Genomic DNA, 56,217 nt, shown 5'->3' with positions numbered 1-56,217 from the left:
GCCTTGGTCCCGATCGCCGACTCGAAGAACGTAGACCTTCTGAGCGATGACGGCTCGACGCAATCTTCCTCGGCAAGCGGGTCAGCAGCCAAGACGCAGCAGACGTTCCGCACGCTTTGAGTAAGCCTTCCTAGAGGAGAGCACATGGCAACTCGCGACTTCCAAATCGTTGGACAGAATCCCAACGCCCCGTTCACCCTGAAGGTTCATCGGGGCGACGGCATGGCTCTGCTTGCCATGAACTGGAAGGACCCCAAACCTCCTCGCGACTTCGTCGGCTTCGCGCTTGAGTACAAGGAGCCCGACGGCGACCGCTTCTGGGCAATCAAGAATCGCATCAACTTCCCGAACCCGGATGGAAGCGTCAGCAAGGAGCGCACCTCCAGCCGGGTCTCGCCGATCCAGAAGTTCCGCTGGGTCCACTTCCCCGTTAACGCCGATCTGGAGGGTGAGTTCACCTACAGGGTGACGCCGGTGTTCATGGCCGCCTCGGGCGACCTCAGCTATGGCGAAACCCAGGAGGTGAGCATCGTCCTCGCCCGGGAGACCTACCCCGAGAAACTCAATGTCACCTTCACGCGTGGCTTCGTCTCTTCCCAGGCCTTCGTCGATCGCTACGTCACAGCCGCCCACGGTCTCGACACGCTCATCCCCGCAACCGCCGACGAAGGAGTCAACTTCGCCCCGACGCACCCAAAGGCCGAGGAGGCGCTCAAGTGGATGGGATTCGAGGCCCGCAGCGCGATTCTCGAAGCGCTCGACGCAGCCATCGCCGACGAAACCGCACTTGTGCGCGTCGTGGCCTACGACCTGAACGATCCCGCGATCATCAACCGCCTCAGGAAGCTGAAGAAGCGCCTCTGGATCATCATCGACAACAGCGCCGACCACAAACCCGAGACCTCCGCCGAGTCCCAGGCCGCTCAACGCCTCGCCAAGACAGCCAGCGCCGGCCAAGTCAAGCGCCACCACATGAGCAACTTGCAGCACAACAAGAGCATCGTCGTCGATGGCAGCGCTGTGAAGGTCGCCATCTGCGGCTCCACGAACTTCACCTGGCGCGGCCAGTTTGTTCAATCGAACAACGCCTTGGTGGTGCGGGGAAAGAAGGCCATTCAGCCGTTCATCGATGCGTTCGAGGACTACTGGGACAACGCCTTCGTCAAGGACTTCGGACCGACCGACTCCACCAAGTGGCACAGCCTCGAACTCGCTGGCATTGACGCCAAGGTCACGTTCTCGCCGCACTCCGAGGACAAAGGTGTTCTCAATTCCATTGGCGACGACATTCGGGCAGCGACGTCCTCGGTCTTCTATTCGCTGGCCTTCCTGAACCAGACCGGAGGTGACGTGACCGCAGCCATCGAGGCAGTCACCAAGAGGGCCGGCATCTTCGTGTACGGCGCCTCCGACAAGAGAAAGGGAGGCCTGGACCTCCATCTGCCCGATGGCAAGGTCGCGCCCGTCTTCGCCGCCAACCTGGAGGAGCACCTCCCCGAGCCGTTCAAGAGCGAACCCACGGCGCTAAACCCGAAGGGCGGCGGGACGCGCATGCATCACAAGTTCATCGTGATCGACTTCGACAAGCCCACGGCTCGCGTCTACATGGGCTCGTACAACTTTTCGGAGCCCGCGGATGTCAAGAACGGCGAGAACCTCCTCCTGATCAAGGACCGCCGCATCGCGGTGTCCTACATGATTCAGGCGCTGACCATCTTCGATCACTACCGCTTCCGCAATCTCCAGGCCAAGGCGGATGCTTCCGCCAAGCCCATCCAGTTGAAGAAGCCACCCCCGACCGGGCAAAAGGCGTGGTGGGACGAGGACTACACCGACCCGCGCAAGGTCCTCGATCGCAATCTGTTCGCCTGATGCGCGTTCATGTTGGTGACATCAAAAGCAGCGCTTGCAGAAGCTCTGGATCGCTTCACAGGCTTTCAAAAGAGCCGAATCGTCCAGTGCGTACGAAATGCGGATGAACGGCGCAAGACCAAAGGCACTTCCCGGAACCACTGCCACATGTGCCTCTTCCAGCAACGCGGTAGCCACATCGTCGTCCGTCGCGAGCCTTGTTCCGGCTGGGGACATTTTCCCAATCAGCCCCTCGCATGATGCGAACGCATAGAACGCGCCTTTCGGCGTCTCGCAGGACAATCCTGGGGCCGCGTTCAATCCGGCTACCACCAAGTCACGGCGTCGCTCGAAGGCTTGACGTGACACCCGAATAAAGTCCTGGGGACCTTCCAAGGCGGCAAGGGCGGCGTGTTGCGCGATGGTGCACGCGCCTGAGGTCTGCTGCCCCTGCAGTTTCTCCATCGCCTGGATGAGCCAAGCCGGGCCGGCTGCAAAGCCGATTCGCCAGCCCGTCATGGCGTAACCCTTGGAGACACCGTTCATGGTCAGCACGCGATCGCCGAGATCCGGCCGCACCTGAGCCAGCGTGGAGAACTGTTCGCCATCAAAGATCAGGTGCTCGTAGATGTCGTCGGACAGCACGAGAACGTCCGGAAACTCCTTCAGCGCCGTGCCAAGCGCATCCAGTTCTGCACGGCTGTAGACGGCACCCGTGGGGTTCGACGGGGAGTTCAGGATCAGCCAGCGCGTTCTCGCTGTGAGCGCATCTCGCAGTGCCCGAGGTGTCAGTCTGAAGCCATCTGCAGCGCCGCAAAGCACCGGCACGGACGTGCCGCCGCAGATCTGCACGATCTCGGGATAGCTCACCCAAAAGGGCGCCGGCACAACCACCTCATCGCCCTCGTTGAGCGTCGCAGCCAGCGCATTGAAGATCGCCTGCTTACCGCCGCTGGTCACGAGTGTGTCCTGCCAGCGCACGTCCAGGCCGTTTTCCCGCTTGAACTTGGCCGCTACAGCTTCGCGAAGCGGGCGAATGCCGGCGACCTGGTCTGCACGGCACCTTCCACCCATGCCGGCGTCCAGGAGACGTCGTCTCCTGCGATGAAGATTCCACGCTCCGCGGCCGGCATGTCGTCCTGCATGAAATGCGCAAACATGCGCTGGTTGTAGCGGTAGTGGCCGGGCAGCGCGCCTTTGAACGCGCCCAGGAAATGCGGATCGGCCTCCCATGAGATCGTGATCGGATCACCGATGATGTGGCTGGCAATGTCCACCTTGGGATAGATTTTTTTCAAGGCGCCAAGCGCGAGCTTGACGCGCTTTTCCGGAGACTGCGGCAGCATCTTGAGTGCATCGCCCATCCACGCATAGGACAGGCAGATGACGCCTGGCTTGTCCGGGCCATTGTCGAAGAGATAGGTCCCGCGCGTGAGGCGATCCGTGAGAGTCATGCTCATCACGTCCCGGCCGGTTTCAGGGTCCTTGTCCTTCCAGAAAGGGCGGTCCACCATGACGAAGGTCTTGCTCGATTGCATATAGCGCGTCCGGTCAAGCGCCATCCACATCTTGTGGGAGAAGAGGGATTCGTCGCAATCGATCTGGGTGGTCAGTAGCCAACTCTGGCATGTAGCCAACACGGCAGCGTAGGACTGCTGCCCGCCCCAGCGATCGATCACCGCCAGACGGCCGTCCTGCTGGCGGCGAATGGCCGCCACGCCTGCGCGAGGGGCGCCTCCGTGAAGGCTGGCCAAGGTGGTGCCCGCAGGCCAGTGGACGATGTCGCTCGGCGCGTGTTGCCACAGGCCAAGCGGCACCTGCTCCACACCGCCGACGATCAGTCGCTGCTCTTCATCGCAGTTGGTCATCACGACGCGAAGGATCTCCAGCATCGAGTTCGGGAAATCGGAGTCCCATCCACCGGTGCCGAATCCGACCTGGCCGAACACTTCGCGGTGCTGGAACGACAGCTGGGCAAAGGCCTTGGAGGTGGCAACGAAGTCGTAGAACGTGCGGTCGTCCCACAGTGGAACCAGCCGGTTCCAGAGCGACTTCAGGGTCGGCACATCCCGCTTGCGGATCGCGTCCTGGATCGCGGTGAACTGCGCGCCATCCTCCAGCGCGTCGCGCCAAGCGTCGGCAACCTGCCTGAACATCGGCGGAAGATCCGACAGCCTCTGCGCGTAGCGCGTCAACCCCTCGAGATCCACCACGGTGCTGCCGGATGCCGGCGTGAGTGGATTCGGGAACGGCCGCGTCTCCAGGCCCAACGCGTCGACGTACTCATAGAAGGTGGTGCCGGAAACCGGGAAGCGCATCCCGCCGAGTTCGGCGATCACTCCCTGGCCGCCTTCGAATGCCTGCGAGCGAAGGCGGCCACCCAATTTCGATGCCTCGTAGATGACCGGCTTGAGCCCGAGCTTCATCAGCTCGTAGGCAGCCACGATTCCAGCCATGCCCGCACCCACGATGGCGACCTCGGCGCCATGGTGCTCTGGCGGTAACACTCCCAATCCGGCGGAGTGCTGGATCCATTCGTCGAACGCGAAGGGAAAGTCGGGGCCGAAGACCGTGACAGGATTATGGTTGGCGTTCGTTGAGGAGGCCGTGGAGCGGAGTGGCATGGTCAAGGAGAATCTTGCAGAAGGATGGCGAGTCGGAAGTTCTGAACAAATCAACTGCTGCAGTTCAGTTCGATTCAGGAGTCCAAACCAATGGCATTGGTCGCGACCGAGCCAGATTCGTTTCGTACGAAGATGACCAAGCGCTGCCCATCCCAGCCGGTCGAAGCTGGCAGACGGCCAGAGCTGCATGCATTGCATCGGCTGATGGACGCCGTTCCATCGCTCGAACTCGACTGAATCCAGTCTATGTTGGGGGCCGTTCCGACACGGGCTCCAACGGGCCCAGAATGTTGATCGGGCGGGCCAAGACTGAATACTGCAATCAGTGCGATTTCAACAATTCAGTGGAGTAGCAGGCCTCCTGGCGCACGTGATGGTGGCGAAGTACCGCCAGGAGCCACTCCGCGTCGACGATCTTTCTGTGGCGGATTGGCTGTGGCGGACTGGCTGTGGGGATGAGCGTGCACCGACGCCTGGATCAGCGTGTGGCAAATTCCAAAAGGCCCACTTGCCTCGAACATGCCGCTCCGCGGCGAACACGCCGTGAACGTGATCGAGCTTCTCGGCCACGTCCTCACCGCTGCGCTCGAACGCGCGGCCGCGCTCGCAAGCGGTCGACTCGGGTTCGTGGTGGACGGCACCCTTGCGATGCGAAATGTCGGCGCGGTCGACCCCTATGGAGGCGTTGGCGCACCATCAGCTCGTGGGGTCGGACTTCCGGGGAGGCGACCTCGCGGGTCACGAGAACTTCGGGTCCGCCGAAATCGTCGAAGATGTTTCTCTTTCACTCCAGGTTAATCTTCAAGTCCCTGACCGACTCGGCCAACGCCTCGTTCAAGCCGCCTGCCGCGCAGGCCACAGCCGCATCGCGAGCGCGCCCACCCCCGACGCCGTCGCCAGCGCGGTCACGCCCATCCAGCCCCATGGCGGCAGCAGCAGCGCGGCCAGCGCAGAGCCGGCTGCCATGCCGATGAACATGCCGGTGAACAGGACCGCGTTGAGCCGGCTGCGCGCCGCGGGCTCGATGCCGTAGACGATGGTCTGGTGCGCGATCAGCGTGGCCTGCACGCCGAGGTCGAAGCCGATGGCGCTGGCCGCGAGCAGCCACAACTGCGCGTGGGGCGACAGCAGCGGCATCAGCGCCATGGCGGCGAACGACACCACGACCAGTCCGGCGCCGAGGCGCGTCACGAGTTCGGGGCCGCGGCTGTCGGCCAGGCGGCCGGCGAGCGGCGCGGCGAGCGCGCCGGCGGCACCGGCCAGCCCGAATGCGCCGGCCGCGGCGCTGCCGAGATGAAAGGGTTCGCCGTGCAGCATCACGGCCAGCGTCGACCAGAACGCGCTGAAGCCGATCGCCAGAAGCCCCTGCGCCAGCGTCGCCAGGCGCAGGCTGGGATGGCGCCGCCACAGCGCGGTCAGCGAGCCCAGAAGCGCACCGTAGGCCAGCTGCGTCGTGGGCCGAAAACGCGGCAGTCCGCGCCAGGCTGCAGCACTGATCAGCGCGATGCTGGCCGCCGCCGCAACGAACATCGCGCGCCAGCCGAAATGCTCGGCCACGAAGCCGCTCACCACGCGCGACAGCAGGATCCCGAGCAGCAGGCCGGTCATGACCATGCCGACCACCTTGCCGCGATGCGACTCGGGCGCCAGCGTGGCGGCGGCCGGCACGATGTCCTGCGCCATGGAGGCGGCCAGGCCGATCGCCAGGCTGGCCACCAGCAGCAGCCCGATGCCGGGTGCGGCACCGGCCAGCAGCAAGGCCGCGCACAGCACCGCGGCTTTCGCGAGGATGATGCGGCGCCGGTCGAAGCGGTCGCCGAGCGGCGCCAGCAGCAGGATGCCGAGCGCGTAGCCCAGTTGCGTCAGCGTGGGCACGAAACCGACCTCACGGGTCGAGGCGCCGATGTCGGCGCCCAGGACGCCCAGCATCGGTTGGCTGTAATAGATCGACGCCACCGCCAGACCGGCGCCGCTGGCCAGCAGCAAGACCAGCGAAGCCGGCATGTGCGCGGGCAGCGCCTCGGCGTCGCGGACAGCGCTCGCATGCACTGTATGAATGGATGACATGGTGTAAACCCTTGATTTCTTTGAATGGGTTGGAGTTTGAGTCCACTGCCGTTCCATTGGTAGCCGAGAGAAGCGCACAACAGTTATACGATTGACGCATACAAGAACGCTGCAACCATGCCGCCGTCTACCCTCCCCTCCTCCATCGCCGCCTCGTCCGACCGCATCGAGTTGATGAAAACCTTCGTGCAGATCGTCGAGGCGGGCAGCCTGTCAGCCGCGGCCGCGCAGATGCGGACCACGCAGCCGACGGTCAGTCGCCGGCTGCAGGCGCTCGAGCGCTTGCTCGGGGTGCGGCTGCTGCGCCGCTCCACGCACGCGATGAAGCTGACCGAAGACGGCGAGCGCTGCGTCGAGCGCGCCAGGGAACTGATCGAGAGCTGGCACGCCTTCGAGGCCGACCTGCGGGGCGACGACGACGATCCCGAAGGCATGCTGCGCGTGGTGGCGCCGCATGCCTTCGGCCAGCAGTTGCTGATCGGGCCGCTGGCCGACTACCTCCGCCGCCATCCGCGGGTCAGCGTCGAATGGCTGCTGCACGACCGGCGACCCGACTTCATCGCCGAGGGGGTCGACTGCGCGATCCAGGTCGGCGAGGTGAACGACCTCGGCGTCGTCGCCATCAAGCTCAGCGAGGTACCCCGCATCGTGGTCGCTGCGCCTTCGGTGCTCGAGGGCCAGCCGGCACCGACGCACGCGCGCGAACTCGCGGCACTGCCGTGGCTCGCGCTGCGCACCTTCTACCGCACCGAGATCCTGCTCTCGCACGCGAAAAGCGGCGAGAGCTGCCGCGTCGCCCTGCGCCCGCGCCTGAGCACCGACAGTCTCTACGCCCTGCGCAGCGCCGCCGCGATGGGCATGGGCGTGTGCGTGGGGTCGACCTGGCTGCTGGCCGAGGATCTCGCCCAAGGCCGCCTGGTCCAGCTGGTGCCCGAGTGGCAGGCCGCCGCCCTGCCGGTCTATCTGACCTACCCGCAGGCGCGACTGCAGCCGCCGAAGCTGAAGCGATTCATCGAGGCGATGCGCTTCCAGTGGCCGACGTAGGGGGCCGGGGTTCAGCCAATACGGACCGGTGGCCGGCGGATCTCCACCACGCCGCGGTCGGTCTGCACGCCCATCGCGTAAAGGCCCGAAGAGCCGCCGTTGTAGCGAATCTCGAACGGAAAGTCCGACGGTGAAGCGACGTCGCCGAGCCAGCCCTTGAGATCCGAATGCGTTTCGCCGATCTCGATCCACGCCAGACCCTGCCCTTGCACCTCGCCGGAGCCCGGCACCACCGGCAGGCTCGCGACGTGCGTGCCGCTGCCCGGCTTGAAGTAGAGGTTGGGCTTGCCGATCGGCCAGGCCACGGTCGCGCTCGGCGCCTGTAGCGCGAAGCCGCGCGCGCCGTTCATCATCTGACGGCCGGCCTCATGGCCCGTGGTGTTGGGATCGATCGTCGTGCCGTGGTGCGCCGCGAAAGCCTCGAGCTCTTCGAGCGTGTCCGAACGCAGGCACCAGCCGAGGAAACAGTCGCCCTCGCGCGTCTGGCGCTCCATGAAGACGGTCAACGGCTCGCCGTGCGCGAGAGGCCGACGGTCGATCACGCTCTCGACCTCGATGTAGATGTCGGGCGCGAGCGGCACCACGCGGTGGCCGATGCCGTAGAGCGGAAAGAAGCCGCCGTCGTAGTTGCCGAGACCCGTCTCCTTGCTGAGCCGGAAAGTCGACTCGTAGACGTTCGGAGCTGCCATGCAGACATGGTCAAAATGAATCACTGGGGTTCCTTCGGTGGGTATGTGGATGAAGATGCGAGCTCAGCGCGTCGCCGGTTCGTAGCGGCGCACCGGCGCGGCCGGCGGCCTGATGAGGGCCCGGCGCCGCATGAGCCGGCCGGCCAGGTAGACGAAGACGGCGCCGAGCAGCGCGGCGATCGCGAGGAACAGCAGTCCCGCGTCATAGGAGCCCGTGCGGTCCTTCAGCAGCCCGATGAAATACGGGCTGAACATCGAGCCGAGGATGCCGAAGCAGTTGACATACGCAAACACCACGGCGGCGGTCTTGCCCCTCACGCCGACACCGGTCAGTTGCCAGATGCAGATCGGCCCGCTGACCAGGCCCGCCGTCAGCAGCGACAACCCGGCGATCGAAGCATAGAGGTTAGGCACGCTGACCAGGATGCCGATGCCCACGGCGGCGGTCACGAAGGCGGCGATGGCATGCCACACGCGCTCGTTCGTGCGGTCAGAGTGCGCGACCCAGAACCAGTAGATCACCATGCCGAACACGCTCGGTATCGCCGCCAGCAGGCCGACCTGGACAGTCGACAGCGCGACGCCGAAGAGGCGGCCGAACTCCTGCACGATCTGCGGCGTGAAGATCAGGCTCGCGTAGAAGCCCATCTGCGCCGTCGCATAGGCGAGCGACAGCAGGATCAGGTGCGGCTGGAGCAAGGTGGTGCGCAGCGGCGGCTCGCCGGCGGATGCGTGGGCGTCGCCGCTGTCGCGAGCGGCGATGACCTGTCGCTTCTCTTCATCGGTCAGCCAATCGGCCTCCTCGGGCTTCGAGGTCAGGAAGCGGATCGAGTAGAAGCCCAGCAGCACTGGCAGCAGCCCCTCGACGAAGAGCATGATCCGCCAGCCTGAGAAGCCGAAGAGTCCGTCGGCGTACTGGACGATCGCGGCCGACATCGGCGTGCCCACGATGACCGCCCAGGGCAGCACGGCGATCACCAGCATGCGTCCGCGCAGGCCCGGCGGAAACCACAGCGCCAAGCAGTAGATCAGGCCCGGAAACAATCCGGCTTCGGCGACGCCCAGCAGCATGCGGATCGCGATCAACTGCCAGCCGTTCTGCACGAAGGCCGTGCAGGCCGAGATCAGGCCCCAGGTCACCATGATCCGCGTGAGCCAGATGCGCGCGCCGATCCGGTGCAGGATGATGTTGCTGGGGATCTCCATCACCAGGTAGCCCACGAAGAACAGGCCTGCCGCCAGGCCGAACACCTGCTGGCTGATGCCCAGCTCGGCATTCATGCGCAGAGCCGCGGTCCCGATGTTGATGCGGTCGAGGTACGCCATGGTGTACATCAGCATCAGGATCGGAATGATCCGCCTGATCACTTTGCGCTGTACGGACGCGGGAAGGGTTTGAGTCATATCGGACGCCCAGGGGACTTCGGAGGTTGACGGGCGGGGCCCGCGGTCGGTGTCCGCCGGGCGGCAAGCGCCATCAGCGTTGATCGAATGATCGTTAACGAGAAGATGACTGAAAAGGACAATCTTTCTCACGATCTCGGACATCCAAGGTCCGAATTATTTAGACTCCGGTCTTCGCACCCGAGCACGACCCCATGAACCTCATCGACCTCCGGACGCTGAAGCACTTCGTCTGCGTGGCGGAGAACGAGAGCATCTCGAGGGCGGCACAGCTGCTGCACATCTCGGCCTCGCCGCTGAGCCGCACCATCCTTAACCTCGAGGAAAAAATCGGCTTCGCGCTGTTCGATCGCGTCGGCCGCAGCCTGCGGCTCAACAACGCCGGACGCGAACTGCTCCTCAACGCGCGCCAACTCCTGCTCGGCAACGAGCGCCTGATGCTCGACTTGCAGCGCCGGGCCGGCGGTACCGGCGGCACGGTGGTCATCGGCCACATGCCGGGCGCGCTCTACAACGGCATCATCCCGGACACCGCCCAGCGGGTGCAGGCCGCGCACCCCGCGATCCGGTTCCAGTTCGAGGGCGCGCCGGAGAGCGAGCAACTGGAACAACTGCGCCGGGGGCGAATCGATTTCGCGGTGCAGACGCAGGAGCTCACCGATCCCGCGCTGGCTTCGGCGGTCTACAGTTCGGAGCGCTACGTGCTGCTGATGCCGCGTGCGCATCCGCTGGTCGCGGCGCCGGAGATCTCGGCAGGCCAACTGGTCGATGCCGAGTGGGTGGTGACGCCCGAGCGCAGCGGCCCGTCGCTGCGCGCGAAGTTCATGCTGGCCTGCCACCGCCTGAGTTTCGAGCCGCGCGTGGCCTGCGTCGCAGGCGACATCATCTCGGCGCTGGCGCTGGTCGCGAGCGGCTTCGGCTTGTGCGCGGCGCAAGAAAGCCTGGTGCAGTTCTCGGGCGAGAACATCGTGGTGCGCGACCTTCCGCTGCTGGAGATGCGCACCGACTACCGCATCGTCTGGCGCCCCGACGCGCTCGGTCAGGCAGCGCTGCGCTTTCTGGATGCGCTGCTGGCGCGGGCCGGCTGAAGCTCAGGTCGACTTTCGGTCGGCCAACAGCACCTTCGGTGCCCCGTGCAGGAAGGATTCGACCCTCATATCGATCAATCGATCAATATTCCGAGGCGCGGCAAGATCGTAAACCCACTTGCGAACGCCGATGTAGAACACGCTGGAGTGCATGGCCCAGATGAGTTCGACCTCTTCGTCCTCGGCCTCGGCGTTCTCGGGATCTGGAATGTCGTAGGCAAAGCGCAGTTCGCGCGCGATCAGCAGGAAATGGCGCTCGCGCAGGCGCGCCAGGTAGCGCTGGTTCACGCCGGCGCGGCTCAAGCCCGCGTACATGAAGATGCGCACCCATTCGCCGCGGAGCACGAAGTGCGCGTAGTCCTTGAGGTAGCGCTTGAGGCGGTCCTCGAGCGAGTGCGAGCGGTCAGCGAGCCACTCTTCCCACTCCGGGTTCCAACGCCGCACGAAGACTTCGTCGTAGACGCGGTCGACCAGTGCTTCCTTGGTGGGGAAATAGCGGTACAGCAGCGGCTGCGAGACGCCCAGCTGCTGGGCTAGGTCGCGTGTGCTGCCCTCGAAGCCCTGCCTGGCAAAGAAGCTGATGGCCGACTGGACGATCTCGTGCTCGCGGTCTTCGGGCGCGAGGCGGCGGCGCCGCAGCTTTCCGCCGGCGGCGCCTTCTTCCGGCGTCGGGTCTGCCTTCGCAGTGCGTGGGGTCATCGAGGGTGTCCGTGGAATGAATCAGGCCGATCGTTTGATTATTAGCGCGCCGGGCCTTCGACACCAGTCAGCCCGGGTAAACCCCAATGTCCCTATGCCGAACGCCGCTTGATCTCGGATTCTGCTCGAACTATTATTGATCGTCCGATCACTTAAACTCACACCCTCACGAAGAACGGAGACAGCCATGACGATCGATCGCAGGAGTTTCATGACAGCGGCCGCCACCGCTGGCGCCGCCTTGGCGGCCCCTTCGCTGGTGCGCGGCCAGGGCACGGCCGAGCCGCTGCGCCTGGGTTTGCTCACCGCCAAGACAGGGCCTTTCGCTTCCGGCGGACTCGACATGGAGCGTGGGCTCCAGAGCTACCTGGCGGCCAACGACCAGCGGCTCGGCGGCCGCAAGGTCGAACTGATCGTGGCCGACACCGGCGGCGTGCCGTCGAGCGCCCGCACCAAGACACAGGAACTGGTCGAGCGCGAACGCGCCCAGGTGCTGATGGGGCCCCTGGCCGCCTTCGAGGCACTGGCCACCGACGACTACATGCGGGCCCGCAAGATTCCGGTGTTCCCGGTGGCGGCGGCCGAAGACATGACCCAACGCAAGGCCAACCCCTGGCTGTTCCGCGCCAGCTCGACCTCGGCCCAGTGCGCGCATCCACTGGCCGACTACTGCGCCAAGAAGCTGAAGTACAAGCGCATGGTGCTGGTGGCCGACGACATCGCCTACGGCCACGAGATGACGGCGGGCTTCCAGCGCGTGTTCGAGGAAGCCGGCGGCAAGGTGGTGCAAAAGCTTTTTCCGCCGCTCACGGCGCCCGACTACGGCAGTTTCCTGGCCCAGCTCAACCGCGACGCGGACGCAGTGTTCCTCGGCTTCGCGGGGTCCAACGGCTTTCGCTTCATCCGGCAGTTCAACGAGTACGGCCTGCGCGGCAAGCTGGCCCTGGTCGGCGGCATGACGGCGCTCGACGAAGCGGTGCTGCGCAACATGGGCGACGAAGCCCTGGGCATCGTCACGGTGAACTGGTATTCGGCCGAGCTCGCGAATCCGGTCAACGCGAAGTTCGCCGGCGCCTTCCGCAAGGCGCACGGCTACGACCCCGGCTTCTACGCCGCCTGCACCCACGTCAGCGCGTCGGTGCTCGACGCCGCGCTGGAGCCCTTGAAGGGCCAGGCCTTCGACCGCGAGTCGCTGCGCGCATCGCTGCAGAAGACCAACGCCTCGACGGCCCGCGGCCCGGTCAAGTTCGACGCCTGGGGCAACGTGGTCGGCAACGTGTACGTGCGCACCGTGGAGCGCAAGGACGGGCGGCTGGTCAACAGCATCATCGAGACCTACCCAGACGTGAGCCAGTTCTGGACCTACGACCCCAAGAAGTTCCTGGCCGAGCCGGTCTACTCGCGCGACTGGCCGCCCGCCAGGAACCTGGTCGCCTGATCGCCCCCTACCGGAGCTTCACGGCCGGCGGCCGCCTCGGCGCGGCGGGCCCTGACGTCAAGAACATGCAATTCTGGTTGACTCAGACACTCAACAGCCTGGCCCTCGGCGGCCTGTTGCTGCTGCTCTCATCGGGCTTCGCGCTCATCTTCGGGCTGATGCGCATCGCCAACCTCACGCACGGCGCGCTGTTCATGATCGGGGCCTACGTGGCCGCGAGCGTGGCGCGCGCCGGCTGGGGCTTCGCGGTCGCGGTCGTCCTCGCCGGGCTCGCCACCGCCGTCATCGGCGGGCTATTCGAGCGCCTCGTGCTGCGCCGGCTTTCGGGCAATGCGCAGGCGCAGGTGCTGGCCACGCTCGGCCTCTCCTTCATCGCCGCCGACCTCTGCCTGGTGCTGTGGGGCGGCGATCCGATCCCGGTCTCGCCGCCGGCGATTCTGAGTGGCCCGGCGTCGCTGTTCGGCTTCAGCTTTCCCAGCTACCGTCTGGCCGTGATCGTTGTGGCCCTGGTGGCCGCCGTCATCCTGTACCTGTTGCTGGAGCGCACCCGGCTGGGCGCCCGCATTCGGGCCGGCGTCGACGACATGCCGATGGCACGTGCAGTCGGCATCCGGGCGTCGGCCCTCTTCACCAGCGTGTTCTGCCTGGGCGCGATGCTGGCCGGACTCGGCGGTGCCTTCGGCGGCCCGATGCTGTCGGCCTACCCGGGGCTCGATGCCGACATGCTGCCGCTGGCGCTGATCGTGGTGATCCTCGGCGGCGTCGGCAGCCTGATGGGCACCTTCATTGCGAGCTTCATCATCGGCTTCATCTACACCTTCGGCACCGCGCTGGTCCCCGACCTCGCCTACGTGATCCTGTTCCTGCCGATGATCCTGGTGCTGGCCTTCCGGCCCACCGGCCTGCTCGGAGGTGCCCGCGCATGAAACCGACGATCCGTGCCCTGCTGCTGCTCGCGGCCCTGGCCCTACTGCCGGCGCTGTCCGGCGAGTACTACGTCAACCTGGGCAGCCAGATCCTGATCGCGGTGATCTTCGCCTCCAGCCTGAATCTGCTGGTCGGCTACGCCGGCCTGACCTCGCTGGGCCACGCGGCCTACCTGGGCCTGTCGGCCTATATCGCCGCCTGGCTGGCGCTGCGGCTGGGCCTCGGCCACGCGATGGCCGCACCGCTGACGCTGCTGGCCACCACGGCCATCGGCGGTGTCTTCGGCTGGATCGCGCTGCGGGCCTCGGGGCTGAGCTTCCTGATGCTGACCCTGGCGCTGTCGCAGGTGGTGTGGGGCCTGGCCTACCGCTGGACCTCGGTCACCAACGGCGACAACGGCCTCTCGGGCCTCACGCGTCCGGCCCCTTTCGGCATCGACATGGAAAACAGCAACGCCTACTACTGGTTCGTGCTGTCGATCACGGCGGTGGTGCTGCTGGTCGTCGGCCGGCTCGTGAACTCGCCCTTCGGTGCCTCGCTGCGCGGCACCCGCGACCAGGCGCGCCGCATGAGTTCGCTCGGCTACAACGTCTGGGCGATCCGCTGGTGCGCCTTCGTGGGCGCGAGCTTCGTCGGGGCGGTGGCGGGCCTGCTGTACGTCTACTTCCACAAGTACGTGCATCCGAGCGTGCTGTCGGTCACCGCGTCGGCCGAGGTGCTGCTGAGCGTGATCGCGGGCGGCGCCGGCACGCTGGCCGGGCCGGCGGTCGGCGCGGTGCTGGTGGTGCTGCTGAAGAACTATGCATCGGGCTACATCGAACGCTGGAACATGCTGCTGGGCGCCGTGTTCGTCTTCATCGTGCTGGTGATGCCGCACGGCATCGTGCCGGGCGTGCGCACGCTGCTGGCCCGGCTGAAGGAGAAGCGCGCATGACCGCTGCACTCGAAATCAAGGGACTGCGTAAGTCTTTCGGCGGCATCGCCGTCACGCAGGACATCTCGCTCACGATGCAGCCCGGCGAGCGGCGGCTGGTCATCGGGCCCAACGGCGCCGGCAAGACCACCCTGTTCGGCCTGATCGGTGGCGAGATCCGCCCGGACGCCGGGTCGATCCGCATCTTCGGCCAAGACGTGACGAAGCTGCCGGTGCGCGCCCGCGCGCGTTGCGGACTCGCGCGCACCTACCAGATCATCACGCTGTTCCCGAAGGACACGCTGGCGCACAACGTGGTGCTGGGGCTGCTGGCACTGCTGCCGCTGCGGCTGGACGCGCGCACCGACCTGTCGCGGCACGCGGCGCTGCACGACCGCGCGGTGCAGCTGCTCGACGGCGTCGGGCTCGCGGGCAAGGCGCTGCACCGCGTGTGCGACGTTTCCTATGGCGAGCAGCGCCGGGTCGAGCTGGCGCTCGGCCTGGCGCAACAGCCGCGCCTGCTGCTGCTCGACGAACCGCTCGCGGGCCTGTCGCAGGACGAGCGCGTGGTGGTGCAGCGGCTGATCGCCCAGGTGCCGCGCGAGACCGCGATCCTGATGATCGAACACGACATGGACGTGGCGCTCGAATTCGCCGAACAGATCACGGTGCTGCACTATGGGCAGGTGATCGTCGAGGGCGACCGGCGCACCGTGGTCAACCACCCGCGAACGAGGGAGATCTACCTTGGCCACTGATGCATTGAGCGTGAGCGAACTCGACATCTTCTATGGGCAGAGCCAGGTCGTGCACCGGCTGTCGATGAACCTGCAGGAAGGCCGCGTGCTGGCGCTGCTGGGACGCAACGGCGCCGGCAAGAGCACCTCGCTCAACACCTTCGCGGGCCTGCACCAGGCGCGCGCCGGCAGCATCCGCCTCGCGGGCCGCCCGGTGGAACGGATGTCGCCCGAAGGCATCGCCCGGGCCGGCATGCGGCTGGTGCCGCAGGGCCGGCGCATCTTCCCGAGCCTGACCGTGCTGGAGAACCTGCAGGTGGCCGAGCAGGCGGCGCGAGCGAAGGATGACGGCAAGCAGGCCTGGAACCTCGAGCGCGTCTACGCCACCTTCGGACGTCTCAAGGAACGCATGCGGCAGCGCGCCGGCACGCTCTCGGGCGGCGAGCAGCAGATGCTCGCCATCGGCCGCGCGCTGATGGGCAACCCCCGCGTGCTGCTGCTCGACGAGCCTTCGGAAGGGCTGGCGCCGTTGATCGTCGCGGAGGTGGCGCAGGCCATCAAGACGCTCAAGGCCGATCGCCTGTCGATCGTGCTGGTCGAGCAGAACTTCAACCTGGCGCTCGAGGTGGCGGACGACGTGGTCGTGCTCAACACCGGCCACGTCGTGCATGCAGGCAGCGCCGACGCAGTACGCGCCGAACCCGAACTCGCGACCCGCCATCTCGGCGTGTTCTAGCCCGGACTTTTTCAAAACACACTTCCAACGGACTTCACGTGCTCTACACCTGCGCCCCCCACTGCTCCGACCCGAGCCACCGCCACGCCGCAGCGCCCACCGGCCGCGCACGCTCGGCAGCCCTTTCGATGCCGCGCGCGGCCAGCGCGTCGACGCCGACGCGCGGCGACCGTCCGCCGGTCGTCGACGTGCACTGCCACTACCTGAACCCGGAGGTCGCCAAGGCAGCGAGCGACCTCGATGTCGGCCTGCACGACCCGAGCGTGATCCATGCCAACGCCTTGACGCGCGAGACCAACGTGGCGCAGATGCGCGAACGCGCGCCCAAGCTGACCGGCATCGACCAGCGCCTCGACGACATGGACCGCATGGGCATCGACATCCAGGCAATCAGCCCGGCGCCCTTCCAGTTCTTCTACTTCACGCCGCCGGAACGCGGGGCGGCACTGGCGCGCCAGGTGAACGAAGGCATCGCGGCGCTGGTGGCGGCCACGCCGCAGCGCTTCGTCGGGCTCGGCTCGGTGCCGCTGCAAAACGCTGAACTCGCGATCCAGGAGCTCGACCACGCGATCGGCACGCTCGGCCTGCGCGGCATCGAGATCAATACCAACGTCAACGGGCTCGACCTGACCGATGCCAGGCTCGGGCTGGAGCCTTTCTTCGCCCGCGCAGACGCGCTCGGCGCGGTGATCTTCCTGCATCCGGTCGGCTTCTCCGAAGGGTCGCGGCTGACCGATCACTACTTCAACAACGTGATCGGCAACCCGCTGGACACGACCGTGGCGGTCAGCCACCTCATCTTCGACGGCGTGGTGGCGCGCCATCCGAACATCAAGTTCATCGCGGCGCATGGCGGCGGCTACGTGTCGCACTACTGGGCGCGCATGGACCACGCCTGGCGCGCGCGCAAGGACTGCCGCACGGTGATCGACCGCGCGCCGTCGAGCTACCTCAAGACCTTCTACGTCGATACGATGGTGTTCGACCCCGAGATGCTGCGCCACCTGGTCGATCTCTTCGGTGCCGACCGGGTGCTGCTGGGCACCGACTATCCCTACGACATGGGCGAGGAACGGCCCCGGGAACTGATCGCCTCTGTGCGCGGACTGTCGAGCGACGAGGTGGCGCAGATCGAGGGGCTCAACGCCCTGAAGCTGCTCGACATCGCGCCGATGCGCTGATTCCCCCAGGAGCCATGCCCATGACTTCCACTTCTGCGCTCTTCAGCGCCCTTTCAATCGGCGGGATGCACTTCCCCAACCGCATCGTCGTCTCGCCCATGTGCCAGTACTCGGCGCGCGACGGCATCGCCAACGACTGGCACCTGCAGCACCTGATGCAACTCGCGATGTCCGGCGCCGGCCTGGTCATGGTCGAGGCCACCGCCGTCGAGGCCCGCGGGCGCATCACGCACGGCTGCCTGGGTCTCTACAGCGACGCCGCCGAAGCCGCGCTGGCGCGCGTGCTGCAGGCCGCCCGCGCGGTGGCTGCGCCCGGCACGCGCTTCGGCATCCAGCTCGGCCACGCGGGCCGCAAGGGCTCGGCGCACGTGCCCTGGGAAGGCGGTGGGCCGCTGAAGGCAGGTGGCGACGGCGGCGAACCGTGGCGCTGCGCGGCACCCAGCGCCCTGCCCTTCGCGCCCGACTGGGACACGCCCGAGGCGCTGGACGATGCGGGCATCGAAAGGCTGGTCGACAGCTACGTCGACGCGGCGCGGCGCGCCGTGCGCCTGGGCTTCGACGTCATCGAGCTGCACTGCGCACATGGCTACCTGCTGCACCAGTTCCAATCGCCGTTGTCGAACCGACGCGACGACGTCTGGGGCGGCGACGCGGCCGGACGCGACCGGCTCGCGCTGCACATCGCCCGGCGCCTGCGCGAGCAGGTGCCCAGCAGCCGGGTGCTCGGTGCGCGCATCACCGGCACCGACTGGGCCGAAGGCGGTCTCGGAATCGACGACGCAGTTCGCCTGGCGCAGGGTCTCAAGGACATCGGCTTCGGCTACGTCTGCGTGAGCAGCGGCTTCGTGGTGCGTGGCGAGCGCATTCCCTTCGGCCCCGGCTTCCAGGTCGGGCTGGCCGCGCAGGTGCGACGCCGCAGCGGGATCGCCACGCGCGCCGTCGGCGGCATCAGCGAGCCGGCGCAGGCGGCCGAGATCGTGGCCTCGGGCCAAGCCGACCAGGTGGCCCTGGCGCGCCCCTTCCTGGCCGATCCGCGCTGGGTCTGGCGGGCGGCCGAGACGCTCGGCATCAAGCCCTACTACCCGCCGCCGTACCTTCGCGCGGCAGGGCTGCGCAAGCCGGCCACGGCGGCAGGCGCCTGAGCGCGCGGTCTCACTTCGACTCCCCATGACTTCCACTTTCGAACTCAAGGTCAACGGCCGCGCACACCAGGTGCAGGCCGACGAGAACGACCTGCTGCTCTACGTCTTGCGCAACGACCTCGACTGCAAGGGCGTGCGCTTCGGCTGCGGCGCCGGGCACTGCGGCGCCTGCACCGTCTGGATGGACGGCCGTGCGGTCCAGTCCTGCGACATGCCCCTGTGGGGCACGGTCGGGCGCGAACTCACCACGGTCGAGCAGCTGGCGAGCGACCCGGTCGGCGCGGTGGTGCTCGACGCCTTCGTCACGCTGCAGGCTGCGCAATGCGGCTACTGCATCAACGGCATCCTGATGTCGGTGACCGCCCTCCTGGGTCGCATCACCTCTCCGACCGAGGCAGAGCTGCACGAGACGATGCACCGGCACCTGTGCCGCTGCGGCGCCCATGCGCGCATCCTGGAGGCGATCGAGGCGGCCGCGGCCCGGCTGCGCGCGGAAGGCCCGACATGAGTTCCACGCTCTTCACGCCGCCAGCCATCCAGGCCCATCCACGGCTCTGCCAGTGGCTGCGTATCGGGCCGGAGCGCCAGGTCACGGTTTTCACCGGCAAGGTCGAACTCGGCCAGGGCATCGAGACCGCGCTGGTGCAGATCGCCTGCGACGCGCTCGGCCTGACGCCAGCGCAGGTGCTGTTGGTGGCCGGGCACACCGACCGCTCGCCCGACGAGGGCTACACGGCGGGCAGCCTCTCGGTGCAGTACGGCGGCGCCGCGCTGCGCTGGGCCTGCGCGCATGCCTACACGCTGTTCGTCGCGCTTGCGGCGCGCCGGCTGGATGCCTCGCCGTCGGACCTGCAAGTCGACGCCGGCTGCTTCTGCGATGCAGGTGGCCTGCAACGGACCGACTACTGGGCGCTCGCCGCCGAGGTTGACCTCGACGTCCCGATCGTCGGGCCTCCCGCCTTCGCTCACCACGCAGCGGAGCCCTACGTCGGGCGTTCGCTGCCGCGCGTGGATCTCCAAGCCAAGCTGACCGGCGCAGGTTACCTGCAGGACTTGGTGATTTCGGGCATGCAGCACGTGCGCATGCTGCGCGGGCGGCATCCCTCGCAGCGCCTGGCGACGGTGCCGCTGGCCGAATTGCAGGCCCTGCCGGGCGTGTCGCAGGTGGTGCACTGCGGCCACTTCCTGGCCCTCGTGGGCCCGAACGAAGGCGCGTTGGTGCGTGCACTGCCCAAGGCCCGCAAACTGCTCGACTTCGATGCCATGCCCGATCCGCATGCAGGGCAGGACACAGTCACGCTGCTGCAGGGCTTGCCCGCCAGCCCCCGGCGCGTGCACGAGGCCGGTACGCCGGGCACGGGGCTGCGAAACTACAGCGCCACCTACTCCCGCCCCTACCTGGCGCACGCGTCGATCGGCCCGGCCTGCGCGCTGGCCGATCCGCGCGGCGAGCGGTTGCGCGTCTGGTCGCACACGCAGGGCGTCTATCCGCTGCGCGACCAGATCGCCGCGGCGCTCGGACGCGAGGCCGCAACGGTGCAGGTCATCCATGCGCCGGGCGCCGGCTGCTACGGCCACAACGGCGCCGACGATGCCGCCTTCGATGCCGCCTTCGTCGCCACCCGCATCGGCCTGCCGGTGCGCGTGCAGTGGATGCGCGAGGACGAGATGACGATGTCGCCGTTCGGCTCGGCCAGCGTGGTGCAGGTGACGGCCGGACTCGACGATGCCGGACGCATCGGCGGCTGGGCCATGTCCCTGTGGAGCCACACCCACATGAACCGACCCGGCTGGGGCGACGGCATCAACCTGCTGGGCGCCTGGGAGGTCGATCCGCCACTGCCACGGCCCGCGCCGCGCGACCTGCCGCTGCCGATGGGTGGCGGCGACCGCAACGCGATCGCGCTGTATGACCTGCCCCATCAGCAAGTCGACTACCACTTCATTCCCGGGTCGCCGGTGCGCGTGTCGGCACTGCGCTCGCTCGGCTCCTATGCCAACCTGTACGCGATCGAGAGCTTCATGGACGAGTTGGCGGAGTGGGCGGGCTGCGATCCGGTCGAATTCCGCCTGCGGCACCTGAGCGACGCGCGTGCGCGTGCCGTCCTGGAGGCCGTCGCCGAGATGGCCGGCTGGCGCCGGCGCGGCGAAAGCGGCAGTGGCCGCGGCCTGGGCATCGCGGTCGGCCGCTACAAGAACCAGGCCGCGTACTGCGCCATCGCCCTCCAGGTCAGTGTCGAGGAGAAAGTCCGGGTCGAGAAGGCCTGGGCAGTGGTGGATGCCGGCGAGGTGGTCAATCCCGATGGCCTGGTGAACCAGATCGAGGGCGGCCTGCTGCAGTCGCTCAGCTGGACGCTGAAGGAAAGCGTGACCTGGGACCGCAGCGGCATCACTTCCTGCGACTGGGAGCACTACCCGATCCTGGGCTTCGACGAAATCCCGAAGATCGCCGTGCGCGTGATCGAGCGGCCAGGCGAACCCAGCCTGGGCGCCGGCGAGGCCGCCGCGGGTCCGGCGGCGGCGGCCGTCGCCAATGCCGTCGCCCACGCGCTCGACCTGCGGGCCCGGCAGCTGCCGCTGTCCGCCGAGCGATTGGCGCACCTCATCGCCAGCGGCTGAAGCGCTCGCCGTCCGATTCTCCGATTCGAATCCACCGTTCAAGGACCCACTCATGGCCATCCAGACCCTTGCCCACTATTCGGTGCGCACCACCCGGCTCGAAGCTTCGCGCCACTTCTATGTCGACGTGCTCGGCTTCCGCGAAGGATTCAGGCCGCCCTTCGACTTCCCCGGCCTCTGGCTCTACAAGGGCGACGACGAGGCCCAGTTCGGCGTCGTGCACATCATCGGCATCGACCCCGACGCGCCGCAGGGCCTGGTCGAGTACCTCGGCGACAAGAGCGAGGCATCGCTGCACGGCAGCGCCGCGATCGACCATCTCGCCTTCCTGGCGACCGACCTGCCCGACATGCGGCGGCGCTTGCAGCAGGCCGGCCTGGCTTTTCGCGAACGCACGGTGCCGAGCATCGGCCTGCACCAGCTGTTCGTCGAGGATCCGTCCGGCGTGACGATCGAGCTCAACTACCCGGCCGAAGAAGCCCGGGAACACGGAGCCCACGCATGAACGCGCCGCAAAGCGCGGGGCCCGCGCGCAAGGCGCTGGTCATTGGCGGCTCGCTGGGCGGCCTGTTCGCTGCCAACCTGCTGCTGCGCGCCGGCTGGGACGTTCATGTCCACGAGCGCGTGGCCGACGAGCTGGAGGGCCGCGGTGCCGGCGTCGTCACGCATCCCGAGCTGATGGAGGTGCTGACGGCGGCAGGCGTCGACGTCAGCGACGGCATCGGCGTCGAGGTCCGCGAGCGCATCACCTTGGCACGCGACGGCCAGGTCGAGGACTCGCGCCCACTGCCACAACTGCTCACCGCCTGGGGCCGCCTGTACCAGGTGCTGCGCCGCGCCTTCCCCTCCGAGCGCTATCACAACGGCCGGCAGCTGGTCTCCTTCGAACAGGATGCAGCCGGCGTGCGCGCGACCTTCGCCGACGGCGAGGTGGTGGCCGCCGATCTGCTGGTGGCGGCCGATGGCCTGCGCTCCACCGTGCGCCAGCTGCTGCAACCCGAGACCCGGCCCCGCTATGCCGGCTACCTCGCATGGCGTGGGCTGGTCGAGGAAGCCAGCCTCTCGCCACGTGCGCTGGCCGAACTCTTTCCGTACTTCGCCTTCGGCCTGCCGCCGCGGGAGCAGATGATCGCCTACCCGGTGGCGGGACAGGGCAACAGCGTGGAGCCGGGCAAGCGCCGCTACAACTTCGTCTGGTATCGACCGGCCGACCAGGAGACGACGCTGCGCGAGATGCTGACCGATGCGAGCGGCAAGACGTGGCCCGACGGCATCCCGCCGCCGCTGATCCGGCCCGAGGTGCTGGCCGCCGCACGCCAGGCGGCGCACGAGGTGCTGGCGCCGCAGTTCGCGGAGGTGGTGCAGAAGACGCCGAACCTGTTCTTCCAGCCGATCTTCGATCTCGAAAGCTCGGCACTGGCCTTCGGGCGGGTCGCGCTGCTGGGCGACGCGGCTTTCGTCGCCCGGCCGCATTGCGGCATGGGCGTCACCAAGGCCGGCAGCGATGCCGCGGCGCTGGTTCGCGCGCTGGAAGGCGAGCTGGACGTTCAGTCCGCGCTCAAAATCTATGAAGCTTCGCGCTTGGATGCGGGCAGCTTCATCGTCAACCACGCTCGAGCGCTGGGCGCCTACATGCAGGCGCAGATCAGCACGCCGGCCGAACGCGCGATGGCCGAGCGCTATCGAAGCACCGAAGCGGTGATGCGCGAGACCGCCGTTCCCCCCGTCCCGCACTGAGCCATGGTGTCCCCACTTCTCCCGATTCGACCCGCCATGTCTTCATCACCCTGCGCCCGCTTTCGCAACAGCCAGCGATTCGCCGCCCTGCTCGCTCTCGCCACCGCCTGCATGCTGGCGGCGCCCGCTCGGGCGCAGCCCGCCTGGCCCAGCCGCCCGATCACCGTCGTGATCGGCTATCCCCCGGGCGGCAGCGTCGATGCCGTCGGCCGCGCCGTCGTCGAGACGCTCGGCAAGAAGCTCGACGCCACCGTCGTCGTCGACAACGCCGGAGGCGCCGCGGGCGCCATCGGCGTGCAGAAGGTGGTCAACGCGGCGCCCGATGGCTACACGCTGATCTTCGGATCGAGCAGCGAGTTCGTCGCCACGCGCTTCCTCAATCCGGCGCAGAAGTACGACGCCGCCAGGGACCTGGTGCCGGTCGGCTACGTAGGCGCCATCCCGCTGGTGCTGGTCGCGTCGACGCAGAGCGGCGTGACGTCTCTGGCGCAGTTCGTCTCCGTCGCCCGCCAGAAGCCAGGGCAGTTGAGCTACGGCACCTCGGGCATCGGTTCGATGCTGCACTTCTCGGGCGAACTCGTGAAGAAGCAGGCCGGCCTGTCGATCACCCACATCCCCTACCGCGGCGCCGGCAACATCGGCAGCGACCTTGCCGGCGGCGCCATCGAATTCGCCTTCCTCGGGCCGGGCGCGGCCAAGCCCTTCATCGATGCCGGGCGCATCGTTCCGATCGCGGTGACGAGTGCCCAGCGCATCGCACTGATGCCCGGCGTTCCGGCTCTGGGCGAGCATCCGGCGCTCAAGGGCTACGACCTGGTGGCCTGGTACGCGCTGATGGCGCCCCGCGGGCTGGCGCCGGAGACGCAGGCCAGGCTGCAGCGCGCGCTGCGGGAGACGCTGCAGGACGCGGCGGTGCGGCAGAAGCTCGAGCGCATCGGCGTGGTGGTCGGCCGCGGCGACGAGAACCTGCCGCAACTGATGGCCCGGGATGCCGTGGAATACAAGCGCATCGTCGACTTCGCGGGCATGAAGGAGTAGGCCGCGGCACTTGCAGGGCCCGGAATCTTGCATCTGTAAGACGCTCGCGGGCCGTGAAATCGGCTCGAAACGCCGGCCATCGACAGTCGAGGCGTCGCACAAGTCGCGGCACACAAGGAGCAACGATGACGCCTCGCCACCTCGACCTTCACGCCCATCAGCCAGCCGCCGAGGGGCATTCCAAATGACCACGCCGGCACGTCCGCGCGCGGTCATCGCCGGCGGCTCGCTGAGCGGCCTGTTCGCGGCGACCACCTTGCGCGCCGTCGGCTGGGACGTCGCGGTCTTCGAGCGCTCGGCCGACGCACTCGACAGTCGCGGCGGAGGCATCGTGCTGCAGCCCGACGTGCTCGCCGCCTTCCGCTTCGCCGGTGTCCGGCACACCGACGCGCTGGGCGTGCGATCGGACGACCGCATCTACCTGAACGCCGAGGACGGCGTGGTCCACCGGTCCCGCATGCCGCAGACCCAGACCGCGTGGAACATGCTCTATGGGGCTATGCGGAGCGCGCTGCCGGCGAGCTGCATCCACGCCGGCGAACGGCTGGTGAGCTTCAAGCAGACGGGCGACCGCGTGACGACGCTTTTCGCGAGCGGCCGGATGGAAAGAAGCGATCTGCTGATCGGTGCCGATGGCGCAGGGTCCACCGTGCGCAGCCAACTGCTGCCCGGAATCAAGCCGGCCTACGCAGGCTATGTCGCTTGGCGTGGCCTGGTCCCCGAGGCAGCACTCCGAAGTGCCGCCGCCGCGAGGCTCGGCAGCGCCTTCGTGTTCCAGCAGGGGCGCGATCACCTGTTGCTCGAGTACCGGGTTCCTAGCGATGACGGCTCCGTGGCAGAAGGCTCGCGGCGCTGGAACTGGGTCTGGTATCGCAAGCTGCCCGCGGGCGCGTCGCTGGCCGAACTGCTCACCGATCGCCGCGGTACGGCCCACGCGTATTCGCTACCGCCCGACGCCGTCCGGGATGCGCCGATCGACGCGTTGCGGCGAGACGCTCGGCAACTGCTGGCCCCGAGCCTGTGCGAGCTCGTGCTCGCCACCGAGGCACCGTTCGTCCAGGCCATCCTCGACCTCTCGGTGCCGCGCATGGTGTTCGGACGCACCGTGCTGATCGGCGACGCGGCCTTCATACCGCGCCCGCATACGGCAGGCAGCACAGCCAAGGCGGCCGCCAACGCGCTGGCGCTGGCGAAAGCCATGGCGCCGAGCGGCGGCCGCATCGACAACCGCCTCGCGGCCTGGGAGGCGGATCAGTTGAGAGCGGGAGCCTCCATGGGCGCTTGGGGGGTGTCGATCGGCAACCAGATCATGGGGATCGCATGACGTCCACGACCTCGTCCCCAACGCCGCCGGCACCCCCGGCTGCGGTCCGCCTTCTCGGGGCTCCGAACTCGCCACGGGCATTCGAGATCCGCGACTTCCTGAGCCGAAGCGTGGTCGCCTACGACTGGGTCGAGCTCGACGAGGCCTCGGCCCGCAGTCTCCCCGGCATCAGCGGGCTCGACGATCCGGCCCTGCCGCTGTGCGAGTTCCCAGACGGCACGCGACTGCTTTCGGCGAGCGTGCCAGAGATCGCCCGGCGGCTCGGATGGGTGAGTCGGCCGCGGCTGGCACGCTACGACGTATCGATCTACGGCGCCGGGCCGGCCGGGCTGAGCGCCGCGGTGTATGCCGCATCCGAGGGCCTGAAGACCGTGCTGGTCGAGCGCCAGGCCATCGGCGGACAAGCGGGCAGCTCGTCGCTGATCGAGAACTACCTGGGCTTTCCGCGCGGCATCAGCGGCGCCGAGCTCGCGGAACGCGCTCGCCAGCAGGCCGTGCGCTTCGGCGCCGAGATCCTGCGGCTGCGCGAGGGAACGCACGCGATGTTCGTCGACGACGGCATCCGCGTCGACCTTGCCGACGGCAGCCAGCTGTCGGCGCGCGCCAACATCTGCGCGACCGGCATCGAGTGGCGCCGCCTTGGCCTTCCGAATGAAGAGCGGCTGCTCGGTGCCGGCCTGTTCTACGGCGCCGGATCGAGCGAGGCGCCGATGTGCGCAGGCGAGACGGTCTATGTGGTCGGCGGCGGGAATTCGGCCGGTCAGGCGGCCATGAACCTGTCGCAGTACGCGCGCGAAGTGGTGCTGCTGGTGCGCGGCGAACGGCTCGCGGACACGTTGTCCGACTACCTGGTGCGCAAGATCGTCGACTCGCCCAGGATCCGGGTCGTGACCTGCTGCGAAGTGATCGCGCTGGCCGGCGACCGGTGCCTGGAGGCGATCAGCGTGCGCGAACGCCCGAGCGGCCATGTGGCGTCGCTGCCCGCGCAGCGCGTGTTCGTCTGCATCGGCGGCCTGCCCAATACCGAATGGGCCCGTGACACGGACATCGTTCGGGATGCAGCGGGCTACCTGGTCACCGGTCCAGACCTGCTGCTGACGCCCGACCACTATCGCAACTGGAGCCTCCAGCGCCCCCCCTTTCATCTGGAGACCAGCGTACCCGGATCGTTCGCCATCGGCGACGTGCGGCACGGCTCGGTCAAGCGGGTGGCCTCGGCCGTCGGCGAAGGCGCCATGGCGGTGGCCTTCGTCCATCACCATCTTTCCACTTCATGAGGAGTTCGACATGACCAAGCCATGCACGCATACCGCCGGCATCCGCCACGTGGTGCCCAGCGCCAAAGGCTGCGAGGAATGCCTGAAGACCGGCAGCACATGGGTGCATCTGCGGTTGTGCCGGACCTGCGGCCACGTGGGTTGCTGCGATGAATCGCCGAACCGCCACGCACGGGCGCATTTCCATGCCACCGCGCATCCGATCATCGAGGGTTATGACCCCCCGGAGGGTTGGGGCTGGTGCTTTGTGGATCGCGTTGGGCTCGACCTGGGCGTCGACACGACCCCGCAGGTCGGGCCCATCCCGAGATACCTCTGACGCGGCGGGACCTGGTCGCATCCATTGCGTATGAAACAGCGGCAATTGCAAACGAATCCGGGCAGCACGCCCCGCAATCGGCGGGCAACGCCAGACTCCGACAGTAGAGCCACCGAGACAGGACATCGCAACGCAAGGCCAAGGCCGGGCGAAGGCGGTCCGGTCGAGGGATTCACCATGGGGTCGTCGATGTGCATCTGTCGGCCGCGCCCCTTCCACTCGTAGATACGTAAAGGAAAAGTCATGATCAAGCTCAACGCAACGATGGCCCTCGCGGCTGCAGCCCTCGCCCTGTCGGCCAACGCAGCCTCCGCCCAGGCCCTGTCTCGCGCGCAGGTGCAGGCCCAACTCAGCGCCGCCCAGGCCAGCGGCCAGATCGCCGCCTTCGACGGCGAGGACAGCGGTTCGGCCTACCTGTCGGCCCGGTTCCATCCCAGCGAACCGCGCACCGCGGTGAAGGCCGAGGTGGCGCAGGCCCGCACCGACGGTACCCTCGCCGTGCTCGACGGCTCCGACAGCGGATCGTTCTATCTGTCGCGCCACCAGTCGCTGACCGAGCCCCGCTCGCAGGTCAAGTCCGAACTCGCCGCAGCCGAGAAGAGTGGCCAGCTGGATGCGCTCTACGGCGAAGACAGCGGTTCGTTCGAGCTCGCCACCATGCGCGCGCAGCCAGGCGTGCGCGCCGCCGTCGCCTCGACGCGCTGAGTCAACGCATTTTCGTCGCAACCCCCGAAACAACTCACAAAAGGCACCTCGATGACCACCACGCTCGAATCCACCCTCGCCCGCCGCCAGGCGCCCTTGCGCACCCCGACCGCACTCGGCGCCGATGCCCGACGCGACATCAGCGCCGGCCTCGCGGCCCTGCTGGCGGACAGCTTCGCGCTGTATCTGAAGACGAAGAACTTCCACTGGCACATGTCCGGCCCGCACTTTCGCGACTACCACCTGATGCTAGACGAGCAGTCGGACCAGATTTTCGCCACCACCGACCCCATCGCCGAGCGAGCCCGCAAGCTCGGTGGCACCACGCTGCGCTCGATCGGGGACATATCGCGCCATCAGCGCCTGTTGGACAACGACGCGCCCTTCGTCACGCCCGGCGATATGCTGGCCGAACTGCGCGAGGACAACCTGCGCCTGGTCGACTACATGCGCGCCACCCACGCGTTGTGCGACGAACAGGGCGACGTTGCGACGGCCAGCCTGCTGGAGAACTGGATCGACGAGGCCGAGCGCCGCGCCTGGTTCCTGTTCGAGACCGGCCGCGAAGCCTGAACCGGCAACGAGATGCGAGCCCTCGCGCCGAGAGGTCGGTTCAGTGCAGAACCTGCACCTGGGGCTCGAAGACGTAGCCGGCGCCACGCTCCGTGCGGATCATCTTCGGCGCCGAGGCATCAACCTCGATCTTGCGCCGCAGCCGCAGGATTTGGACGTCGATCGAGCGGTCGTACACCTCCGCCCCATGCAGCCGCGACAGCTCCAGCAGCTGGTCGCGCGACAGGATGCGCTGGGGCTGCTCGCACAGCGCCAATAGTAGGTTGAACTCGCCGTTGCTGAGCTCGACGCGCTTTCCCTCGGGCGAAGTCAGCCGGCGTGCCAGCAGGTTGAGCTCCCATCCCGCGAAGCGAAAGGCCCGGCGTTTGGTGCTGCGGCCTGTCGGAGCGGCATCGGTCCTTGCCTGATAGCGCCGCAGCACCGCGCGGATCCGCGCCAGCATCTCACGGTTGCTGAAGGGCTTGGTGACGTAGTCGTCGGCGGCGATCTCCAGGCCCATCACGCGATCAGCCTCGTCCTGCTTGCCGGTCACGATGATGACCGGCACCTCGCTGGTGTCGCGCAGGCCGCGCGCCAGCTGCATGCCGTCCTCGCGGCCCAGGCGCAGGTCGAGCATGACCAGGTCGATCACGTGGTCCTGGAGAACTGCGCTCATCTCGGCGCCGCTGGCCACCGCGGTCACCTGGAATTCGTTCTCCGAGAGGTACGCCAACATCAGCTCGCGCAGTGCGGGATCATCATCGACGACAAGGATGTGGGGGGATGCAGTGTTCATGACGCTATGAGCGTAGTGCAAACGATCCTACGCTTCATCGTACGGGGCCTTTCATTCATCGCGGGGGTTGTCGCCAGGATGGTGGTCGAGCTGGAGATCGAGCCGGCAGCAGAAGATGAATCACTGTCGGTCATCAATGGGTTGTCCGCTGCCATCCGACGAGGCTTCGACTCTCCGGAGAAGCTGGCATTTGCGAATCGCCACGCTGAGGTGCTGGGCCGTGTGGAGCTGCACCGCAGATTCGTGGCCGAGCAGTCGTTTGACGCCGAGGACGGGGAAGACCTGTAGCGGCGGAGGTGTCTGGAACCCGCATATCCGCCCGCCTGGGCGATTCGTTGGAACGATATTGATGGTGAAGCGGCGTGTTTGCCTGTCAAGCCCCATCGCCGGCACCGCCCTTTCACAGCTCCTCACATTTCGGTTTGCGTGGAAATCTCGAGGGCGGCGTCGATCTCGGTGCCGAGATAGCGGACGGTCGTCAAGCTTGGAGTGACCAAGCAGCAGCTGCACAGTCCGACGATTCTTGGTTCTGCGGTAAATGTCCACGAGTGACCACGCTGGTTGTGTCAGGTCTTGAGTTAGGAGCTGGTGCGGCAGACCTCGGGCGTCCGCTCTTCCGAGCAGCAGTCACTCAACATCGGAGGAGCGACCGGCTGCTCACAGTCTAGAGTAGTCAGACGCTGCCCGGACGGCCACGGGGGTCCATTGCCCGGGGGGACAACCGACGGACGGGCGGGCTTCACCCAATGGCCGCGTCCGAAGACTACTGAGGGGAACGCCATCTTCGAACACTGGTGTTCTTCGGCGCATGAGGCCGTTCTCCCCTCCGGCTTTTAGTCGAAAATTCCCGTAACTGGTTTTTTGAGCAAATGAGGCCGCTTCCCTAGGGAAAATTCCCACAACCTTAGTAAACCAAAGGCCGCCAAGCCAAGGACATTGCCCTATTCGACCGTCACGCTCTTGGCGAGGTTGCGAGGCTTGTCGACGTCCGTCCCCCGCGCACACGCCGTGTGATATGCCAGCAACTGCAACGGCACCACGTGCAGGAGCGGTGACAGCGCCCCATAGTGCTCGGGCATGCGGATCACGTGAATCCCCTCGCTGCTTTCGATGTGCGTATCGCCGTCGGCCAGCACGTAGAGCACGCCACCGCGCGCGCGCACTTCCTGCAGGTTGCTCTTCAACTTTTCGAGCAGCGCGTCATTCGGCGCGACGGCGACCACAGGCATCTCGCTCGTGACCAGTGCGAGCGGCCCGTGCTTGAGTTCGCCGGCCGCGTAGGCCTCGGCGTGGATGTAGGTCACTTCCTTGAGCTTGAGCGCGCCTTCGAGTGCGATCGGGTAGTGCAGGCCGCGACCGAGGAAGAGCGCGTTTTCCTTGCGCGCGAAATCTTCCGCCCAGCTGATGACCTGCGGCTCCAGCGCGAGCACGGATTGCAGGGCCACGGGCAGATGTCGCATCTCCTTCAGGTAGCGCGCTTCGTCCGCTTCGGCGAGACGCCCCTTCGACTGCGCCAGCGCCAGCGTGAGCAGGAAGAGTCCCGCCAGTTGCGTCGTGAAGGCCTTGGTCGACGCCACGCCGATCTCGACGCCGGCGCGCGTGATGTAGGCGAGCTTGCACTCGCGCACCATCGCGCTGGTCGCCACGTTGCAGATCGTCAGGGTGTGCTCCATGCCCAGTGACCTTGCGTGCTTGAGCGCAGCCAGGGTGTCGGCGGTCTCGCCCGACTGGCTGATGGTCACCACCAGCGTCTTCGGATTCGGTACCGAGTCGCGGTAGCGGTATTCGCTCGCGATCTCGACCTGCGTCGGCATCTTCGCAATGCCTTCGAGCCAGTACTTGGCCGCGCAGCCGCTGTAGTAGCTGGTCCCGCAGGCCAGGATCAGCACGTTGTCGATGTCGTTGAAGACGCGCCATGCGGCCGCGCCCGGCTGCCCGTCTGTGTCGACGCCATCGAAGAGCTCGGGCACGATGCCCTCCACGCCTTCGAGGGTGTCCGAGATGGCGCGCGGCTGTTCGAAGATTTCCTTCTGCATGTAGTGGCGATACGGGCCGAGCTCGGCCGCGCCGCTGTGCGCCTGCACCGTGCGCACGACGCGGGTCGCGGGCTTGTGCGCGCGGTCCACGATCCAGTACTTGCCGGGCTGTATGTCGACCACGTCGCCCTCTTCGAGGTACACGATCTGGTCCGTCACGCCGGCCAGCGCCATCGCGTCGCTCGCGAGGAAGTTCTCGCCCTCCTCCTTGCCGACACCGAGGATCAGCGGCGATCCGGCGCGCGCGCCGACCACGCGATGCGGCTCGTCGCGGCAGATCGCGGCGATCGCATAGGCACCTTGCAACTGCTTGACGCTCGCCTTCACGGCCTCGAACAAGTCGCCGTCGTAGTGGCTGTCGATCAGGTGCGCGATGACCTCGGTATCGGTCTGGCTCGCGAAGACATAGCCCCTGGCCTGCAGCGCCGCACGCAGCGCTTCGTGGTTCTCGATGATGCCGTTGTGGACCAGCGCCACGCGACCGGGGCGGGCCGTCTGGGCATCTGCGCCGGCGCCATGGCTGAAATGGGGATGGGCGTTGTGCACGGCAGGCGCACCGTGCGTGGCCCAGCGCGTGTGGGCGATGCCGGTGGTGCCCTCGATGTGGTCATCGCGCACTTGCGCGAGGAGTTCGGCCACGCGCGAGGTGGTGCGGGCCCGCTGCAGGCCCCCCGCATGCACAGCCACCCCGCAGGAGTCATAGCCCCGGTATTCGAGGCGCTGCAGGCCCTGAACAAGGACGGGGACGATATTGCGTCCGGAAACTGCGCCGACGATGCCACACATAACTGCTCCTGCGATTGGAAGTCAGGCATGTTAGATCGCTGCGCCTGGAATTATTGGTCAGTGTTTTACATATTTTGATTAATAATTTCCTTCACTCCCCTTGACGATCATTTATTTCATTGAACGAACAAAAGTGAAATTCTCAGACCTTGATGAAGTTGACCTCCGCTTGCTTGACGCGCTCCAAGCCGACGCAGCCCAGAGCAACCAGTCGCTTGCCGAGCGCGTCAACATCTCGCCGCCCACCTGCCTGCGGCGGATCCGCCGCCTGCGCGAGGCGGGCTGGATCGAAAGCGAGGTCGCCATCCTCAGCGCCGACCGCATCGCCCCCCTGCTCACCGCAGTCGTGGAGGTCTCGCTCGACCGGCAGGACGCATCGGCCCTCGACGCCTTCGAGCAACGGGTCGTGCCCGACGCCGCGGTGCAGCAGTGCTACCGCGTCTCCCCAGGACCCGATTTCGTGTTGATCGTCACCGTAAGCGACATGCCCGGCTACCACGCGCTCGCGCAGCGCCTCTTCACCAACGACGCCAACGTGCGCAACGTAAAGGCGTTCTTCAGCATCCACCGCGCAAAGTTCACCCCCCGCGTCCCCCTCCCTTCGCGCCCCGACGCAAGCTAACGCAAATGCCAGAAACACCGTGGAACCGGCTCTGCCGGGCCACCGGTGTTGCCCCCGGCAGGGGGGTGGCGGCTACACGAAGTGAGCAAGCCTGGGGGCGAGCAACATGCCCACCGCGGAACCGGCTCCGCCGGGCCACCGGTGTTGCCCCCGGCAGGGGGTGGCGGCTACACGAAGTGAGCAAGCCTGGGGGCGAGCTATTTTTTTGGTCGCTGCCAGTTCGCGAAGCTCGTTTGACGCGCCCGGGAGATCGTCAGCGCGCCCGGCTCCGTGCTCTTCGTCACCGTCGAGCCCCCGCCAATGGTGCCGCCCGCACCGATCGTTACCGGCGCCACCAGCACGCAATTGCTGCCCACGTGCACGTCGTCGCCGATGATCGTGCGGTGCTTGAACGCACCGTCATAGTTGGCCGTGATGCTGCCGGCGCCGTAGTTGACCCGCTGGCCCACCGTGGCGTCGCCCAGGTAGGCGAGATGGTTCGCCTTCGCGCCGGCGGCGAGCGTCGAGTTCTTGACCTCGACGAAGTTGCCGATGTGCACCTCCGCACCCAGCCGGGCGCCTGGCCGCAGCCGCGCGAAGGGGCCGACCAGCGAGCCCCTGCCCACCGTCACACCGGCCTTCTCGCCATCGATGTGGGTGAAGGGATGGATCACCGAGCCGCTCTCGATGCGGGCGTTGGCAATCACGCAGTTCGCTCCGATGCGCACGCCGGCGCCCAGCGACACCGCACCCTCGAACACGCAGTTGACATCGATCTCGACATCCGACTCGCAGGCCAGCGTCCCCCGCAGGTCGAAGCGCGCCGGGTCGGCCAGCCGCACGCCCTGCACCATCAACGCATCGGCCTGGCGACGCTGGTACGCGCGCTCCAGCGCCGCGAGTTGCATGGGACTGTTGACGCCGGCCACCTGCAGCGCGTCGTCCGTGCGGTGCGCGACGACCGGCACGCCGTCCACGGTCGCGAAGCCCACCACGTCAGTCAGGTAGTACTCGCCCTGCGCGTTCTTGCTGTCGAGCCGCCCGAGCCACGACTTGAGGAGCCGCGCCGGCACCGCCATGACGCCGCTGTAGATCTCGTTGATCGCGCGCTGGGCCTCGCTAGCATCCTTTTCCTCGACGATGGCTAGCACCTCGCCTTCGCCCTCCTGCCCTTGCGCGCGGATGATCCGGCCATAGCCGGTCGGCTCGTCCACGCAAATGGTGAGCAGTGCGAGACGCCGGCCCGCGCTCTCGGCCACGAGCGCACGCAAGGTGGCATCGCCGATCAGCGGCACATCGCCCGACAGCACCACCACCGTGCCGTCGTCGGGCAGGAGCGGTGCGGCCTGCTGCATGGCGTGGCCGGTGCCGAGCTGCGGCACCTGGCGCGCGAACTGGGGCGTCACGCCCGTCACGGCGGCTTCGAGGGCGGCCTCGACTTCGGTCGCGCCGTGGCCCGTCACGACGACCACGTGGCGCGCGCCGATGCGTCCGGCCGTCTCGATCACGTGCGTGACGAGTGCACGCCCACCCAAACGATGCAACACTTTCGGCAGGCTGCTCTTCATGCGCGTGCCTTTTCCGGCCGCCATGATGACGACGTCGACCGGGCCCTGGTTGTCTTGCGGAGTCTGATTCATGCCTCTTTCCCGAATGCGTTGCGCGAAGTTGGCGCGGATTATCGGCGTGCTGGTCCTCGGCGCCGCGCTGGCGGCGTGCAGCGCGATCAAGCTCGCCTACAACAACCTGCCGGAAGTGAGCTACTGGTGGCTCGACGGCTACGTCGACTTCGACGGCACCCAGACGCCGCGCGTGCGGGACGAGTTGGAGCGCCTGCTGGCCTGGCATCGCCAGAACGAACTGCCCAAGATCGTCGGCCTGCTCCAGCGGGCGCAGGCCCTGGCGCCCAATGACGTCACGCCCGAGCAGACCTGCGAGATGGTGAACGAGATTCGCACCCGGCTGCTGGCGCTGGCCGAACGCGCGGAACCGGCCGGTGCCGAACTCGCGGTGAGCCTGACCGAATCGCAGTTGCAACAGCTCGAGCGCAAGTACGTCAAGATCAACGCGGACTACCGCAAGGACTGGCTGGACCCCAGCATCACCAAGCAGCACGAGAAACGCTACGAGCAGTTCCTCGATCGCAGCGAGGATTTCTACGGCCGGCTCGATGCCGAGCAGCGCGACCTGCTCCGACGGCAAGTGGCGCGCTCGGTCTTCGATCCGCGAGAGCTCGATGGCGAGCGCAAGCGGCGCCAGAAAGAGGCGCTGGCGATGTTGCGCCGCTTCAACGCCCAGAAGACGTCGCCCGCCGAAGCGCAGGTGGCGTTTCATGCCTACGTGCTGCACATCGCGGATCCGCCGCCCGGTCCGTGGCGCGACCGGCAGCGGGCGCTGCAGCAGGAGGCCTGCAACGACATTGCCGAGTTCCACAACCAGACCAGCGCCGCGCAGCGCGACAAGGCGATGCGGCGCCTGCAGGCCTACGAGAGCGATTTGCGCGACCTGGCTGCCTCACAGTGAGCGCCCGGAATACGCCGAATGGCACATGAAATCTGTCGCGACAAAGTACAACGTTTGTTTACACTTGGGCGGGACTCATTCAATCATCCATGAACATCACGCTCTGTACGCTCTTCGAGGGAAACTACCATTTCGGCGTTGCGGCGCTGTCGAATTCGCTGATTGCCGCAGGCTACGAGGGCGACCTCTGGGTCGGCTATCGCGGCGCGCTGCCGGGCTGGATCGTCGATTCACCCGCCTTCGACCGCGCCACGGGCCAGTTCCAGGTGGCGCCGACGCTTCGGCTGTGCATGGTCGAACTCGCGACGCCGCTGCACTTCACGTACTACAAGCCCACCTTCATCAGAGAGATGTTCGAGAAGCTCGCGCCAGCTTCGACCATGGTCGCCTACATCGATCCGGACATCGTCCTGAAGTGCGACTGGCCGGCCTTCACGGGCTGGTTCACCGAGGACGGGATCTCGCTCGCGGAGGACGTCAACTGGTGCTTCCCTGCGCGGCATCCCAAGCGGCTGCTCTGGAACCGCTTCTTCGAACCGCACGGCGCCACGCCCCGGCGCACGCTAGAGCGCTACTACAACGCCGGCTTCATCGCCGTCTCGCGCCAGCATCTCGAATTCCTGGACCTTTGGCGGCGCCTGTGTGATCTGGTCGTGGCCTACAACGCGAATGCCAAGCAGCTCAAGGCCGGCGGCTCGGCCGCGCTGTTCCACTCGACGGACCAGGACGCGCTGAACTTCGCCCTCACGGTCTGCGAGGCGCCGCTCAACACGGCCGGCCCCGAGGCGATGGATTTCGTGCCCGGCGGCTACTACCTCTCGCACGCCATCGGTTCGGTCAAGCCCTGGCACGGCGGACACATCCGCCAAGCCTTGCGCGGCCGCCCACCGACCCCCGCCAGCAAGTGGTACTACCGCTTCGCCAATGCGCCGATCAAGGTGTATTCCGACGGCGACCTCGCCAAGCGCACGCTTTCGCTGAAACTCGCCGCCGCCATCGGCCGCATCTACAAGCGCAGCTAACGCGTTTCTCCAGAAACACCGCGGAACCGGCTCCGCCGGGCCGCCGGTGTTGCCCCCGGTCGGGGGTGGGCGAAGCGACACGAAGTGCGCGCAGCCTGGGGGCGAGTCAAGTCCTCCACTGCCACCAGCGTAGGGCCAGCAGCGAGTATTGGTAGCCGAAGTTGGCGACGGCCGTCGCAATGCCGAAGCCGAGCACCGAGCGCAGGTCGCTCACGCCGACCACCGCCAGATAGACAACCTGCGTGACCAGCGTCGCCAGGATGCTGTAGGTCTGGCCGGATGTGGCCCCGCGCACCGTCAAGGTCCGGAATGCGAAGCCCGACGCGTTCTGAAGGATCGACGCCAGGAACACCATCCACACCAGCGGCTCCATGCTGCGGTACTTCTCGCCCAGCAGCAGGATCCAGTACTGCGGAAGGAAGATCGAGGTCAGCAGCATCAGCGCCATCATGAAGAGATAGATCAGATGGCCCAGGAGCAGCATCCTGCGCAGCCTTTCCCCCTCCGGCGCCCGCGCGATCACGGGAAACAGCAGGATGTTGGTCACGCGGTCCACCACGATGAGCACCATGGCGAGTCGCCCGAAGGCGCCCACCTCCGCCACCATGGTCGAGGTGCCGAACATCGAGACCAGGAACACGGTGATCACGCCCTGCACCTGGTAGAAGATCGCCGGCAGCACCAAGGGCTTGGCGATCCTGATCACCTGCGCGTCGACGCGCCGGGCGTCGTCGGCGTCCAGCCGGGCCGAGTCCACGATCTCGCGCGACCTGAATTCGATGCGATAGAGCGTGACGCTCACCACGCTTGCTGCAGCAGTCGCGGCCACGATGCCGGCCACGGACCACGAAGTCATCGGCAGCAGGAGCACGGTACCGACGAAGAGGATTCGCACGAAGTGCGACGCGAACCCGATACGGTTCAGCGTGGAGATGTGGCCGAGGATCAGCAATACCGTGCTCGCGAAGTGCTCGCGAAGCGACAGGAGCACGACCACGATCACGAAGGCCGACGCCAGCAGGTAGCCCCCGCCGCCCCAGCCATGTTCGCGGGACGTGACGAACCAGTAGGGCACCACGATGGCCAGCCCCAGCCCCAGCAGCAGCCAGCGCTTGCGAAAGACCTGCTGGCAGGCCCCGACCACCCACGGCACCTCGGTCGTGCGCTGCCCGACCACCGGCAGGCAGCAATGCGCCAGCCCCAGGTCAGTCACCCCCAGGACGAGCGTGATGCAGGCCACCAGGAAGGTATAGGCAGCGTACTGGTCCTTCGGCAGCACGTTGACGATGAGCAGGCCGGCGATGCCGCCGACAGCCACGCCAAAGGTTTCGACACCGCCAACCATGGCGATCTGGCGCAAACGGGCAAGGGGCTTCACGGGCGGGCGGCGTCGGTCATGTGAATGGCCGGCGATTGCCGGGCTGACGGGCTGCCGGCGGTTTCCGGCAGGCCCCTACGATAAGCGATGGCGCCCGCGAATCCGCGTCAGATCAGCGGCGTCGGCCGCATAGGCCGCTCGAAATAGTCGCCCAGCCGTTCGAGGGAATGCGGCTCCATGATGCGCAACCAGCCACTGTCGAGCTTGTGCAGCCCGAGCCGCTCGAGGCGGCGCAATGTCTTGTTGGTGTGCACCAGCGACAGGCCCAGCGCATCTGCGATGTGCTGCTGGTTGAACGGGAACTCGGCCCACCCGTCACGCACCATGCCGACCCGCTCCGCGCGGCGATAGAGGTGCATCAGCAGCATCGCGACACGCTCGCTGGCATTGCGCCGGCCGGCGGTGACGAGGTTGTCGTCCACCATCTTTTCCTCGCGCGCGGCGAGCCAGGTGATGTCATAGCCCAGCTTGGGGTGCGAATGGAACAGGTCCCAGAGCTTGGCGCGCTCGAAGGCGCAGAGCGTGACGCCGGTCACGGCTTCCACGCCGTGGGTCAGGCCGTCGGCGAATTCGTCCTGCAAACCGATGAAATCGCCCGGCAACAGGAAACCGAGGATCTGCCGGCGGCCGTCGCTGAGTGTCTTGTAGCGAAAGGCCCACCCCGAATAGAGCGTGTAGAGCTGGGTGCTGGCGCGTTGCTCGTCGATGATCTGCCGGCCGGCATCGACGATGCGCGTGCCGCTGCGAAACGATTCGATGGTGCGCACTTCGTCCGAGGTCGCGGGCAGGAAGGCGGGGTTGATGCGCAGGCCGCACTCGTCGCAGGGATGAGCGCAGCGGGGGGGAGAGACGGGAGCCGGATAGTCCTCGAATTTCACTTGAACACTATAGGCCTAGTCCCTGTGTCTTTTGACATTTCGGGGCGCACTTCCCCCTCCTACACTCGCAATGCCTCAAATGCGAACGCGTGAATGCATCTCCAGGAAATCCTCTACACCAGCCTGCTCGCCCCGCAGCAACCCACCGCGGTGGTCGGCAAGATCGTGTCGCGGGCCCGCGTCCGGAATGCGCAGAACGGAATCACGGGGCTGCTGGTGTTCGACGGCATGCGCTTCTGCCAGCATTTCGAGGGGGCCGAAGATCAGGTGCGTTCGCTGATGCGCCTCCTGCAGGCCGACCCGCGTCATGAGGCGGTGCGGGTCTTGTACGAAGGACCGCTGCAGCAGCGGCACTACCAACGCTTCGAACTGGGCTTCGCCGAAGTCGAGGACCACGACGACCTGGCCGACATCGATGCCCTGAACGGCGCCGAGGCACTGCAGCGCTTTCTGGCGCTGCGGCCCCGGTTCGACATCGCGGGCTGAATCAGCCCGCGTGGGCAGCAGTGGCGGCGTCCCAGCTGTAGGTCGCGCCGTTGCCGTCCCACGGCTCCATCACGATGCGTTCGCCGGCGGCCACGGCCAGCGATTCGCCCGGTGCCAGCACGAGGTCCTCGCTGCCGGCATGGGCGGTCGCGTCGCGGGTGACCCACACGCGGCCCTGGCGGATGCGCAGCACGCTGGCGCCGGAAGCCTTGAGACTCATCGCGTGGCCGGCTTCCAGCTGCCAGGCACCGCGGCGCACTGCCGGAGGCACGGCGGCCGGGCGGCCCAGTGCGACGGACGGAAGCGAAGAAGAGGTGTAGACGGCAGACATGGTGGACTCCTGGGAGGAATTTGAAAACACGCAAATGGCGCGCTTCGGGAATGAATGATCCGCCCGCCCTCGTTGGCAGTCCAATGAAAACGCGGTAGCCTACTGATTCCGGTTTCGCATCAATCCATGCGCCGGACCGAAGCTCCCGCCATGCTCCATTCCCAGACCCATCTCCGCTCCCGGCCGATTTCCGCCGGCCATCTGCGCGCATTCGAGGCGGTCGCCCGCCACCTGAACTTCCGTGCAGCTGCCGAGGAAATGGCCCTGACCCAATCCGCTGTCAGCCGGCAAATCCAGTCGCTCGAAGAGGAAGTCGGCGTGAGCCTGTTCCTGCGGCACACACGCGCCGTCGAACTGACGAGCGCAGGCGCGCAACTGCTCCTGGCCGTCCAGCAGTCGCTGCCGCGGATCGACGGTGCGGTACGCCAGATCCGCCAGAACGCCGGGCGCAAGAGCGTCTCGCTCACCACTTTTGCCTCCTTCGCCTCCATGTGGCTGATTCCGCGGCTCGAAGCCTTCCAGCGCGACAACCCGGAAATCGACATCCGCATCGACGCCAGCGATGCCGCGCTCGACATGGACATCGCGGACGTCGACATCGCCCTGCGCTACGGCCCCCGCGAGAACATGCCACCCGGCGCGGTGCGGCTGTTCGGGGAGACGATCACCCCGGTGGCCAGCCCCTGGCTGATCAAGAGCAACCCGCGCATCAAGGGACCGGCGGACATCGCCAATTTCACGCTGATCGAGGCCGGCGACGCCCACCGCACCCACCTCGAATGGCTGACCTGGCGGCGCTGGTTCGAAGTCAACAGCATGTCGCGCGCCCAGCCGCGCCGCTGGCTCTACTTCAACTACGCCTACCAGATGGTCCAGGCCGCGCTCACCGGCCAGGGCCTGGTGCTCGCCCGCAGCTCACTCATCGCCGAAAGCCTGGCCAACGGCGACTTGGTAGAGGTGCTGCCGCACCACCGCATGGATTCACCGATGGCCTACTGGCTCATCACCGGCCCGCGCAGCGCCCCGCGCCCCGAAATCCAGGCCTTCAACGATTGGCTCCTCAGCCAGGCGATCACAACGCGAGAAACGATAGGCGAAGTCCCCGACCCAGACACAATCGACGATCTCAGTTAGCTCGCCCCCAGGCTTGCCCACTTCGTGTGGCCGCCCACCCCCTGCCGGGGGCAACGCCTGCGGCCCGGCAAAGCCGGTTCCGCGGCGTTTCCCGAAAAATGCGCGCCTCAGCCTATCGGCCAGACCACGCCGTTGTCATTGAGGATCGCGTCCAACGGCATGTCGTGTGCCTCGGGCTCGAAATCGTCGAGAAAGCCGTTCGCGAAACCCAGCCCTACCGTGAAAGGCCGCGGCTCCAGCGCCGCCAGCGTGCGGTCGTAGAAACCGCCGCCGTACCCCAGCCGATAGCCCCCCGCGCTGTAGCCCAGGCAGGGCACGAAAAGCAGCGTGGGCACGATCAATTCGGTGTCCTTGGGCTTCGGGATGTCGAAGGCGTCGTTCTCCATCGGGCAGCCGGGATACCAGGAATGGAAGGTCAGGGTCTTGTGCACCCTGTCCATTTTCGGCAGGCCGATGCGCCGACGGTGCGGTTCGTCGAGCAGTTCGCCGTCCTCTTTCCAGCGATGCAGGGCCGGCAACGGGTCGAATTCGCCCTTGATCGGCCAGTAGGCGCCGATGACAGTGTCCGGCCGCCCCACCAGCCAGATGCGCATCACGCGCTGCAGCAGGTCGGCGCGCGCGAGACGGTCGGGCATGGCGAGGCGCTGTTCGATCAGCGCCGCGCGCAGTTGTCCCTTGAGAAAAGTGGCAGTTGCCGAGGTGTCGGCACCCTTTGACTTGTCCATAATCCCCCGATGCAGTTCGCAAGCATTTTGGCACCCGCGCGCCGTCGGCCCCGCGCCTCTTTTCCCACACTCTCTCTTTCGCTCGTCCTCGCAGCCGCCGCCATGCTCCAGCCGGCCCGTGCGCAGAACGGCAACGACGACGTCTTGCTGCAGATGAAGCAGGCCTCGCAACGCGGCGACAAGGCCCGCCTGACGGCGCTCCTGCCCCAGGCGCGCGGCCATGCGCTCGAACCCTGGGCGGCGTACTGGGAGCTGAAGGCGCGAATGTCTGAGGCGAGCCCGCAGGAGGTGCAGGACTTCCTCGCTCGCTATGCAGGCACCTATCAGGAAGACCGCCTCCGCAACGATTGGCTGCTGCTCGCCGGCCAGCGCCGGGACTGGGACAGCTTCATGACCCTGCACCCGGCCTATCGCATGAACGACGATGCCCAGGTGCGCTGCTACGCGATCCTGATCGACACGCTCCGCAATGGCAGCGCCACCCAGGCCCAGGCCGACGAGGTGCGTCGCACCTGGTTCGCCCAGCGCGACCTGGATGACGGCTGCCTGACCGCCGCCGACCGCATGATCGGCGCGCGCCTGATGTCGCCCAACGACGCGTGGAAGAAGGCGCGCCTGTCGATCGAGGCCAACCGTCCGCAGGCCGCGCGCGCGGCCGTGTTGCTCGTCGCGCCCGACGCCATCCCGCTGTTCGACGATATGAACGCGAGTCCCGTCAAGTTCCTGACCGGTCGGGGCTTCGCGGTCGCCAAGTCCCGCCGGGAGCTGGTGGTGCTCGCTCTCATCAAGTTGACCGTGGCCGATCCGGAGATCGCGGCCTCGCAGCTCGAAGGCAAATGGGGCGTGATGCTCTCCGCCGAGGAGCGCAACTGGCTCTGGGGTGCCATCGGACGGCAGTTCGCGACCAAGCTCTCGCCGATGGCCAACAGCTACTTCGCGAACGTCACCAAGATCGGCGACCTGACCGACGACATGCTCTCGTGGAAGGCACGCGCCGCCCTGCGCGCGGGTGAATGGAAGCAGGTGCTGGCCGCCATCAATGCCATGAGCGAGGTGCAACAGCTCGATCCCACCTGGGTCTACTGGAAGGGCCGCGCGCTGACGGCCATCGGTGGCGACGATCGCCGCGCAGAGGCGCGCACGCTCTACGAGAGCATCGCGGGCACACGCGGTTTCTACGAACTGCTGGCCCTCGAGGAACTGGGCCAGCGCGCCGCCGTGCCGACCCGGCCTGCGCCGCTCACCCCCGAGGAGAAGGACGCGGCCCGCAACAACCCGTCGCTCCAGCGCGCCCTCTACGCCATCTCGATCGGCCTGCGCCCCGAAGGCACGCGCGAGTGGAACTACGCGACCAACCTGCACGACAAGGGCGGCATGAACGACCGCGACCTCCTGGCCGCGGCCGACCTGGCCTGCCAGCGCGAGGTGTGGGACCGCTGCATCAACACCAGCGAGCGCACCAAGGGCGTGATCGACGTCGACCAGCGCTTCCCGATGCCTTTCCGCGACACGGTGGTGCGCAAGAGCCGGGAGATCGGTCTCGACCCGGCGTACGTCTACGGCCTGATCCGCCAGGAGAGCCGTTTCATCATGGACGCTCGCTCGGGCGTCGGCGCTTCGGGCCTGATGCAGGTGATGCCAGCCACCGCGCGTTGGACCGCCAAGAAGATCGGCATGGGCGACTTCACGCCGGGCCAGATCAACGACCGCGAGACCAACATCACGATCGGCACCAACTACCTCAAGCTCGCGCTCGACGACTTCGACGGCTCGATGGCGCTGGCCGCAGCGGCCTACAACGCAGGCCCTGGTCGCCCGCGCAACTGGCGCAACGGCCCGGTGATGGACGCGGCGATCTGGGCCGAGAACGTGCCGTTCACCGAGACCCGCGACTACGTGAAGAAGGTGCTTGCCAACACCACCAACTACGCCGCGGTGATCAGCGGCCAGCCGCAGTCGCTCAAATCGCGCCTGGGCAGCGTGGGTCCGCGCAACGCCACCGAGCCCGAGCCGAACAAAGACCTGCCTTGATGAAGCGCGGATGAATCGAGCGCTGCAAAACCTGCGTGCCCGGTTTCCCGACTGGGCCAACGAATGGCTGGAGATCGTCGTCCCCCTGGTGGAGGTCGTGCTGATCCTGCTCGCGGCCTGGCTGCTGTACCGCTTCGTGCGCCGGTTGATCGAGCGGGTGACCATGAACTACGCCCTGCCCAAGGACGTGGCCTTGATCACGCGCCGCACCTTCGGCTTCCTGCTGTACAGCGGCGCCCTGCTGTGGGCCCTGGAGCGGCTGGGCGTGTCGGGCACCGTGCTCTGGAGCGCGTTCACCGGCTTTGCCGCCGTCGGCGCCGTGGCCTTCTTCGCAGCGTGGAGCGTGCTCTCGAACATCTTCTGCGCGCTCCTGATCTTCACGACCCGCATGTTCTGGCCCGGCGACACGGTGGAAGTGCTGGAGAACGGCGAAAAGCCGGGCCTCAAGGGCCGCGTGATGGACATCAACCTGGTCTACACCACGCTCCAGGAAAGCGGCAGCGCCCAGGAAGGTACGACCCTGAAGATCCCCAACAGCATGTTCTTCCAGCGCGCCGTGCGCCGCTGGCACGGCATTTCCCCTGAACTGCCGCGGACCGCGGATCTGGTTGCACATCGCACTCCAGACACCCCGCCCGATCCACACCCCAAAGCCAGGGATACCGCGGAACCGGCTTAGCCGGGCCGCCGGTATCGCCCCCGGCGGGGGGTGGCGGCCACACGAAGTGGGCAAGCCTGGGGGCGAGTTCAGTGACCCGCGGAACCGGCTTAGCCGGGCCGCCGGTATCGCCCCCGGCGGGGTGGCGGCCACACGAAGTGGGCAAGCCTGGGGGTGAGCGAAATCTCCGACGTCCTACAGTCAGGATCGCCGGCCACGGCCACACTGCGGCCTCTTGCATTTCACGCCCCAGCATGGCCGCATCAGTCTGGGCGGCGACCACCGAGGTGCTCGCCGCTGAGTTCTCCGACGTTCCCGATCTTGCGCAGATGCTGCGCATCCTCGTACGTCTGTTGCTGGCCTCCGTGCTCGGCTTCATGCTGGGCTTCGAGCGCGAGCAGCACGGCAAGGCCGCGGGCGCACGGACCCACATGCTGGTGGCGATCGGCTCCGCGCTGTTCGTGCTCGTTCCGCAGCAGGCCGGCATCATGCCCGCCGACATGAGCCGCGTGATCCAGGGCCTGGTCGCAGGCGTCGGTTTCCTGTGCGCTGGCACCATCCTCAAGTCCGGCCGGGACGAACAGAACGTGCAGGGCCTCACCACCGCGGCCGGTCTGTGGATGACGGCAGCGATCGGCATGGCCTGCGGCCTCGGGCGCGAAGTGACGGCTGTCCTCAGCGCGCTGCTGGCGCTGGTGGTGCTGGCGCTGGTCCCGCGGCTGGTGTCGCTGCTCGAACGCGTGTTCGGTCCGCCCGCGGACGATGCGCCGCCGCCCCGCGTCATCGCCAACCCGGACGACCCATCGCAGCGCTGAGCATCAATTTCGCGCTGCGATTGCATCAATGGCGCCGGACGCGCCCGCTAGGATTGAAAGCTTTGCATCACTCCCGGAGACCTTCTCGATGACACAGCTCTACATCGGCAACAAGAACTACTCGTCCTGGTCGATGCGCCCCTGGGTGCTCATGAAGCAGGCCGGCATCGCGTTCGAGGAGGTGATGGTGCGCTTCGACACCTTCGACGAGCACTCGAAGTTCAAGCAGACCATCCTGCCGCTCAACCCGACGGGCACGGTACCCGTGCTGAAGGACGGCGACATCGTGGTCTACGACACGCTCGCGATCTGCGAATACCTGGCCGAGACCCACCCGGACAAGAAGCTCTGGCCCACCGACAAGGCACAGCGTGCAAAGGCGCGCAGCGCCTGCGCCGAGATGCATGCCGGGTTCACGTCGCTGCGCACCTACTGCACCATGAACATCGAGGCGGACCTGAGCCGGCAGGGCCAGTTGATCCTGCGCGACCAGCCCGGCGTGCGCGCCGACATCCACCGCATCGTCCAATTGTGGAGCGGCCTGCTCGAAGCCCATGGCGGCCCGATGCTCTTCGGCGACTTCAGCATTGCCGACGCCTACTACGCCCCTGTCTGCACGCGCATCAAGACCTTCGCCCTGCCAGTGCTTGCCTCCATCTCGGCCTACATCGAGCGCGTGCTCGCATTGCCCGGCGTCAAGGCTTGGATCGCCGACGCGCTCGTCGAGAAGGAATTCGTCCTCATGGACGAGCCCTACCGCCTGGAGCGCTGAGGGCGGCGGGGCGTCCTAAACTGCGCCCCATGCAAATCTATCTCGTCGGCGGCGCGATCCGCGATGCGCTGCTGGGCCGCCCCGGCAGCGATCACGATTGGGTCGTGGTCGGCGCCACGCCCGAACAGATGGTCGCTCGCGGCTTCCTGCCCGTGGGGCGCGATTTTCCCGTCTTCCTGCACCCCGAGACGCGCGAGGAATACGCGCTGGCGCGCACCGAGCGCAAGAGCGCGCCGGGCTATCGCGGCTTCGTCGTCCACGCGGCGCCTGAGGTCACGCTCGAACAGGACCTCGCGCGGCGCGACCTGACCATCAACGCGATCGCGCTGCCCGAAGCGCGCATCAACACCTCCGATCGGCTGGACCTGGACCCGGCCGACCTGGTCGACCCCTTCCACGGCCAGCGCGACCTGCAGCAGAAACTGTTGCGCCACGTGACCGACGCCTTCCGCGAAGACCCGGTGCGCATCCTGCGCGTGGCCCGCTTCGCCGCGCGCTTCGCCGATTTCCACGTCGTGCCCGAAACGATGGCGCTGATGCGCGAGATGGTCGAGGCCGGCGAAGTGGACGCCCTCGTGCCCGAGCGCGTCTGGCAGGAACTCTCGCGCGGCCTGATGGAAGACAAGCCTTCGCGCATGTTCGAGTTGCTGCGCGAGTGTGGGGCGCTGGCCGTCCTGCTGCCGGAGGTCGACCGCCTGTGGGGTGTGCCGCAGCCGGAGGCGCACCATCCCGAGGTCGACACCGGCGTGCACCTGATGATGGTGCTCGACATGGCCGCGCACCTGCATGCGCCGCTGGCGGTGCGTTTCGCCTGCCTGGTGCACGACCTCGGCAAGGGCACGACGTCCGCCGACGTGCTGCCACGGCACATCGGCCACGAGCAGCGCAGTGCGAAGCTGCTGCGCGCCGTGTGCGACCGCTGGCGCGTGCCGGTCGATATCCGCGAACTGGCCGACGTGGTCGCGCGCGAGCACGGCAACATCCACCGCAGCGGCGAACTCAACGCCGCGGCCATCGTGCGCTTGCTGGAGCGCTGCGACGCGTTCCGAAAGCCCGAGCGCTTCGACGAGGCGCTGCTGGCCTGCGAATGCGACGCGCGCGGACGCCTCGGTCTCGAAGACATCCCGTACCCGCAACGCACGCGGCTGCTCGCGGCCCTGACTGCCGCACAGTCCGTCGCCACCGAGCCGATCGCGCGAGAGGCGCAGCAGGCGGGCGCTGCCGGGCCGAAGATCGGCGAGGCCATCGCCCGCGCGCGCGTGGCCGCCGTCGCCGCGGCATTGCCCCCTGCCGCCTGAAGGCGGCAACCCTCCTCCCGAAGGTGGATTGGCGGCTTTGGCCGACGTGCCGCGCGGTGCGAGTCTGCTATGGTTTTCCCTCCATGCTGCAGACGCCCCCCCGACTCACTCCCGACGCGGCCCTGTTCCTCGACTTCGACGGCACGCTCGTGGCCATCGCCGAGACACCGGAGGCTATCCACGTCCCCGCGGCCATGGTGCCGCTGCTCAGCGACCTGCATGACCTGCTGGGCGGCGCGCTCGCGGTCGTCTCCGGCCGCCAGATCGACGTGCTCGACCGCTTCCTCGCACCGCTGCGCCTGCCGGCCGCCGGCGAGCACGGGGTGCAGCGCCGCGATGCCGAAGGCCGGATGCAGGAGCAGCGCGCGCTCGATCTCACGGCCGTGCTCGACACCGCCAACGAACTCGCCCGCGTGCATGAAGGACTGCTGGTCGAGCGCAAGCACGCCGCCATCGCCCTGCACTACCGGCTTGCGCCGCAACTGGAAGCCGTGTGCCGCGACGCCATGGCCCGCGTGATCGACGGCCAGCCGCAATTCGAGCTGCTGCACGGCAAGTTCGTCTTCGAGGTCAAGCCAGCGGGCATCAACAAGGGCATTGCGATCGATGCCTTCCTGCGAGAAGCGCCGTTCGCGGGTCGTGTGCCCGTGTTTGCAGGCGACGACACCACCGACGAAAGCGGCTTCGCCATCGTGCAGCCGCGCGGCGGCGTGGCGATCAAGGTCGGCTCCGGGCCCAGCCTCGCGCTGCACCGGCTCGACTCGCCGCGGGCGGTGTTCGAATGGCTGGTGGCTGCGCGGGACCTGCTTGCATCGCCGCCGCCCATCACACCAAGGAACCCGGCATGACCATCATCCAGAAAGAGGTCGACGCGCCCGAAGACCGCGCCGGCCAGTCCGTCGCGGGCGCCGCGAGCGCCAGCCAGCAGGCGCCAAGTCACCCCGAGGCCATCACCGAGCCCTCCGCGCGCACCGGCTTCGGGCCGCCCGCCGAGCCCTCGCTCAACGTGGGCGTGATCGGCAACTGCGCCTACAGCGCGCTGATCGACGCGCGCGGCCGCGTCGTCTGGAGCTGCCTGCCGCGCTTCGACGGCGACCCCGTCTTCAACGCGCTGCTGCATACCGGCGAGGATGCGAGCGCATGGGCCATCGAGATCGAGGACTTCGCATCGTCGAAGCAGTGGTACGAGCCGAACACCGCCGTCCTGCGCACCCAGCTCTTCGACACGGCGGGCCAGGGCATCGAGATCACGGACTTCGCACCGCGCTTCCACAGCCGCTCGCGCTACTTCCGGCCGCTCACGATGGTGCGCCGCGTGAAGCCGATCCAGGGGACGCCGCGCATCCGCGTCACGCTAGCGCCTCGTTTCCAGTGGGGCGCGATGGCGCCGACCATCACGCGCGGCAGCAACCACATCCGCTACGTGGGCCCGGACTTCACGCTGCGGCTGAACACCGACGCATCGGTCTCCCACATCCTGTCGCGCCAGGCCTTCGTGCTCTCTCGCGAATACAACTTCGTGCTGGGCGCGGACGAGACACTGACCGACGGCATCGCCGACACGGCCCGCCACTTCGAGCAGGAGACGATCGCCTACTGGCGCACCTGGAGCAAGCGCCTCGCGATCCCCTTCGAGTACCAGGACGCGGTGATCCGCGCGGCCATCACGCTCAAGCTCTCGCTCTACGAGGACACCGGTGCGATCGTCGCCGCGATGACCACCAGCATCCCCGAGGCGCCGGGCAGCCAGCGCAACTGGGACTACCGCTACTGCTGGCTGCGCGATGCGTTCTTCGTGGTGCGCGCACTCAACAGCCTCTCCGAAGTGGGCACGATGGAGGACTACCTTCGCTGGCTGTCGAACGTGGTGATCGGCTCGCGCGGCGAACACATCCAGCCGCTCTATGGCATCGGCCTGGAGGGCGACCTGCCGGAGGCCTTCGTCGAGGGGCTCAGCGGCTACCGCGGCATGGGGCCTGTGCGCGTGGGCAACCAGGCACAGGAGCACTTCCAGCATGACGTCTACGGCAACATCGTGCTCGGCGCGGCGCAGGCCTTCCACGACCATCGTCTGCTGAGCAGGGGTGGCGAGGCGGAGTTTCCTTACCTGGAAGCCGTCGGCGAACAGGCGATCCGTGTCTATGGGACGCCGGACGCGGGCATGTGGGAACTGCGCACACGCGCCCGCGTGCACACCAGTTCGGCGCTGATGAGCTGGGCCGCCTGCGATCGCCTCGCCAAGATCGCCCGCACGCTCGGACTCACCGAGCGGGCCGCCTACTGGCACGATCATTCGTCGCGCATGCGGGAAGAGATCCTCACCAAGTCGTGGTGCGAGGAACGCCAGGCCTTCGCCGAAAGCTTCGGTGGCCACGAGCTGGATGCGAGCATCCTGCTGATGGCCGAGGTCGGCCTGATCGACGCACGCGACCCGCGCTTCGTCTCCACCGTCGAGGCGATGGAGAAGTCGCTCTGCGATGGCCCGTACATGCGCCGCTACGAGGCCGCCGACGATTTCGGCAAACCCGAGACGGCCTTCAACATCTGCACCTTCTGGCGCATCGACGCGCTGGCCAAGATCGGCCGCAAGGCCGAGGCACGGGCGATCTTCGAGACCATGCTGGCGGCGCGCAATCCGTTGGGGTTGCTGTCCGAGGACACGCATCCGATCACCGGCGAGATGTGGGGCAACTTTCCGCAGACGTACTCGATGGTCGGCATCATCAATGCAGCGGTAAGGCTCTCCGCCCCCTGGGATTCGTGCATATGAGTCGACTGGTGGTGGTCTCCAACCGAGTGGCGGACCCGCGCAAGCCGGCGGCGGGCGGACTGGCCGTCGCGCTCGGCGAGAGCCTCCAGCAGAGCGGCGGCCTGTGGTTTGGCTGGAGCGGGTCCATCGTCGAGGACGGGCCCACCGGCGAAGGCGAAATGCACAAGCAGCAGGCCGGCAAGGTCACGCTCGCCACCATCGACTTGAGCCGCGAAGACCACGACAGCTACTACCTCGGCTACAGCAATGACGTGCTGTGGCCCGTGTTCCACAACCGCCTCGACCTCGCGCACTTCGACGCCGGCTTCATCGGCGGCTACCGGCGCGTGAACCAGCTCTTCGCCCGCAAGCTGATGCCGCTGCTGGAGAAGGACGACATCATCTGGGTGCACGACTACCACCTGATCCCGCTGGCCGCCGAGCTGCGCGCGATGGGGTGCCGGCAACGCATCGGCTTCTTCCTGCACATCCCGTTGCCGCCGCAGATCATCATCGCGGCCATCCCGCAGCACGAGTGGCTGATGCGCTCGCTGTTCGCGTACGACCTGATCGGCTTCCAGGCGCAGCAGGACGTGCAGCACTTCGAGCACTACGTGCGCAACGAAGCCCATGGCGAGATCCTCGACGACCACCTCTTCCGCGCCTATGGGCAGACCGTGCGTTGCAACGCCTTTCCGATCGGCATCGATGTCGACGAGTTCGCCGCGCTCACGCATGCGAAGGAATCGCGCGACATGTACGAGACCATGCGGCGCGAGTATTCGAGCCGCCGCCTGCTGCTCGGTATCGACCGGCTCGACTATTCGAAGGGCATCCCGCAGCGGGTGCGCTCGTTCCGCGAGCTGCTGGCCAACTACCCGGAGAACCGCCGCAGCGCGACGCTGATCCAGATCGCGTCGCCCACGCGCGAGACGGTCGACGCCTATGCGGACATCCGTCGCGAGCTCGAGTCGTTGTGCGGCGCCATCAACGGCGACTACGGCGAACTCGACTGGATGCCGGTGCGCTACATCCACCGCATGGTCGCGCGCAAACGCGTGCCGGGACTGTGCCGGGCGGCCGCCGTCGGCCTCGTCACGCCGTTGCGCGACGGGATGAACCTGGTGGCCAAGGAATACATCGCGGCACAGGACCCAGCGGACCCGGGCGTGCTGGTGCTGTCGCGCTTTGCCGGCGCGGCCGAGCAACTCAGGGAAGCGCTGCTGGTGAACCCCTACGATACGCACGGCACCGCCGAAACGGTGCAACAGGCGCTGATGATGCCGCTGGACGAGCGCCGGGAGCGCCACCAGAAATTGCTCGCCCGCATTCGCGAGCAGGACGTGCACTGGTGGCGCAAGGGCTTCCTGAACGCGCTGCGCGCCGCGGAGAGCGTTCGCTAGGCACGCGGCGCACGCTGACGTCAGGCCGCGCGGGCCACGAGCAATTGCACGAGCCGTGTGACGATCGAGGCCCCGGCGGGCGCCGCCGTCGCTGTGCGAGGCAAGCCCCGCACCTGGGCAGGCGATAGCGCCGAGACTTCGATCCACCCGCCGTGGTCGGCGACATAGGCTTCGCCCTCGCTGAGCATCGACCGGGCGGTGAACACCGTTTCGCCGAACCACGAAGGCGGGGAAACCACGCTCACCGCGCCTTGCGCGACGAACAGTGTGGCGCCCTTGTCCACGGCCATGCGCAGCGCCTGGCCGGGTTGCAGGCGGGTCATTTCGGAGAACTCTGTCGTCATCTGGAACACCTCGGAAGGAAGATTGCGATGGCTTCATCGTAGGGAGGCGGTTGCCAGAAAAACAGGCACAGGCATGGGCATTCGCAGGCATAACAGTGACGGGCGCGGCCATCTGTTATGGTCAATTTCCTTCGAAACTGCATCTGTTTCCGCCGCTGTGGCTAAGGGAGCATCGATCGCATGGAATCGCCACCGCTCTACCGCCAACTGGCCACGCACTACCTGGACGCCATCCGTGCCGGCTCGCTCGTGCCGGGTGACAAGCTGCCCTCCTTGCGCAGCCTGATGCGGCTGCACGACATCAGCCTGTCGACCGCGCTGCAGCTTTGCCGGGCGCTGGAAAGCGAAGGCTGGGTCGAGGCTCGCGACCGCGCCGGCTATTTCGTGCAGCGCCCGCGCCGCCTCGCGATCGCGGCCATGGAAGAGCCCCCCGCCAACGAGCCTCCCAACCCGGCCCAGTACGTCGGCATCCATGCCAAGGTCTCGGACTTCGTCGCGCGCCGGCGCCAGGGCGAAGTGCGGATCGACTTCTCGACCGCACGCGGCGCGCCGCAGCTCTACCCAGCGCAGGCGCTTCGCACGACCATGATGCGGCTGCTGCGCCAGAAGCCGGAGTTGCTCACGACGGCCGCGCCCTCACGCAGCCGCACGCCCTTGCGCGAGGTCGCGGCGCGACGCGGCCTGCGCGTGGGCATGACGCTCGCGCCCGACGAGGTCATGGTCACCAATGGCTGCATCGAGGCGCTGAACCTCGCGCTGCGCGCCGTGGCCCAACCCGGCGACACGGTGGCGGTCGAGTCGCCGACCTTCTACGGCCTCCTGCAGGTGCTCGAAAGCCTGGGCATGCGCGCCGTCGAGATACCCACCAGCCCGCAGACCGGCCTGTCGATCGAAGCCCTGGAAATGGCGCTCGACGCCTACGACAACATCAAGGCGGTGGTGGTCGTGCCGCATCTGCAGAACCCGCTGGGCAGCGTCATGCCCGACGCCCACAAGCAGCGGCTGGCAGCGCTGTGCGAGCAACGCGCCGTGGCGCTCATCGAGGACGACACCTACAGCGAACTGATCGACGCGGACGTGCCGCCGCGCGCGATCAAGTCGTGGGACCGCAGCGGCAACATCATTCACTGCGCATCGCTGCACAAGATCCTGGCGCCCGGCATGCGGCTGGGCTGGATCTCGGCCGGCCGCTGGCACGGGCGCGTGGAAATGCTGAAGTACACCCAGACCCGCAGCAACGAGGAACTCTCGCAGTGGGCGGCCGGCGAGTACATGGGCACCGGCGCCTACGACCGCCATCTGCGCCGCTTGCGCGAGAAACTCAAGGTGCAGCGCGAGCAGACAGCCGATGCGATCGCCGCGCACTTTCCGTCCGGCACACGGCTGAATTTCCCGCCGGGCGGTCTTCAGCTGTGGGTGGAACTGCCTGGGCGGCTTTCATCGATGCAGGTGTTCGATGCAGCCTTGCGGGAACGCATCCTGGTGGCGCCGGGGACGCTGTTCTCGAATTCGCCGCGGTTCGATCACTACCTGCGGATCAACTGCGGGTGGCCCTATGACGACACGATTGCTGCGGGGCTGCGGCGCTTGGGGGAGATCGTGGGCGAGTGCGCGGCGGCGCCGGGGGCGATGACGCGGATGGCGGCGTGAGCCGGCGCAATCGGGCATGGGTCGCAGTTCGACCTGCGCGGACCGCTCAAAATTAAAAAAACGACGTCGTTTTTTACGGCGACGCAAGCTGGTTCTTCAGGATCACCCATCAAGAAGTGTCTCGATACACTATGTAGCTTTTTTGCTTAATCCGTCTTGATTGGTGACGCAAAAAAGCAACGTACAAACATCTTGATGGAGTTGATCAAATGAGAAAGTGGTTTCTTGCTGCCGGTGTCCTGGCCGCAGTGACGTTGGCCTCCTGCGGCGGCGGCGGTGGCGGCGGCGGCTTGGGTGGCATCGCAGCCGCAACCCCCAAGCCCACCCTGACCACGTCGGTCAAGATCAACGGGCAGGCCGCCACGGCCCAAAGCGCGGACCAGTACGCCGTGAAGCCCGGTGACACCGTGGAGATCACGCCCAGCCAGGGCAGCATCACGTGGACCAGCAGCAGCTCGCCGGCCGGCATCACGGCCAAGGCCGTCGCCAGCACACCCACCCAATGGAGTGCCCAACTCATCAACGAGACCGCCTCGCCGGCCACCTACACGGTGGGCGCCTCCGCGGGCGCAGAGGCCGCAAACACCAAGACGCTGCAATTCGTGGTGGCGGGTGGCGATGCGCGCAACGGAAGCTATCAGACCTATGCCACCAGCGGCGGCCGATTCACGCTGGCGCTGAATTTCGATGCCAGGACCTACGCCTTCACCGGGAGCAACAACGGCGACCCGGATGCGTCGGGGAGCTTCAGTCCGGATCCCAATGAATCGGGGACCTATGTGTTTGCCAGCAGCCGTATCACCACGGTGGCCAATACCGCGCGCTTTCGCGTCGCGGCCGACACCATCGTCGGTGCGTTTCCGTTCACGCTGATGAACAAGACGCCGACGGTCACTTCGACGCGGCCCTTTATTGCCACGCGCGCGCTGATCCGGACGCAAGCGTCGCTGGATGGCGTCTACAACCGCTTCGGCATCAATCTCACGAGCACCGACGACGCCTCGCAAATCACGCAGGTGCGGGTCTCCAACGGCGGCACGAACCTGGACGTTTGCATGACCGCCATCATCTACCCCATTGACATGTGCCCGACGACTGCAAGCTATGCGGTCATTGCGGGAACAACCCCTGACACCTGGCAGATGATCGACGGCACCGGCGCCAATGTCGGCAGCTTCGGCATCGCACCGCTGGGCGACGGCAAGGTCTACCTCTCGGCGGGCCGGCTCAACAGCGGCACGACCGATGCAGTGTTCCGCGTCGGCGTCAGCGACAAGAGTGTCTGGCAGATCGGCTCCGGTCACGGCAGCGCGACGCCCGGCTCATGGGGGACGGTCAATCTGCTTGGCAACAATACGTCCACACGCGTCGGCATCGCCGTCGACGGCAGCAGCGTGCAGGCCAGCAATACCTACTACGGGATGCAGGTGCCGGATCCGGTTTCCGGCCTGGCCGTTGCAGGGGTGCAAGGCATGCGTCAGTTGCCCGGGACGGGGGTCACCTACTTCGCCATGCAGGGGGCGGGACTTTTCGCGATCGTCGGCGCGAACAATGTTGCGCAAGGGACCAACGGGTATCTGCAGATCAGTTTGATGGATTGACTATTCGCGCCGGTCGCGGCATCGCGGTGCGGCGGCTCGTGCGCGTGCACGGCGATTCGGAACATTGAATTTCTCCATGAATCCGCATTCGAGAGGCCGCGATATGCAGACTTCACAGCCGTGCAAACGCTCCATCGCAGAAGCGCGACACTAGACCTCCTGGATATTCTCACTCTTTATTTATTTCGTTACGGCCGATAGAGTCGGCCATAGGTCACGTTGGCTGACCGCTAGAAATAACGGAGAGTCACGATGAGGTTTTGGGGTTTGCCAGCCGCGCTCAGCGCGCGGTTCGGAGAAGTCAGGTCTCTTGCATCGAAGTCGGTCGCAGCGGCGGCGCTGATTGGAGCGATTGCGGGGTGCGGCGGAGGCGGAGGCGGCGGAGGGGCAATCCTGCCAGTAACCCCGGCCCCCMCCCCGGCCTTGAGCGTATCGGTCAAGGTCAATGGCAACTCCGCGCAGCCGAGCAACGGCCAATATGCGGTCAAGCCGGCTGACCGGATCACTGTGACCGCAAGCCAGCCGGTCACGTGGTCAACGACCCCGACGCTGCAAGACACCGCAGCCCCGAACGTGCCTACTTCCACGGCTACCACCTGGACCGCTCAGGTGGCCAATGTCCGAGCAACTGCTACGACCCTGACGGTGACAGCCTCGGCCGGATCAGCGGGCACACAGGACTCGGTTTTCAGCATCGCGGCGGGCGACCCCCGCAACGGCACATATACCGGCTTTGCGGCGAATGGGGGGCGGCCCGCGTTCACACTCGACTTCGACAACATGGCCTATGTGATGTCGGACTTCCCCCAGTCATCGACCGGCGCAATTACCGTAGACCCGACCAATAGCAGCACCTATAAATTTTCGGATCCACGCGAACCGACGACGACGGTGAACAACAGCCGATTCCGCATCACCACCGACACCGTGGTGGGCGAGTTCCAGTTCCTTTCGCCCAAGAGCCTTGCCACCTACGCGTTGCAGCCCTTCGTGGCATCGCGCGCGCTCGTCACCACGCAGTCAGCGTTGGATGGCATTTATACGCGGCTTGGCATCAGCCGGACCGAGACAACCGGCGACTCGGACATTCGTCAATTGGTCATTTCCGGTGGCGGCACGCTCATCCAATATTGCGACCAGTTGGCAATCTCCTCGGTGGCCAGCTGTCCAGTCGGTTCAATCGTCGGCTATGCCGTGTCCGCAGGACCCTCGCCTACGTGGTGGAAGCTGCAGAATCTGGCCGACGCGAACGACTGGGGTTACTTTTCGATTGCGAGCGTTGCGGGCAAGAACGTCTACCTGTCTGTGGGCTACCAGTCGGCCGCGCCGAACGCGGCGTTCTTCCAGATTGGCCTGCTGGAGTCCGCAACCTGGCCGAACCTCAGCTACTTCGGAGGCGACACCGGCGGAAACTGGGGATCAATGGAATATTCATTTGACTCGACGCTCTCGCGTCAGCTCTACAGCTCGCAGATGGTGCAGAGTGATGCGAGCGGCTTCTCATATTCGAACCTCGCCCTCACGATCCCCAGCGCCAACATAGTGAACCTCAGGGCGTTCCAGACCGGCAACTCCCTCACCAGCTATTTCACCGCGCAGGATGGGACGCTTGCCGCCGTTGTCGGTGCGCGCAGCGGCGCGGCCGCAGGCCATATCCAGATCGGACTCATCCAATGATGAGTACTGCGGGGCAGGTCGAACCGAGGAGAACGACAGCAGTGGGGCCTCTGGCGGAAGTCGGTCCACAGAGCGCGTACATACTTCGAGATGGACCTCGTAGCGCTCCGGTCGCAGTGGGCCGAAGACCTCCACAGCCGGCACGGCTCTACCAGCGCACCTTGATGCCGAGCGAAGCCTGCACGGAGGACTTCACGCTGGCATCGCAGCCGATGTCCCACAGGTGGCCGATTTCCCCGTAGAGGCTCGTCGCCGGTGTCAGTGCCAGGGTCGCGCCGGCAGCCACTTCGGCGGCGCTGTAGCCGCCTGCGCTCGCGATGACGGTCGCTCCCGCCGGTCCGATGAAGGTGGCCGCGTCGTCGCCGAAGCTGGCGTGGTACAGGTTCAGGCGTCCATAGGGTTGCAGCCGTCC

The 56,217-nt window shown here is 67.0% G+C and carries 52 protein-coding genes and 2 pseudogenes (1 of these 54 only partly in view); 38 read left to right on the top strand and 16 right to left on the bottom strand.

Annotation, left to right across the window (positions count from 1 at the left end):
• On the top strand, positions 1 to 120 hold the final stretch of the coding sequence (locus AC1D3B_RS30170; RefSeq protein ID WP_478194352.1) for a hypothetical protein. Its footprint begins 312 nt before the window's first position; 120 of the gene's 432 nt are visible here — the last part of the coding sequence; the start codon falls outside the window, past its left edge; its stop codon occupies positions 118 to 120.
• A 24-nt stretch (positions 121 to 144) separates the two neighbouring features.
• Entirely contained in the window at positions 145 to 1,872 is a 1,728-nt protein-coding gene (locus tag AC1D3B_RS30165) for a phospholipase D-like domain-containing protein (RefSeq protein ID WP_478194351.1), read from the top strand.
• A 21-nt stretch (positions 1,873 to 1,893) separates the two neighbouring features.
• Here the strand turns inward: AC1D3B_RS30165 and AC1D3B_RS30160 are convergent.
• The 4 genes and pseudogenes from AC1D3B_RS30160 to AC1D3B_RS30145 all read right to left on the bottom strand — a co-directional run.
• Positions 1,894 to 2,919: pseudogene (locus AC1D3B_RS30160) on the bottom strand (pyridoxal phosphate-dependent aminotransferase); the annotation flags it as partial.
• Positions 2,865 to 4,475 (bottom strand): flavin monoamine oxidase family protein, encoded by a 1,611-nt coding sequence (locus AC1D3B_RS30155; RefSeq protein WP_478194367.1) that lies wholly within the window; start codon positions 4,473 to 4,475, stop codon positions 2,865 to 2,867. The pseudogene AC1D3B_RS30160 and the gene AC1D3B_RS30155, both read right to left, overlap by 55 nt.
• A 636-nt stretch (positions 4,476 to 5,111) precedes the next feature.
• A pseudogene (locus AC1D3B_RS30150) lies at positions 5,112 to 5,250 on the bottom strand (NAD(P)H-quinone oxidoreductase); the annotation flags it as partial.
• Positions 5,251 to 5,309: 59 nt separating this feature from the next.
• The gene (locus tag AC1D3B_RS30145) at positions 5,310 to 6,542 is read right to left on the bottom strand and encodes an MFS transporter (RefSeq protein ID WP_478194350.1); all 1,233 of its coding nucleotides are present in this window, start codon (positions 6,540 to 6,542) and stop codon (positions 5,310 to 5,312) included.
• 117 nt (positions 6,543 to 6,659) lie between these two features.
• Here AC1D3B_RS30145 and AC1D3B_RS30140 point away from each other — a divergent pair, with 117 nt between their 5' ends.
• Positions 6,660 to 7,586, top strand: coding sequence for a LysR family transcriptional regulator (locus tag AC1D3B_RS30140; protein WP_478194349.1), 927 nt, complete (start codon positions 6,660 to 6,662; stop codon positions 7,584 to 7,586).
• A gap of 11 nt (positions 7,587 to 7,597) precedes the next feature.
• Here the strand turns inward: AC1D3B_RS30140 and AC1D3B_RS30135 are convergent, their stop codons facing one another.
• Positions 7,598 to 8,299, bottom strand: coding sequence for a VOC family protein (locus AC1D3B_RS30135; protein WP_478194348.1), 702 nt, complete (start codon positions 8,297 to 8,299; stop codon positions 7,598 to 7,600).
• 39 nt (positions 8,300 to 8,338) lie between these two features.
• Positions 8,339 to 9,679 carry an MFS transporter gene (locus tag AC1D3B_RS30130; RefSeq protein ID WP_478194347.1) on the bottom strand — a complete coding sequence of 447 codons (1,341 nt, stop codon included), beginning with the start codon at positions 9,677 to 9,679 and terminating at the stop codon, positions 8,339 to 8,341.
• Between the two features lie 194 nt (positions 9,680 to 9,873).
• Between AC1D3B_RS30130 and AC1D3B_RS30125 the strand changes: the two genes are divergently transcribed.
• Positions 9,874 to 10,767, top strand: a complete 894-nt coding sequence (locus tag AC1D3B_RS30125; protein ID WP_478194346.1) for a LysR family transcriptional regulator — start codon at positions 9,874 to 9,876, stop codon at positions 10,765 to 10,767.
• 3 nt (positions 10,768 to 10,770) lie between these two features.
• On the opposite strand, the gene AC1D3B_RS30120 is transcribed toward AC1D3B_RS30125, so the two are convergent.
• Complete coding sequence (locus AC1D3B_RS30120; RefSeq protein ID WP_478194345.1) at positions 10,771 to 11,466, bottom strand: TetR/AcrR family transcriptional regulator; 696 nt, start codon at positions 11,464 to 11,466, stop codon at positions 10,771 to 10,773.
• Positions 11,467 to 11,653: 187 nt separating this feature from the next.
• Here AC1D3B_RS30120 and AC1D3B_RS30115 point away from each other — a divergent pair, with 187 nt between their 5' ends.
• From AC1D3B_RS30115 to AC1D3B_RS30035, 17 genes are all read left to right on the top strand, one after another.
• On the top strand, positions 11,654 to 12,904 hold the full coding sequence (locus AC1D3B_RS30115) for an ABC transporter substrate-binding protein (protein WP_478194344.1): 1,251 nt from the start codon (positions 11,654 to 11,656) through the stop codon (positions 12,902 to 12,904).
• A gap of 77 nt (positions 12,905 to 12,981) precedes the next feature.
• Complete coding sequence (locus AC1D3B_RS30110) at positions 12,982 to 13,830, top strand: branched-chain amino acid ABC transporter permease (RefSeq protein ID WP_478194343.1); 849 nt, start codon at positions 12,982 to 12,984, stop codon at positions 13,828 to 13,830.
• The gene (locus AC1D3B_RS30105) at positions 13,827 to 14,765 is read left to right on the top strand and encodes a branched-chain amino acid ABC transporter permease (RefSeq protein ID WP_478194342.1); all 939 of its coding nucleotides are present in this window, start codon (positions 13,827 to 13,829) and stop codon (positions 14,763 to 14,765) included. Before AC1D3B_RS30110 ends, AC1D3B_RS30105 begins: the two co-directional genes overlap by 4 nt.
• Positions 14,762 to 15,502 (top strand): ABC transporter ATP-binding protein, encoded by a 741-nt coding sequence (locus AC1D3B_RS30100; RefSeq protein WP_478194341.1) that lies wholly within the window; start codon positions 14,762 to 14,764, stop codon positions 15,500 to 15,502. Before AC1D3B_RS30105 ends, AC1D3B_RS30100 begins: the two co-directional genes overlap by 4 nt.
• The gene (locus tag AC1D3B_RS30095) at positions 15,492 to 16,217 is read left to right on the top strand and encodes an ABC transporter ATP-binding protein (RefSeq protein WP_478194340.1); all 726 of its coding nucleotides are present in this window, start codon (positions 15,492 to 15,494) and stop codon (positions 16,215 to 16,217) included. The genes AC1D3B_RS30100 and AC1D3B_RS30095 overlap by 11 nt, the downstream gene beginning before the upstream one ends.
• 38 nt (positions 16,218 to 16,255) lie before the next feature.
• Positions 16,256 to 17,398, top strand: coding sequence for an amidohydrolase family protein (locus AC1D3B_RS30090; RefSeq protein ID WP_478194339.1), 1,143 nt, complete (start codon positions 16,256 to 16,258; stop codon positions 17,396 to 17,398).
• Positions 17,399 to 17,418: 20 nt separating this feature from the next.
• The gene (locus tag AC1D3B_RS30085; protein WP_478194338.1) at positions 17,419 to 18,540 is read left to right on the top strand and encodes an NADH:flavin oxidoreductase/NADH oxidase; all 1,122 of its coding nucleotides are present in this window, start codon (positions 17,419 to 17,421) and stop codon (positions 18,538 to 18,540) included.
• Positions 18,541 to 18,565: 25 nt separating this feature from the next.
• Entirely contained in the window at positions 18,566 to 19,048 is a 483-nt protein-coding gene (locus AC1D3B_RS30080) for a (2Fe-2S)-binding protein (protein ID WP_478194337.1), read from the top strand.
• Entirely contained in the window at positions 19,045 to 21,159 is a 2,115-nt protein-coding gene (locus tag AC1D3B_RS30075; protein WP_478194336.1) for a molybdopterin cofactor-binding domain-containing protein, read from the top strand. Before AC1D3B_RS30080 ends, AC1D3B_RS30075 begins: the two co-directional genes overlap by 4 nt.
• A 52-nt stretch (positions 21,160 to 21,211) precedes the next feature.
• Complete coding sequence (locus tag AC1D3B_RS30070) at positions 21,212 to 21,664, top strand: VOC family protein (protein WP_478194335.1); 453 nt, start codon at positions 21,212 to 21,214, stop codon at positions 21,662 to 21,664.
• The gene (locus AC1D3B_RS30065; protein ID WP_478194334.1) at positions 21,661 to 22,896 is read left to right on the top strand and encodes an FAD binding domain-containing protein; all 1,236 of its coding nucleotides are present in this window, start codon (positions 21,661 to 21,663) and stop codon (positions 22,894 to 22,896) included. The genes AC1D3B_RS30070 and AC1D3B_RS30065 overlap by 4 nt, the downstream gene beginning before the upstream one ends.
• A gap of 36 nt (positions 22,897 to 22,932) precedes the next feature.
• The gene (locus AC1D3B_RS30060) at positions 22,933 to 23,934 is read left to right on the top strand and encodes a Bug family tripartite tricarboxylate transporter substrate binding protein (RefSeq protein WP_478194333.1); all 1,002 of its coding nucleotides are present in this window, start codon (positions 22,933 to 22,935) and stop codon (positions 23,932 to 23,934) included.
• A 184-nt stretch (positions 23,935 to 24,118) separates the two neighbouring features.
• Positions 24,119 to 25,258: an FAD binding domain-containing protein gene (locus AC1D3B_RS30055; protein WP_478194332.1), complete on the top strand. Its 1,140-nt coding sequence runs from the start codon at positions 24,119 to 24,121 to the stop codon at positions 25,256 to 25,258.
• Positions 25,255 to 26,535 carry an NAD(P)/FAD-dependent oxidoreductase gene (locus tag AC1D3B_RS30050; protein WP_478194331.1) on the top strand — a complete coding sequence of 427 codons (1,281 nt, stop codon included), beginning with the start codon at positions 25,255 to 25,257 and terminating at the stop codon, positions 26,533 to 26,535. Before AC1D3B_RS30055 ends, AC1D3B_RS30050 begins: the two co-directional genes overlap by 4 nt.
• A 10-nt stretch (positions 26,536 to 26,545) precedes the next feature.
• On the top strand, positions 26,546 to 26,854 hold the full coding sequence (locus AC1D3B_RS30045) for a UBP-type zinc finger domain-containing protein (RefSeq protein ID WP_478194330.1): 309 nt from the start codon (positions 26,546 to 26,548) through the stop codon (positions 26,852 to 26,854).
• 243 nt (positions 26,855 to 27,097) lie between these two features.
• Complete coding sequence (locus tag AC1D3B_RS30040) at positions 27,098 to 27,559, top strand: hypothetical protein (RefSeq protein ID WP_478194329.1); 462 nt, start codon at positions 27,098 to 27,100, stop codon at positions 27,557 to 27,559.
• 51 nt (positions 27,560 to 27,610) lie between these two features.
• Positions 27,611 to 28,132 (top strand): Dps family protein, encoded by a 522-nt coding sequence (locus AC1D3B_RS30035; RefSeq protein ID WP_478194328.1) that lies wholly within the window; start codon positions 27,611 to 27,613, stop codon positions 28,130 to 28,132.
• 40 nt (positions 28,133 to 28,172) lie between these two features.
• On the opposite strand, the gene AC1D3B_RS30030 is transcribed toward AC1D3B_RS30035, so the two are convergent.
• Positions 28,173 to 28,907, bottom strand: a complete 735-nt coding sequence (locus tag AC1D3B_RS30030) for a response regulator (RefSeq protein WP_478194327.1) — start codon at positions 28,905 to 28,907, stop codon at positions 28,173 to 28,175.
• A gap of 6 nt (positions 28,908 to 28,913) precedes the next feature.
• Here AC1D3B_RS30030 and AC1D3B_RS30025 point away from each other — a divergent pair, with 6 nt between their 5' ends.
• Entirely contained in the window at positions 28,914 to 29,195 is a 282-nt protein-coding gene (locus AC1D3B_RS30025; protein ID WP_478194326.1) for a hypothetical protein, read from the top strand.
• Positions 29,196 to 29,848: 653 nt separating this feature from the next.
• Here the strand turns inward: AC1D3B_RS30025 and glmS are convergent.
• A complete protein-coding gene (glmS, locus tag AC1D3B_RS30020) occupies positions 29,849 to 31,729 on the bottom strand; it encodes a glutamine--fructose-6-phosphate transaminase (isomerizing) (RefSeq protein ID WP_478194325.1) in 1,881 nt (626 codons plus the stop codon).
• A 100-nt stretch (positions 31,730 to 31,829) separates the two neighbouring features.
• Between glmS and AC1D3B_RS30015 the strand changes: the two genes are divergently transcribed.
• The gene (locus tag AC1D3B_RS30015; protein ID WP_478194324.1) at positions 31,830 to 32,351 is read left to right on the top strand and encodes an Lrp/AsnC family transcriptional regulator; all 522 of its coding nucleotides are present in this window, start codon (positions 31,830 to 31,832) and stop codon (positions 32,349 to 32,351) included.
• A 197-nt stretch (positions 32,352 to 32,548) separates the two neighbouring features.
• On the opposite strand, the gene glmU is transcribed toward AC1D3B_RS30015, so the two are convergent.
• Entirely contained in the window at positions 32,549 to 33,970 is a 1,422-nt protein-coding gene (glmU, locus tag AC1D3B_RS30010) for a bifunctional UDP-N-acetylglucosamine diphosphorylase/glucosamine-1-phosphate N-acetyltransferase GlmU (RefSeq protein ID WP_478194323.1), read from the bottom strand.
• Here glmU and AC1D3B_RS30005 point away from each other — a divergent pair.
• Together AC1D3B_RS30005 and AC1D3B_RS30000 are read left to right on the top strand one after the other, a co-directional pair.
• On the top strand, positions 33,969 to 34,853 hold the full coding sequence (locus AC1D3B_RS30005; protein ID WP_478194322.1) for a DUF6279 family lipoprotein: 885 nt from the start codon (positions 33,969 to 33,971) through the stop codon (positions 34,851 to 34,853). The genes glmU and AC1D3B_RS30005 overlap by 2 nt on opposite strands.
• A gap of 89 nt (positions 34,854 to 34,942) precedes the next feature.
• Entirely contained in the window at positions 34,943 to 35,875 is a 933-nt protein-coding gene (locus AC1D3B_RS30000; protein WP_478194321.1) for a hypothetical protein, read from the top strand.
• A 106-nt stretch (positions 35,876 to 35,981) separates the two neighbouring features.
• Here the strand turns inward: AC1D3B_RS30000 and AC1D3B_RS29995 are convergent, their stop codons facing one another.
• Together AC1D3B_RS29995 and AC1D3B_RS29990 are read right to left on the bottom strand one after the other, a co-directional pair.
• Complete coding sequence (locus AC1D3B_RS29995; RefSeq protein ID WP_478194320.1) at positions 35,982 to 37,253, bottom strand: polysaccharide biosynthesis protein; 1,272 nt, start codon at positions 37,251 to 37,253, stop codon at positions 35,982 to 35,984.
• A gap of 107 nt (positions 37,254 to 37,360) precedes the next feature.
• The gene (locus AC1D3B_RS29990; RefSeq protein WP_478194319.1) at positions 37,361 to 38,131 is read right to left on the bottom strand and encodes a Crp/Fnr family transcriptional regulator; all 771 of its coding nucleotides are present in this window, start codon (positions 38,129 to 38,131) and stop codon (positions 37,361 to 37,363) included.
• Between the two features lie 93 nt (positions 38,132 to 38,224).
• Between AC1D3B_RS29990 and AC1D3B_RS29985 the strand changes: the two genes are divergently transcribed.
• Positions 38,225 to 38,617, top strand: coding sequence for a BLUF domain-containing protein (locus AC1D3B_RS29985; protein ID WP_478194318.1), 393 nt, complete (start codon positions 38,225 to 38,227; stop codon positions 38,615 to 38,617).
• 1 nt (position 38,618) lies between these two features.
• Here the strand turns inward: AC1D3B_RS29985 and AC1D3B_RS29980 are convergent, their stop codons facing one another.
• Positions 38,619 to 38,948, bottom strand: coding sequence for a DUF2917 domain-containing protein (locus AC1D3B_RS29980; RefSeq protein ID WP_478194317.1), 330 nt, complete (start codon positions 38,946 to 38,948; stop codon positions 38,619 to 38,621).
• A gap of 150 nt (positions 38,949 to 39,098) precedes the next feature.
• Here AC1D3B_RS29980 and AC1D3B_RS29975 point away from each other — a divergent pair, with 150 nt between their 5' ends.
• Positions 39,099 to 40,082, top strand: coding sequence for a LysR substrate-binding domain-containing protein (locus AC1D3B_RS29975; RefSeq protein ID WP_478194316.1), 984 nt, complete (start codon positions 39,099 to 39,101; stop codon positions 40,080 to 40,082).
• A gap of 107 nt (positions 40,083 to 40,189) precedes the next feature.
• On the opposite strand, the gene AC1D3B_RS29970 is transcribed toward AC1D3B_RS29975, so the two are convergent.
• Positions 40,190 to 40,807, bottom strand: a complete 618-nt coding sequence (locus AC1D3B_RS29970) for a 5-formyltetrahydrofolate cyclo-ligase (protein WP_478194315.1) — start codon at positions 40,805 to 40,807, stop codon at positions 40,190 to 40,192.
• A gap of 9 nt (positions 40,808 to 40,816) precedes the next feature.
• Here AC1D3B_RS29970 and AC1D3B_RS29965 point away from each other — a divergent pair, with 9 nt between their 5' ends.
• The 8 genes from AC1D3B_RS29965 to otsA all read left to right on the top strand — a co-directional run bounded on the left by AC1D3B_RS29965 (position 40,817) and on the right by otsA (position 50,533).
• Positions 40,817 to 42,838 carry a lytic transglycosylase domain-containing protein gene (locus AC1D3B_RS29965; RefSeq protein ID WP_478194314.1) on the top strand — a complete coding sequence of 674 codons (2,022 nt, stop codon included), beginning with the start codon at positions 40,817 to 40,819 and terminating at the stop codon, positions 42,836 to 42,838.
• Positions 42,839 to 42,848: 10 nt separating this feature from the next.
• The gene (locus AC1D3B_RS29960; RefSeq protein ID WP_478194313.1) at positions 42,849 to 43,517 is read left to right on the top strand and encodes a mechanosensitive ion channel domain-containing protein; all 669 of its coding nucleotides are present in this window, start codon (positions 42,849 to 42,851) and stop codon (positions 43,515 to 43,517) included.
• A 233-nt stretch (positions 43,518 to 43,750) separates the two neighbouring features.
• Positions 43,751 to 44,311 (top strand): MgtC/SapB family protein, encoded by a 561-nt coding sequence (locus AC1D3B_RS29955; protein ID WP_478194312.1) that lies wholly within the window; start codon positions 43,751 to 43,753, stop codon positions 44,309 to 44,311.
• 88 nt (positions 44,312 to 44,399) lie between these two features.
• Positions 44,400 to 45,083: a glutathione S-transferase family protein gene (locus AC1D3B_RS29950; RefSeq protein WP_478194311.1), complete on the top strand. Its 684-nt coding sequence runs from the start codon at positions 44,400 to 44,402 to the stop codon at positions 45,081 to 45,083.
• Between the two features lie 29 nt (positions 45,084 to 45,112).
• Positions 45,113 to 46,381, top strand: a complete 1,269-nt coding sequence (locus AC1D3B_RS29945; RefSeq protein WP_478194310.1) for a multifunctional CCA addition/repair protein — start codon at positions 45,113 to 45,115, stop codon at positions 46,379 to 46,381.
• 83 nt (positions 46,382 to 46,464) lie between these two features.
• Positions 46,465 to 47,229 carry a trehalose-phosphatase gene (gene otsB, locus AC1D3B_RS29940; protein ID WP_478194309.1) on the top strand — a complete coding sequence of 255 codons (765 nt, stop codon included), beginning with the start codon at positions 46,465 to 46,467 and terminating at the stop codon, positions 47,227 to 47,229.
• Positions 47,226 to 49,151 carry a glycoside hydrolase family 15 protein gene (locus AC1D3B_RS29935; RefSeq protein WP_478194308.1) on the top strand — a complete coding sequence of 642 codons (1,926 nt, stop codon included), beginning with the start codon at positions 47,226 to 47,228 and terminating at the stop codon, positions 49,149 to 49,151. The genes otsB and AC1D3B_RS29935 overlap by 4 nt, the downstream gene beginning before the upstream one ends.
• Complete coding sequence (gene otsA, locus AC1D3B_RS29930) at positions 49,148 to 50,533, top strand: alpha,alpha-trehalose-phosphate synthase (UDP-forming) (protein ID WP_478194307.1); 1,386 nt, start codon at positions 49,148 to 49,150, stop codon at positions 50,531 to 50,533. Before AC1D3B_RS29935 ends, otsA begins: the two co-directional genes overlap by 4 nt.
• Positions 50,534 to 50,553: 20 nt before the next feature.
• Here otsA and AC1D3B_RS29925 read toward each other — a convergent pair whose 3' ends face one another.
• Entirely contained in the window at positions 50,554 to 50,877 is a 324-nt protein-coding gene (locus AC1D3B_RS29925) for a hypothetical protein (RefSeq protein WP_478194306.1), read from the bottom strand.
• 180 nt (positions 50,878 to 51,057) lie between these two features.
• Here AC1D3B_RS29925 and AC1D3B_RS29920 point away from each other — a divergent pair, with 180 nt between their 5' ends.
• The 3 genes from AC1D3B_RS29920 to AC1D3B_RS29910 all read left to right on the top strand — a co-directional run bounded on the left by AC1D3B_RS29920 (position 51,058) and on the right by AC1D3B_RS29910 (position 55,805).
• Entirely contained in the window at positions 51,058 to 52,527 is a 1,470-nt protein-coding gene (locus AC1D3B_RS29920) for an aminotransferase-like domain-containing protein (protein WP_478194305.1), read from the top strand.
• Positions 52,528 to 52,736: 209 nt separating this feature from the next.
• Positions 52,737 to 54,128, top strand: coding sequence for a hypothetical protein (locus tag AC1D3B_RS29915; protein WP_478194304.1), 1,392 nt, complete (start codon positions 52,737 to 52,739; stop codon positions 54,126 to 54,128).
• A gap of 423 nt (positions 54,129 to 54,551) precedes the next feature.
• Complete coding sequence (locus tag AC1D3B_RS29910; RefSeq protein ID WP_478194303.1) at positions 54,552 to 55,805, top strand: hypothetical protein; 1,254 nt, start codon at positions 54,552 to 54,554, stop codon at positions 55,803 to 55,805.
• Between the two features lie 148 nt (positions 55,806 to 55,953).
• On the opposite strand, the gene AC1D3B_RS29905 is transcribed toward AC1D3B_RS29910, so the two are convergent.
• A partial coding sequence (locus AC1D3B_RS29905; RefSeq protein ID WP_478194302.1) for an autotransporter domain-containing protein occupies positions 55,954 to 56,217 on the bottom strand: 264 nt, incomplete at its 5' end.

The sequence above is a fragment of the Variovorax sp. P5_A3 genome (assembly GCF_056400665.1).
Note: the sequence above shows the minus strand (reverse complement) of the source record. Positions and strands in the feature narration are given on the sequence as shown.

Excerpts from the sequence above, each read along its gene's own strand:
- AC1D3B_RS30165 (WP_478194351.1), top strand. The coding sequence starts at position 145 with ATGGCAACTCGCGACTTCCAAATCGTTGGACAGAATCCCAACGCCCCG.
- AC1D3B_RS30155 (WP_478194367.1), bottom strand. The coding sequence starts at position 4,475 with ATGCCACTCCGCTCCACGGCCTCCTCAACGAACGCCAACCATAATCCT.
- AC1D3B_RS30145 (WP_478194350.1), bottom strand. The coding sequence starts at position 6,542 with ATGTCATCCATTCATACAGTGCATGCGAGCGCTGTCCGCGACGCCGAG.
- AC1D3B_RS30140 (WP_478194349.1), top strand. The coding sequence starts at position 6,660 with ATGCCGCCGTCTACCCTCCCCTCCTCCATCGCCGCCTCGTCCGACCGC.
- AC1D3B_RS30130 (WP_478194347.1), bottom strand. The coding sequence starts at position 9,679 with ATGACTCAAACCCTTCCCGCGTCCGTACAGCGCAAAGTGATCAGGCGG.
- AC1D3B_RS30125 (WP_478194346.1), top strand. The coding sequence starts at position 9,874 with ATGAACCTCATCGACCTCCGGACGCTGAAGCACTTCGTCTGCGTGGCG.
- AC1D3B_RS30120 (WP_478194345.1), bottom strand. The coding sequence starts at position 11,466 with ATGACCCCACGCACTGCGAAGGCAGACCCGACGCCGGAAGAAGGCGCC.
- AC1D3B_RS30115 (WP_478194344.1), top strand. The coding sequence starts at position 11,654 with ATGACGATCGATCGCAGGAGTTTCATGACAGCGGCCGCCACCGCTGGC.
- AC1D3B_RS30105 (WP_478194342.1), top strand. The coding sequence starts at position 13,827 with ATGAAACCGACGATCCGTGCCCTGCTGCTGCTCGCGGCCCTGGCCCTA.
- AC1D3B_RS30100 (WP_478194341.1), top strand. The coding sequence starts at position 14,762 with ATGACCGCTGCACTCGAAATCAAGGGACTGCGTAAGTCTTTCGGCGGC.
- AC1D3B_RS30085 (WP_478194338.1), top strand. The coding sequence starts at position 17,419 with ATGACTTCCACTTCTGCGCTCTTCAGCGCCCTTTCAATCGGCGGGATG.
- AC1D3B_RS30080 (WP_478194337.1), top strand. The coding sequence starts at position 18,566 with ATGACTTCCACTTTCGAACTCAAGGTCAACGGCCGCGCACACCAGGTG.
- AC1D3B_RS30075 (WP_478194336.1), top strand. The coding sequence starts at position 19,045 with ATGAGTTCCACGCTCTTCACGCCGCCAGCCATCCAGGCCCATCCACGG.
- AC1D3B_RS30070 (WP_478194335.1), top strand. The coding sequence starts at position 21,212 with ATGGCCATCCAGACCCTTGCCCACTATTCGGTGCGCACCACCCGGCTC.
- AC1D3B_RS30065 (WP_478194334.1), top strand. The coding sequence starts at position 21,661 with ATGAACGCGCCGCAAAGCGCGGGGCCCGCGCGCAAGGCGCTGGTCATT.
- AC1D3B_RS30060 (WP_478194333.1), top strand. The coding sequence starts at position 22,933 with ATGTCTTCATCACCCTGCGCCCGCTTTCGCAACAGCCAGCGATTCGCC.
- AC1D3B_RS30055 (WP_478194332.1), top strand. The coding sequence starts at position 24,119 with ATGACCACGCCGGCACGTCCGCGCGCGGTCATCGCCGGCGGCTCGCTG.
- AC1D3B_RS30050 (WP_478194331.1), top strand. The coding sequence starts at position 25,255 with ATGACGTCCACGACCTCGTCCCCAACGCCGCCGGCACCCCCGGCTGCG.
- AC1D3B_RS30045 (WP_478194330.1), top strand. The coding sequence starts at position 26,546 with ATGACCAAGCCATGCACGCATACCGCCGGCATCCGCCACGTGGTGCCC.
- AC1D3B_RS30040 (WP_478194329.1), top strand. The coding sequence starts at position 27,098 with ATGATCAAGCTCAACGCAACGATGGCCCTCGCGGCTGCAGCCCTCGCC.
- AC1D3B_RS30035 (WP_478194328.1), top strand. The coding sequence starts at position 27,611 with ATGACCACCACGCTCGAATCCACCCTCGCCCGCCGCCAGGCGCCCTTG.
- AC1D3B_RS30030 (WP_478194327.1), bottom strand. The coding sequence starts at position 28,907 with ATGAACACTGCATCCCCCCACATCCTTGTCGTCGATGATGATCCCGCA.
- AC1D3B_RS30025 (WP_478194326.1), top strand. The coding sequence starts at position 28,914 with ATGAGCGTAGTGCAAACGATCCTACGCTTCATCGTACGGGGCCTTTCA.
- glmS (WP_478194325.1), bottom strand. The coding sequence starts at position 31,729 with ATGTGTGGCATCGTCGGCGCAGTTTCCGGACGCAATATCGTCCCCGTC.
- AC1D3B_RS30005 (WP_478194322.1), top strand. The coding sequence starts at position 33,969 with ATGCCTCTTTCCCGAATGCGTTGCGCGAAGTTGGCGCGGATTATCGGC.
- glmU (WP_478194323.1), bottom strand. The coding sequence starts at position 33,970 with ATGAATCAGACTCCGCAAGACAACCAGGGCCCGGTCGACGTCGTCATC.
- AC1D3B_RS30000 (WP_478194321.1), top strand. The coding sequence starts at position 34,943 with ATGAACATCACGCTCTGTACGCTCTTCGAGGGAAACTACCATTTCGGC.
- AC1D3B_RS29985 (WP_478194318.1), top strand. The coding sequence starts at position 38,225 with ATGCATCTCCAGGAAATCCTCTACACCAGCCTGCTCGCCCCGCAGCAA.
- AC1D3B_RS29980 (WP_478194317.1), bottom strand. The coding sequence starts at position 38,948 with ATGTCTGCCGTCTACACCTCTTCTTCGCTTCCGTCCGTCGCACTGGGC.
- AC1D3B_RS29975 (WP_478194316.1), top strand. The coding sequence starts at position 39,099 with ATGCTCCATTCCCAGACCCATCTCCGCTCCCGGCCGATTTCCGCCGGC.
- AC1D3B_RS29970 (WP_478194315.1), bottom strand. The coding sequence starts at position 40,807 with ATGGACAAGTCAAAGGGTGCCGACACCTCGGCAACTGCCACTTTTCTC.
- AC1D3B_RS29965 (WP_478194314.1), top strand. The coding sequence starts at position 40,817 with ATGCAGTTCGCAAGCATTTTGGCACCCGCGCGCCGTCGGCCCCGCGCC.
- AC1D3B_RS29960 (WP_478194313.1), top strand. The coding sequence starts at position 42,849 with ATGAATCGAGCGCTGCAAAACCTGCGTGCCCGGTTTCCCGACTGGGCC.
- AC1D3B_RS29955 (WP_478194312.1), top strand. The coding sequence starts at position 43,751 with ATGGCCGCATCAGTCTGGGCGGCGACCACCGAGGTGCTCGCCGCTGAG.
- AC1D3B_RS29950 (WP_478194311.1), top strand. The coding sequence starts at position 44,400 with ATGACACAGCTCTACATCGGCAACAAGAACTACTCGTCCTGGTCGATG.
- AC1D3B_RS29945 (WP_478194310.1), top strand. The coding sequence starts at position 45,113 with ATGCAAATCTATCTCGTCGGCGGCGCGATCCGCGATGCGCTGCTGGGC.
- otsB (WP_478194309.1), top strand. The coding sequence starts at position 46,465 with ATGCTGCAGACGCCCCCCCGACTCACTCCCGACGCGGCCCTGTTCCTC.
- AC1D3B_RS29935 (WP_478194308.1), top strand. The coding sequence starts at position 47,226 with ATGACCATCATCCAGAAAGAGGTCGACGCGCCCGAAGACCGCGCCGGC.
- otsA (WP_478194307.1), top strand. The coding sequence starts at position 49,148 with ATGAGTCGACTGGTGGTGGTCTCCAACCGAGTGGCGGACCCGCGCAAG.
- AC1D3B_RS29925 (WP_478194306.1), bottom strand. The coding sequence starts at position 50,877 with ATGACGACAGAGTTCTCCGAAATGACCCGCCTGCAACCCGGCCAGGCG.
- AC1D3B_RS29920 (WP_478194305.1), top strand. The coding sequence starts at position 51,058 with ATGGAATCGCCACCGCTCTACCGCCAACTGGCCACGCACTACCTGGAC.
- AC1D3B_RS29915 (WP_478194304.1), top strand. The coding sequence starts at position 52,737 with ATGAGAAAGTGGTTTCTTGCTGCCGGTGTCCTGGCCGCAGTGACGTTG.